Origin of the sequence: Pseudogracilibacillus sp. ICA-222130, from assembly GCF_037892545.1 — a bacterium.
Classification (GTDB): Bacteria; Bacillota; Bacilli; order Bacillales; family Amphibacillaceae; genus Pseudogracilibacillus.
The window spans coordinates 1-57,671 of record NZ_JBBKBG010000006.1; the positions used below are offsets into that span (position 1 = coordinate 1).

Consider the following 57,671-nt stretch of genomic DNA (forward strand, 5'->3'; position numbering starts at 1 on the left):
AGAAAAAAAAGATGAAATGACTAACAGTATGTATGAATTAGCAAGTTCAATGATCGAGATATTAGTTCTACAAGGGATTTTATCTGATTCAACTAATGTAAAATTAGAAAAGAGTAGGCTAGCGGCATTAATTGATGGATTGTCCATTCATGCTCTGTTAAGACCTGACGTCTACTCTCCAGATAAGGTGAAGGAAGTAATCCGTTATCATTTAGAAACACTCTGCAATGAAAGTCAATTGAGTTAGTTGATCATGTATCAATTTTATTCAACGGGTTAGTAGATTTAGTTTTTAGAAGTTTTTCACTTAAAAAGTGCTTAATAATATTTTATATTGTTTAAGCAATTTTATAGGTTTGAAATAAGAGTATTCTTTACCGTTTGGAGGTAAGTAAACATCCATACAAAATGTAATTAAAAGGCGATTAACTATTTGGGTCAATCGCTGTTCAACCGATGTAAGAGGAATCTGAAGCCATCTATAAAGACTTGTTTGAACATCTTAAATCTAGAGGACTTCGAGATGTTTGGCTCGTGGTATCCGATGCTCATCAAAGTCTTCCCAAAGCCATCAAAGAATCGTTTGTTGGTTGCTCCTGGCAACGATGCAGAGTACACTTTATGCGAAATATCTTAGCACATATTCCGATCCTGGGGAAAGAATTCTTCGCTTCACGACTGAAGCAAATTTGGCTCCAACCGGACTATAAAACAACGCTCGCTTATGCTGAAACCTTAATGGATGAATATGAGGGGAAATATCCTGCTGCTATTCAAATCTTAGCATCAGGGTTAGAAGACTCCCTGCAGTTTTATCATTTTAAACAGGTTGATCACCGGAAAATATCCTCCACCAATATGCTGGAACGACTGAATCGTGAAATACATAGAAGGACGAATGTCGTCGGTGTTTTCCCCAATCAGGATTCATACATCCGTCTGGAAACCAACTACTTGATGGAGTACCATGAAGATTGGTCCGCTAGACGATCCTATATCAATCCAAAAATACTGCAAGAAATTCAAGAACAACGCAAAGTGGCATAAACCCTTTTCGGGTGCTGATGGCTTTTGCGAAATTTATTTGACATTAACTGCAGTTCAGAGTGGGATAATAAAAAATTAAATGAAATATATTTAATCACTATTTAAAGGGTTAAATAAATCAGGAGTGAGCGAATGCTCACCCCAACATTTGACTAAAAACCTAAAAGTCCCTCATTACTCTAGATTCTGTCCCGATTGTATTTATTGAAAATCAAATTGAGCATCCTAGCTTTCTCAATATTTCATAAATTATTCTCTATTCAAGCTTTCATTTGTGTTACAATCCTCGATATGTAAAAGATGTCTGACATTTTGTTTGTTGAATAATATAAATTAAACGTGCGTTCCATAGTCTAATTTATATTATTTTGATAGATTTTTGTCCAACTCTGTCGGGTCATCATACTTTATAGAATTGAACGATTCTTTGAACATGACATTGACGCTAATCATAGAGCACTAGGGAGGAATCCTAGCTCCTAATGTTTTTTAATTCACATGGATTACACCAGTGTTTAGCTCCAATTATAATATAATCTTTCCACCATGATAACAATAATAATTTTCAGCTCTAAGATTTTTAATCTTTATTAAAGACCGTTCTGCTTGCTCAACATTTAAACAATAGTTTGGATTAGCTACAACTAATTTATAATTCTCGTTAACAGCTGCATCACCTGTAATTACACTGTTTAACTTTGGAAAATATAATGAAATATGACCTGATGTATGTCCTGGTGTTGCTATTATTCTACAATTATTATATAAAATCATATCACCATCATGTACCTTTTCATCAATTGAAACATGCTTCAAATTCTTTAAATGTTGTATAAACCGTTTACCAAATTCTTTTTCTTCATTTGGCATACTTTTTAGCATTTCTTCAGCTTGAAGTAATCTCTCAGATTTCATTTCACCGCTAATGTACTTTGATTCAGTTTCACTAGCTATAATGTTAACCCACGGATACTTTTCTTTGAAATCATATAAGGAACCGATATGGTCATCATCATAGTGAGTAACGATTATGTTTGTTAAATTTTTCGCATTATAACCAGTTCTTATAATTTCATTTTCAATTAAACCTATAAAATTCGGATATCCTGTATCAACTAAGGTTAATTCATCCTTCAATAAAACTAAGCTAGGATAAATAAAATTTTTTTGTCCATTAAATTCAAATTCGATAGGTAGTTCAATTATCTCCATTTTTCCCTCCAAATTGATTATTTGTTTATACATTTCCATAGTTTCAACTCTAACTTTGACGCATTTGTTTGTATTTTGCAAGCAAAAAGTTTAGAAAAATGCAGTGGAAAGTTTAGAACTTTGCCATCCCCTATTTTTAATTTGATTAACGATTTGATAAAGCGTATTTTACACGATAACTACCACCAGTAAAGCTCAAAATATGTGCATGGTGGATTACTCGATCTACTAAAGCCGCAGTTAAACGCGCATCCACAAATATTTTATTCCACTGACTAAATTCTAAATTTGATGTGATGATGAGACTTTTTCGTTCATACCAATCGGAAATTAATTGAAATAATAATTCAGCTCCATCTTTACTAAATGGCACGTATCCCATCTCATCTAGAATAATCATATCAACCTTTTGAAAGCGATTGCGGAAGGTCTGAAATCGACCTTCGGTCCACGACTTCTCCAATATCTCAATTAAATCTGCTACTCTGTAAAAACGAACTTCATATCCATTTCTACAAGCTTTTCTTCCCAATGCTGTTGCTAAATGGGATTTTCCAGTTCCTGGTGCTCCTGTTAGAATTATATTCTCTTTCCTTTTAATAAAACTAAGAGATTCAAGAGTATCTCTATTAAAATTTTGCGGAAAATGGATTTGATCATCCCATTGATAATCCGTTAGTTCTTTCTTATTCATAAATTTTGCCTTTTTTATTAAACGTTCTGCTTTTGCTATTTCTCTAAGCTCTATTTCTTGGGTTAATACATCTACTAAATATTGCTCTGGATTCTCAAAGCTAATTTTCTCGTATATATCGGCAATATAAGCTAAACGTAAAACTTTACATTTTTCTTTAACCCTATCAGTCATGCTGAACACCTTCATTCACATCTGTTTGACCGGTAGGTCTTAACGAATCATATATATTCCAATCTACATCATAGGGATGTTTTATTGAGTCTCTAGAATGATTATTATAAAGTGACTCTTCGGGTAATAATTCATAAAACCTTAAATCTATTTCTCTCATATCATGATGAATAATCAAGTTTAATAACCAATCTATACGTTCTTTTCTTAGTTTCATCGAATCTATGTTCAAGTAATAAGAAATGCGGCCTGGTAAGTATGAAAAATATCTTGAATATACAACTGAACGTGGTTTTTTTCTCCAATTTTTTAGAATAGCTTGCCATGGGAGTTCTCTTTCTTGATTCATGTATGGTCTATGCCCTTTGGAAAGTAGCTCGCCGTTCAGGGAAACAACTTTGTATGTATTCCAATATAAAATGAGTTGTAACTTACCGTAATGATAACTTTTAGGTACATGGACTAACGTTTCGTCAATTCGCACTTCTCCGTATTTATTCGCAGAAGTCATCGCTTGTTTAAAAACTGGATATTCAGATTCGGGCAATGCCAGTCCATATTTCTTTTCTGCTTTAAATAAATCTGTAATTAAACAGCCTTTTATATAATGAGACCGTTGTTGATCCTCTTTACACTTTTCAAATAAACGATCACGTAAGTGAGCGAAGTCTTTCATGATAGGGGACGGTGTGAAAAAATTATAGCGAATATATCCTACCTTGTTTTCTACATGACCCTTTTCATTTCCCTTCCTAGCGTTGCAAGCTTGTGCTTCAAAACCGTAATGATTTGCGAAATGTAAAAATGTTTCATTAAAGACTGTTTCTCGACCACGTCCTCTTGCTTTTACAACTGCAGCTGAAAGATTATCTAAACGGAGCTTCCTAGGTACAAATCCAGCTTGGTTAAAAAGTACTTTCAGACCTTCTAAAAAACATTCTTGATTTTCAGCTGGTAGTGGTACGACATAACCTGCATTACTGTAAGGAAAACTCATCACCAAAACATGGATATCTTTTGTTTTGCCATCTGCGATGGCTTCTGTAACGCCAAAATCCACTTGTGCTTCAGCTGGTGGATGAGTTAACCTTTCATATTCTTCTCTCAATCCTTCCGAATCTTCTAGTATTTTTTCTTTCCATTCTTCCTTTATAAAATTGCAAATGGTTCGATAAGAACCAGTAAAACCCATCTTTTTTAATCCTTCAAAAATGTTCTTGTTGTTCCGTCTAAGTTTCTTTTTTAGCGAATAATCTTCACTTAACCAATCGATTACAATTTCTCCCCATTTATCTTCATACATCATGCCTTTCCTTACTATATTTTTTTCTTGGGGTATTTGATCTTCATCAGCGTATTTTTTTACCGTTACCCAACTAAAACCAGTCCGTTTAGAAATTTCGTTGATTGACAGTGATTTAATATTCCTTAACTTTTTGATATGATTAATTTCAGGCATTGCTAGCATCCTTTCGTCCTCCCACCATTGATTGATTCGACACCAATAACGGTAGGGTATTTCGAAGGGACTGGCAAGCCTTTTTCTTTGTACAATCTTCTAACATTTTTGTTGCAATACTCTTAACTTTTATTTTGCACTAAACAGCATTTGTTCAATTAATTGTTTAGATTGTCGTTTATCCAACTAACTAATTTTATTTATTTTTTTTGAAGATGACTTTTCCTTCTTTGGCCAAATGGTGTAAGAAAATGACCAAATAAAATCGATAAATAAAATAACACCCCAGACAGCATTTACTTTGTTAATCTTCGGATCCTCATAAAGTTGGAAAAATTTCCCAATTTGATTAAAATTCAAATCTTGCCAACCTGTAAAGTTGTCAATGTTCCAAAAGACAATTTGGGCAATCACAAAAATGACAAGGTGGATATACCAACCTTCTCTTTCTTCCTTTGCATGAGCTCGACCATACTTTTTCTCTACAGCGCTCTCGCTTGTTTGTAAGTCAGGAACTGTTTCCCCTTTCCAACTTGCAACTTTCTTTTTAAAATAGTGGTCTAATCGTTTAAAATCCTTTTTTCCTTCAAAAATAAGATAAATATAGAAAATTGCTGTAATAATCTGAAACGAATCAAGCGTTCCAGTTTGTAAATAATCATAAATGGCCAGAAATGCTAGGAATAATTCGTTCAGAATTAATAATATAATAAAGGCAAAACCGACAGCGTTCTTTCGAAACCAGTACCTCATAATAAAAAAGAGCCCTGCAAACACTAAAAATAGAATTTCTGCGATAATCACAATTAGCCATTTATACTGCATCAAAAAGTCCATCATTTCCATCATCTTATCACCCCTTATTCAAGAAAATAGCCTATTTGTTAAATAATTAGTTTTAATTTTAGTAAACATTAACGTGCACATACATATAAAATCTTTAAACAATTTTACATGGATATTTGGGTAAGTGTCAAATAATCACCACCTGTTTTCAGATGGGGATTTGATTTATGTTTTATTTAGATTTATTAGGAACATGGCAGTCCTGCGAGAGTGTCGGTGACCATGACAGGAATTCCGGATAATACGAAAAGAAAAGCGTTTGAATCGGTTATAAAGCAGGGTATTTTTAGCTTTGACTTAAACGGTGAAGTACAAGAAATTAAAGCAGAAGAAGATATTCCAATAGACATATTAAATGCCTTATGGCAAGATCACAAGCTAAATGCGATGGACAACCCATATGGAACGTGTCATGCTCGTTTGAACGGAAACTGTCCTCATATGGAAGCTCCCCCTTGTTTGACTTGTGGTAGCAATCAAACACCATGTAAGGATTTAGCCGTTGGCTTTTCAGAATTGGATAAGCAAAAATATGAGCTTCACATTAAAACAACTACAAAAGCAATTGAAATAGCTAAACAAAGAGGTCGAGAAGATATAGCTGTGAAAAACGAAAAAAATTTACAACGTTACCAGAACATTTTAAACACCCTTCAAGAAGGAAATATTATCTTTGGTAGACAAGACCGTATGAAAAGAAAGTTAGGTGTTCAAAATGGCTGAATATGACCGTACTGTCCACTTGAAAGCCATTCATGCCAAGCGTAAGGCTAACACCTATCAAAAGGTAGATGAAGCCATCAAAAGGCTTATAAAGGCTAATGAAAAAATAAACTTTAACAGTGTATCGAGTGAAGCTGATGTATCAAAAGCAACACTATATAACAATAAAGACTTTCGTTTGAGGATTGAAACATTACGAGATCAACAATCACAAGTACCAACACCTAAACAATTAAAAAGAGAAATGAGCGAAAGAGGCTGGGACATAACTAGTCTCAAATAAATAAAAGTGGTGTGGTTTACATGTTTTTTGTAGACCACACCACTTTTTCTTGTTTTTAAATGAAAATTGTTGTGCTTCTCCTTGTTAATGGCAGTGAACTTCCTTAAATTCACTGCCATTAACGCAAATCCAATCTCGTTATGAACTTGGGATTTTCCCCGCACACTCATGCGAGTGAGACCCAAATTAGCCTTCAAAAATCCAAAGAATGGCTCTACATCTATTTTACGTTTACCGTAAATTTCACCAGTCTCTTCGTTTGAAAGCTTTTCTCTTATGTATGTTTTATGAGTTTCCCACTTCTTATTATAAAATAGTTTTCGATTATTCCCCTCTTTCGCTTTGGTACATAAGTCACGAAGAGGACAACCATCACAACTAACACTTTCGTACACTTTAAAATTACGTCTAAATCCATAACGGTCTGTTCGATAAGTATCATATTGGTATGGCATCAATTGACCATTAAGGCAGGTGTAGCGATCATTCGTTTTATCATAAGACCAATTCGCTGGATTGAATGGGTCTTCCTTATACTTTTTCTTTTTTTCCTTGCGGTATTGTCCATACGTAATCAAAGGGACACGATGACGATTGTTTATAATATCATCATAATTTTGTTCACTTCCATAACCAGTATCAGCTACGACATATGTTGGTAAGGTGAAATATTTCTCTTCGATTGTATCTAAAAAAGGAATCAAGGTACGTGTATCTGTTGGGTTAGGATATATGTCATAAGCTAGGGCGTATTGTCCTTCTGTTGCCACTTGTAGATTATATCCTGCTTTTAATTGTCCGTTCCTCATATAGTCATCTTTCATGCGCATGAATGTTGCATCATAATCTGTTTTCGAATAACTATTTCGTTCTGCGAATATTTCCATGTCTTTTGCGTATTTCTGCTTCCGGGTTAACCAATCGTTGAATTGTTTACGATGTTTTTTCGGTTCTTTTCGTTCCGAGCGTAGTGCCTTTCGTTTGTCTACATCGGATGCTTCCATTCGCTTCGTATAAGCATCAATTGTTTCATCTAATTTTTCAACGATTGTTTCCAATTCATCTGCGGATAATTCCTCTGGATTTTCTCGTTCAATGGCAGGGACAATCTCCTTTTCCAATAATTCCTCGTATGCACGATTTGATTTTTCTACTAGGTTTGCACTATATCTTTCGGTTGATCTGCGCCAAACGAATGTAAATTTATTGGCATTCGCTTCGACTTTCGTACCATCGATGAAAATGGCTTCCGCATCTATTTCTTTTTCCTCAATTAAAGTACAACGAAATTGAACGAAACATTGGCGTAAAAGCTCTTCCGTATGTTCATTACTGCGAAAACGGTTGATAGATCTGTAGCTTGGCTCGTATCCTTGTGCTAACCACATCATCCGGATGCTATCTTTTACCAGTGCTTCTATTTTGCGTCCAGAAAATACGGACTGTGTATAGGCGCATAAAATAATTTTCATCATCATTTTCGGGTGGTAAGCTGGACAACCTGTTTGTCGTGCGTACTGGCCAAAGGCTTCCTCGGGAATACTTTCCACTAATTCATGTACTGTAAAGGCAATATCATTTTTTGGTAATTTTATTTCTAAATCTAAAGGCAAAATAACTTGATTCATGGTATAATGTTTAAACATAAGAGCACCTCCGTAAATTATTGAGTCGTTACTTTAATTTTACCAGAAGGTGCTCTTTTTGTTTATACTTTTTATTTTTGAGGCTTATTTGGGTTTTGTCCCAGCCTCATCTCTGAAAAGAAAAAATAAGAAGTTGGAAGAGGAAAATAAACAATTAAGGGAACAATTGAAAGTGGCTTACGCAGATGTCTATAAAAAGTTATGAGAGAGAACGTTGTTCTCCATTTACACATAAAAAATATTATTGTTGGGGGGATAGCATGATAAATGAACATAAGCATGAAGCAGTTTTAAATACACTGGGGATTAATAAAAAAACACTTATAGGTTTCGGTATGGAAGCATTCGTTTATAAATACGACGAGCAACGTGTATTAAAAATTTATAATAGTGATATGACTTCAGCTTCAAAACAGCATACACTTAAAAACTTTTATAATGTTCTCGATATTTCAAACGTAAATATAGAACTCCCCCAAATTGAACAAATCATGGAGATTAATGGGACTATAGTTACGATTGAGAAACTAATTAATGGTCGGAATATGAGGGAAGCTATAGAGAATTCTCCAGAAGAGAAAATAGAAAAATTGATGAAAAACCACTTGTTGGCATTGCTAAAAACAAGGGATGTCAATATTCAAGGTGCTTTTAAAGGAATTAAACTTTTTCATGAGGCTGATGTACCAGAAAGTAATGATTGGTATCAGTACTTACATAATCTCTTGCACTATCAACTTTCAAAAGTAGAACCGTACTTACAAGAATATGTTGAGCGATTTAATGAAAAAGTAGATGCTTTATTTCGTGCATTGTCAGGTGATTACACAGGAAAATATACTCTAATTCATGGGGATTTTTGTCCGGAAAATATACTTGTAAATTCAAACTGTGAAGTAACTGGAATTATTGATTTCGGTCTTATGACCATGCAAGGTGATTTCCTTTTTGATGTAGCAACAGGATGGCTTTTCTTCGATATGTACGATCAGTACACATTTGATTTTAAAACAAAATATTTAAACTTAGTAATCAAAACTTTCGGTGAAAAAGTAAAATCGAAAATATTCTTGTATGTGCTTCTTTACAGTATTTATTCTGTCAACTTCTATTCAGATGACTTTAGTGATGGCCATGCGGATTGGTGTATACGAAATTTAAATGATCAAAACCTTTGGAAAGAGGTAGAATTTGATAATTAAAGATGTTTATATTATTAAGGTTCGATTGGTTTCGATGACTTCTTATTAATTGTGAAGTTTAGAAAAAAATTCCTCCACTAACTGTTAGTGGAAGAAGAAAGGACATAACATATTAGTCATATAAAATATGTTATGTCCTTTAACTTATCTACCTTTTTAAAATTTAGGTCTTGATAAAAATTACTACTATACTATTTTTTTGATAAATCAGATGTAGAAATAGCCGAACTACTAGAGATTCCTCGTAGTACGGTTCAGTATAGACGGACAAGCTCTTTTAAAAGGTTAAAGCGATTTTTGGAGGAACATGCAGATGACTGGGATGATTGATGCTAACACAAAAGACAACGAATGTGGCTTATTACCGTATCCAATTATTTTAGCTGCAAATAAGGGTGATCCAGAAGCGATGAATTACGTTATTTTGCATTATGGAAGCTATATGGCAAGTTTGTCTATGCGTAAACTTTATGATGAGCGTGGTAATACGTATTGGGGCATTGATGTAGATACACATGATCGTTTACGTTCGAAGCTTATGCAGGGCATTTTAGCTTTCAAGATTTGATTACATGGTTAAGTTTTCCCTTTCACATATATTGTTCTTTGACAAAGAAAGCACGGAAGATAACGCCGTGCAGTATAGACCGAAAATCAGATACGTTCTACTGATGATGAGCTACTTGATTCATACGCCATGACTTTCGATAGAAACGAGCGATTATCTATGAGTCTAATACAATCGTGGTGGATTGCTGGCGATAACCCATCAGTATAGATAATGATACTCCCCTATCGTCATGGTTCGAGCATTTGAAGCTTCGTAAGCTATGAGTACATGAGTAATGTCGGAAGAAATACTTGCAGGGGGAAATTCCCGTTTTTCCATTCTACCTTAATAAGTTCCATTACATTTAATAAATTTGCTCCTCTTTATTACTAAGCTTCACTAAAAATGGCAATAGAGCAAAGAAAATAAAAATCGTAGAACCTAATAATAAGTTTAGCAGAGAAGAACTAGAAAGATACTGTTTCTTACCGCATTTTGGGCATTCTAGTCCATCATTAGCAAAAGCTATTTTATATGTTTTAAATAAACTCCATCTTTTCCCACAATTTTTGCAGACAGCCATTTAAAAAACCTCCTTTTTAGTTTATTATAAATACGAATGTAAAAAGTTTCAATGAATAAGAGTAAATTATAACTTTAATGGATATACGTCTAAACATACGAATTTGAAAATGATTTTATTAATTACTGGAAATTTTACACATCATTATTTTTTAATTTTAAATTAAGTTGTATTACTGTAGTTATTGCTTCCCCTCTTGTTTTCACTCTTAAAGCTCTATATATTCTTGATAGTCGATACTCTATTGTTCTATTAGATAAAAATAATTTTTCAGCTATTTCTTTATTGCTTGACCCTTCAGAAATAGCTTTTAAAATAACTAATTCTCTTTCAGCTAATCAATAACTCTCTTCATCGATGTTTTTATTCTTTTCTTTGAAAATAGATAAAGGAATATAAGTTGGTCAGTTATTACCTTATGAATTAGTCGAAAAAGAAACCAGTAACATATCAGACTGGTTTCTTTTCATTCTATGAGGACATTTACAAGTAAAACAAAAGATTAATTGAATTCTTTTCTTCTAAAGTGAAGCAAGCCCAGAGTAGTAAAAAGAATAAGTAATACGCTAAATATGATAAGCAATTGTTCAATTGGTGGTCGGAACGCCTCATAAGCTGGTGACATCATCATAGATGGCTGAGCCCATGGATAGAAAAAGCCATATGGAGTCTGACTTACCATTAAGACAGGGATTGTCAACCCAATGTTAACAGTAAGTGGAAGCGCGAAGCTTTTCCAGTTAAAGGCTAACCATAGCTGTAACGAAGCAAGCGGTAGAGAAGCAAGCCAGCCAAATAGACCATAGATGATAAAATCTTTTAATATAAACGTTCCCGAGAGATCAAAGAGGTGACCAATGGCAACATATTGAATAACTAAGGAAATCTGGGTGACTGCCAACAGTAAATATAAAGTAAGTAATTTAGCAAAGTAAAGCTTTACGTGAGAAATAGGAAAGCTTAACACTTGCTTCCATCCTCCATTTAAATGATCAACCCTGCAGATGGTAGAAGCATAAATACCAACAAGAATAGGGAGAAATATCATTCCGTAAAAAATGACAACCTGTGACCATGCGTCAACCCATAAATTAGCGTCTGGTTCGATAAACTCTCTTGCGTTAACAAGTAAATTTCCGACTCCTAGAAAGGTTGCTAAGCTTGGAATGAGAAGAGCAATAATCCAAAGAACCGATCGTTTTGTTTTTAAAAGTTCGACTGAAAAAAGATTGGAGAACATCTATTTTCCCTCCTTATGCAAATTCTTTTTTTCTAAAATGAATAAATCCAAAGAAAAGAAGCAATAAACCTATGATAAAACTCGTGCCAACAATGTCCCACGGTAATCCAACCGATTCTTGGTTAGGCGATGGCAATACTTGGACATAAAATGTCCAAGGTAACCATCTTCCTAATGGTAACTGTCCCCCAAGAATGGTTAGTAGAATTCCAAGGGAACCAATCGTAATCGGTATTGCTTGGTTTTGAAAGGTAAGCGCTAGCCATAACTGCAAAGCAATCAGTGGAACAGCAGTCAAAAATGGAAAAAGGGAAAAGCCTAAAATATGCGTCCAAGGAAAGGTGTCATTTCCAACCATCATACCTAAGATGATAATTCCTATCATTAAAATGAATCCCGAAATAATCGTTAGAACCGTTGACCAAGCAAATTTGTTAACGTATATCTGAAATCGTGAAACAGGCATGGAGAAAATAGACTTCCAGCTGTTCCCTTGATGTTCTACATTTGCAATGATGGATGTGATTAGTGTTACTTCTAGCGGAACGGCTAGAAGTATAAGAAAAAAACTAAAGATCCATATTGGGTCCCACATGGTCATCCCATCCTTAGCGGCTTGTTGAACAATCGTGTCATAGCGTAAAAATATATTCAAACCATTTGCCAGTACAATAATGAATGGTATAATCAACGGAAGAATCCAAAGCCATGTTCGCTTGTATTTTACTATTTCTGAATTTACCACCTTGCTCATCATACAGATTCACCCACCCCTGTTAGTTCGATAAATATATCTTCTAAGGATTGTTTCACTTCTTCCAATCTGTTTACCCGAAAACCTTCGGAAAGCAGAGTATAATTGATTTTCTCTGCAAATACAGGGTCTGCGTCTTCCATGATAACTCTCGTATCGGTAAGTTTAGCATCATATCCTTGTTCTTTCAGAAACGTAAAGGCTTGGTCCGCACGATTGACGCCGATGTGTAATTTAGGTTTACTTTTCTCTTTTAACACATCGATGGAGTCCTGAAAAATTAACTCACCTTTATTAATGATGCCCACTTGATCAGCCATTTGTTCAATTTCACTTAGTAAATGACTTGAAATGATGACCGTCATGTTGTCATGTTTTGGCATCGCCTTAATCAGTTCCCGTATTTCCTGGATCCCTGCTGGATCAAGTCCGTTTGTAGGTTCATCCAATATAAGAAGCTTCGGTTTGTTCAGTAAAGCAGTTGCAATCCCTAGGCGTTGTTTCATTCCCAATGAATAGTTTTTGACTTTTTTATCTGCTGCTTTGTTCAATCGAACGATGTTTAAAACCTCCGTGATGCGACTTTTTGGTGCTCCTAGTAATCGTCGGGCAGCTTCCAAATTTTCATATCCTGTTAAATGACCATAATACGAAGGGGCTTCTACTAACGACCCGACTTGACTCAAAATCTCCATTCGATGTTTTGTTAAATCTTTCCCTAATATTTGCACACTTCCTGTTGTCGGTTTAATCAGACCAAGAAGCATACGAATAGTAGTGCTTTTCCCAGCTCCATTTGGCCCTAAAAATCCATAAATCGATCCTTCTTTTACGTTTAGATTGATATTGTTTACTGCGTATTGCTTCCCGTATTTCCTCGTCAACTGATTTGTTTTAATGATATCCATTACTTTATCCTCCTCATTACATGGAAAACTTATATATGGTCAGAACAATTGCCATTTATCATTTAAAAACGTACCCGTATTAACCAAGCAGATTCCTTTTGGCAGATAACGATTCCCCCCTAAGAAAATGTCTTACTCATAAATAGTTGTCATCCATTCAACAATTCCGAGGTTTTGTTCTTCTCGTAATTGTTCTACATTATGGTGACCGATGATTGTTCCATCCTTTATTGCAATCACTTCATCTAAGATGTTTTCTAAATCTCGGATCTCATGAGTAGTAATAAGAACGAGCTGCTTTTCTAAATCAACAAAGGAAAGCAACCCTTTGACAATGGATTGACGCACCATTGGATCAAGGCCTGAAAGTGGTTCATCCATTAAGATAATAGGGGCATTTCGTGCAAGAGAAAGTACGATTTTTAGCCTTCCTCGATTTCCTTTTGAGAGTTCTTTCAGTTTGATTTCCGGATTAAGCTTCATAAAGGTTAAAATTTCATAGGCCTTTTTAGGGTCAAAATCGGAAAATTGACTAGCATAAAACTCAATGGTCTTTTCCACGTTATAAAACCTGTAGTACTCATCCAGCTCTGATAAATATGAAACAATGGAGGCAGAACGGCGATTTACAGTTTTTTCATTAATAAGCACTTCTCCTTTTGTCGGGTAAGTCAGACCAGCGATTAACTTCAGCATCGTAGATTTTCCACTTCCGTTTTCACCAACCAGTCCGATAATTTTTCCCTCTATTAGCTCTAAGTTCACTTTATCTAATGCTACTTTTTGTCGATATTTTTTTGTTACTTGGTTAAATGAGATCATTGCTCAGGTGCTCCTTTCCCTGCTAAATATGATTCGATTCCTGCTTGAATTTCGTCGTCGGAATACCCTATTTCCCGCATTCCTTGCACAAAGCGAGAGATTGCTTCTTTTTTCATTTGCTCTCTAATCGATTGAAGAACGTGCTCATCATCTGTAACAAACGATCCTTGTCCGCGCTTAGACTCTATGATTTTCAACCCCTCTAATTCTCGATATGTTCGCTGTACCGTATTTGGATTCACGTTTACAGCTATCCCCATATCACGTATAGAAGGAAGCTTTTCTCCAAGCTGTAACTCACCACGTGTGATTTGCCGTTTAATACGTTCAGCTAATTGTAAGTAAATCGGCTCTCCAGAACGAAATAGATCAGACATGCATTACACCTCAACTTTACGGTCAAGAATCCAACTACTGCCAGCAAAAAGTAGGGCAGCCAATACAAGATCCCGTACAAAATGACCAATATAAAAGATGGGTGATAAGTTTTCGATTTCATAATGTTGATATTCGTTTGAAGTGTTTAATTCAAAACCTGAAAGCACACTCCCACTATTAATCACACCCCAATCGGTTAAGAAAGATAAACTATTAATCATATTAAGAAGTGAAGCGGCGACAAGAAAGAAAAAGAATGTTAACAAAAAACTGAGAAAATCATTATAAGTTCTGCTCAATGCCATAAAGATTGTCCAGAAAAACACATAAGCACATCCCAATAACAACGCAGTTAATAGTAGGGCAATGACAGACGAGATAGCGGTAGTTAGCCACTCATTTAAATTAATCGACAGTGCGCTATTTTTATAAGCCTGCCATAGCACGGTAACTGCAGTGATGAGAGTAATGAGCATATAGGCTATACCAGAAATGAGCTTCGCTAATAGGATTGACCCGATTGGCAACGGATTATGAAGCCATAAATGCATTCGTTTACGTTCTACACTCAGGCTGTAAAGCAGGTAATAAGCTAAATAAAAAACATGAAGAGCAACTGCTGCAAACGCTCCGATTGTTAACATTTCCCACATGAGATTAGTTGAAAGGCCAAACATAATACTAATTGTGAAAATTCCAATCAAGGCAATCAGTGAGAATATAAACGCTGGAAGTCCTAGGCAAAATTCTTTTTTCGTTAAATCAAACCAAGCGGTCATTTTAATTCCTCCTGTGGTTTCTTTGTGCTAGTGTTATAGTTAAATAGTACACTAATTCATAGGTACTCGTCAAGAGATTTTAAAAAAGTAAAAGATAATTGTGTGTAAGCCTAAAAATTTCATAAAAATAAATTTATCTCGTTCTAATCGGTGGATTTTTCGCCTTTTTACAAACTTTTTTCAAAAAAATAGTTCTTTTTTTCGGCATTTTAGAAAAAAGTTTGTTGAAGGTTATGAAAGGGGAAATCATCACCCACCTTTGCAGTTGCGAAGGGAGAGGACATGCATGATAGAACCAGATCGTACCGAGTGGCAAGTTCGCTGTGCATTTAACGCCTTTTGTAAACGTGTCTTGAAGAATGAAGCTATTAATATTTATAACGAAAGGCAACAACGTCTAACAAAGGAGATGACATTTTCTGACCTTACACCACAAGAAGAAAATCAACTCTATACCTTAGATAAGCAATATGAAGGAGAAGAAGGGCAAAGTTTTCAAGTGGCTGGAAAGAAAATCACTCCGAAATTACTCGCTGAAGCGTTGCGTACTTTGCCAAAAGAAAAGCGTAAGACAGTCCTACTATACTATTTTTTTGATAAATCAGATGTAGAAATAGCCGAACTACTAGAGATTCCTCGTAGTACGGTTCAGTATAGACGGACAAGCTCTTTTAAAAGGTTAAAGCGATTTTTGGAGGAACATGCAGATGACTGGGATGATTGATGCTAACACAAAAGACAACGAACGTGGTTTATTGCCATACCCAATTATTTTAGCTGCAAATAAGGGTGAGCCAGAAGCAATGAAAGTGGTTATTCTGCATTATGGAAGCTACATGACAAGTTTGTCCATGCGTAAACTTCGTGACGAACAAGGAAACACTTATTGGGGTATTGATGAAGATACACGTGATCGTTTGAGGTCGAAGCTTATGCAATCCATTTTAGCTTTCAAGATTTGAATGGATAATGGTTAGGTTTTCCCTTTTATTAATCATATATTTGTTCTTTGACAAAGAAAGCACGGAAGATAACGCCGTGCAGTATAAACAAAAAATCAGATACGTTCTACTGATGATGAGCCACTTGATTCATACGCCATGACTTTTTTAGAAACGAGCGATAATCTATGAGTCTAATGCAATCGTGGTGGATTGCTGGCGATAACCCATCAGTATAGATAATGATACTCCCCTACCGTCATGGTTCGAGCGTTTGAAGCGTCGCAAGCTATGAGTAGGGCTGGAAGAAATACTTGCAGGGGTGAAATTCCCGTGGAGCTGTACCAACAGTCGTCTGATTTTCAAAAAGAAATGAACTAAAGTACCTTTGTTTTTAGTATGTATTCCTCTATTAAGAAAAGGGAGGTATATGTTTATGAAGGAACTGATTACAAAAGATGATTTAATTGAGCTTGGGTATCCTAAATATACTTCGATACGAATTATTAGACAAGCGAAACAAATCATGGTACAAAAAGGGTATCCATTTTATAATAATAAACGCTTAGGGCGTGTACCAAAAATGACAGTCGAATCGATTCTAGGTTGTGAACTAGAATTGGAGGAAGGCAGTCGTGGCAAAAACTAAATATGTGGGAGTTTATATCGATGATAAAGGGCAATATTTTTATGAAACGGAGTTAGGAACAGATCGAATTACTGGGAAACGTCTTCGGAAAAAGGGGCGTACGAATCAGCAAGGAAGAAAGTTCACTTCTGCGTTACAGGCCTATAAAGAATTGGTACGGGTAAAAAATGAATACCATAAAGCAAACGGGTACGGGAACTATCATATGACATATGGCCAATTCATGGATACTGTATATATTCCTGCATATGAAACAGAGGTGGAAGAAAGTACTTTTTATGTTCGTAAACGAACGTTAGAAAGTATGAGAGATCGTTTCTATAACATAGAACTTCGCTCTCTAACTGTAGAAGATGTTCAACGGTATCGAACTTGGCTACTTTCAGACAAAGGAGCTGGATATTCCCAAGCATATGCTAGTTTAGTATTTGGTATGTTTCGTAAAAGTTTAGATATGGCAGTGGATATGCAATATCTAGAAATGAATGTATCTAAAAAGGTGAAAGCTATTCCAAAGGGAAAGGCAGTTGTTCCTTATTGGACTAAGAAAGAATTTGAAAAGGTTATATCAGTTATTTGTCTAGATGATTTTTATGAACATTTATGTTTTGTGATGTTATGGGTTTATTTTATGACTGGGCTTCGTGTCAATGAAGGTACAGCATTATGGTGGGAAGATGTAGACTTTAAAAACAAGCGACTTCGTGTTCATCATTCCCTATATTTACGAAACAAGAGCAATTGGCAAAGGAAAAATTATACAAAGACAGAGGATGGAAAGCGAATCATCTCTTTAGATAATGATACGATAGAGATTTTAAAAGTATGGAAAGAACGACAAGCCAAAATAGGAATTGACGATTTCATTTTTAGTTATGATGGAACACCAATGATAAAATCAACAATTGGCAGAATTATTCAACGTTATGCAAAACTTGCAAATGTTCATCGTATTCAAGCTAAAGGGCTCCGACATTCACATGCATCCTATCTTATTAATGAATTTAACGTTTCTGTTTTAATTTTGTCAAAGCGTATGGGACATTCCAGTCCAGAAATTACCTTAAAGCATTATTCACATATGTGGTCAGGTGTAGATGAACTCATTGCGGAAGAGATGACAGGTAACATTAATATACGAACAGCGGAAAAATCAGGTATATCATTTAATGGTAACCAAGCAGTAAAAAAATAAGTTCCGCCAGAATCCCCGCCAAAATAAGTTGAAGGTGTGATAAATGTTGATGTAACGATGTTTTGACGTCACCTGCAAACTTGGAGTGGGAATAATAAGCTAACTTGATTTGGTGAGAGAATGCCTATTTAACAGCATTTAATTTAATCAAAAATGAATAAAAAGGTATAAAAAGATATAGTTCCCTACCAAAAACCCTACCAGCTAAATTTTTTGGTAGGGATTTTTTAATTTATTTTGTTTATTAAGGTGTTCTTGTATTTTCCCATTTTTTAAATTGAATATCATTTCTATACACAATAAAGACCACCAAAATAATATGAAAATGTAATAAATGTGCTAAAATAGATTACACATTAAAAAAATGTATAAGTTACAAGAAATGGTTTAAAAGATACCCTGTTTTAAAATATAGAATAAGCGTTCGTTTTATGGTGAAATATCCCGATGAAGACGGAAGGAAGATTTAATATGGCAAGAAATAATAGTACTTTAATTAAACCGTTCGTGAAATGGGTTGGTGGAAAGCGTCAGCTACTTGATGATATTTATGAATATATGCCTGATGATGGATACTCAACTTATTATGAACCTTTTTTGGGTGGGGGTGCCTTATTTTTAAGCGAGCAACCCAAAAAAGCAATTGTTAATGATGGAAATGAAGAATTAATTAATACTTATAAAGTAATACAGAGAAATGTTTCTGAATTAATAGAAGCGTTAAAAGTACATAAAGAAAAGAATAATGAAGACCACTTTTATGAAGTTCGTGAATGGGATAGAAAACCGGGATATGAGGAACGTTCTGATGTAGAAAAAGCAGCACGTCTTATTTATTAATAAAACTTTAGATGATTTATTCTGGGAGGTAGAGAATTAATGAAATCTTGGTTGTCGTTTTTATTACCAGATGATGAATATCGGGAGAAAAAGACTTTATATATTTTTTCTGAAGGGTCTGTTATTCTCTTATTATTTTTAATCGGTGTATTCATTATTAACAAATTCCCAAGTCTTCAGATTGATTTAGAGTTTTCGTTATTTATAGCTATCTGGATCTTTATAGGTTACGTTTTCTTAAGATATATCATTTCAGGTATGGAGTATACAGACATTTTTACGGAACAGGCTTATAAAAGGCAATTAAAAGTTTTCATTATAAAATCATGTGGATTTGTCATTATTTTTAACCTTGCATACTCAGTTTTTATGCTCCCTAACAGCATCAGTAAATGGTTTGAAATAATAACCGTATCGATTATGGGTGGCTTAGTCTTATTTTTCGTGGATTATATTTCCTTAAAGAAGTCGTATAAAAAGAATAGAGAATTGTTATAAAACTTATTATTAGTAATAAGAGAAAGTGTCAGGGGTAAGAATAAATTGTTAAATAATATGCTTAATCCCCTGATATGGATGTCAATCGTTCCTGTTACTAGGCTAATTAAATGGATTCAAGAAGCAAGCCTTAAAAAAAACGTTTACCAGTGTTGCAGAAGAGATTGGCGTTGATGAGAAAACTGTACGAAATATCTTTAATGACTACATTGATGAGCTTGAAGCTAAAACTGATTTTAGAACGCCTAAATGGCTTGGTATTGATGAAGTCCATTTGCTTAAAAACTATCGTTGTGTCATCACAGATGTTGAAAACAAATCAATAATAGACATCGTACGTAAACGCAATAAATATACTGTCATCAGTTATCTCTCAAAGCGCCAAGATATTGATAAAATTGAATTTGTAGCAATGGATATGTGGAATCCTTATAAGAGTGCTGTTAACACAGTGATACCACATGCCAAAATCGTAATTGATAAATTCCATGTCGTTAAAAAAGATATGGTTCCCTACCAAAAACCCTACCAAAAGATGGTTGGGAACGTTGATTTAGCAGTTTTTTGTATAAAGTGAATTAGGCATGCCCCCACCAGAAACATCGTTACAGTTGCTATAAAAAATAATATTTAATAATCAAAAAACACGTTTCCTTTTTGGGAGCGTGTTTTTTTTGTCTTTTTTTATTTAAATGAGGTGATCGTTTGATAGGTCGTGTTATTGATGAAAGTGAGTTTGTCTTACATGCCGAAGAAATAGGTGAAGATGTTGGCTTTCCTAACGTTCGTTTGGTCGGTTTGTATAGCGATCAAGACGAACGTTGTTTTTACTATATTGATAGTTCAACAAAAGAGGTTTTAGAAATGTTCCCGATAAAAAAGGAGGATAATCAGGTGGTAGAAAAAAAGGAAAAAGCGATTGAAGGGCATTTTACATCACCTGAACAAATGAAAGAGTATTTATCCTTTATGTCAAAGTTTCATCAATACTCACCAAGAAACACAAGTTTAATCCAATCACAATTCAGTGGAGCTAAAGCAGTTGGAAGTTTTAAAATACTTCTTGCTCTCGCTTCGTTAAAATACTGTGGTGTTTGAATTTATTTGAGTCGTCCAAATGGTACCCCTCCTTGCTGTTCGTAGAGTTGCGCGGAAAGGGATTATTTAGTCAATATAGCTTATGATGATGGGGCTTAAAAGGTACGGCTATTTCAATAACTGTGTGCTTTAATCAATGATAATTACATAATGCCATTAATTCACATTGAAATAGTCGTATTTAAAAACAACTTGTGCTATAATCAAAATCAACGAAGCAAACGAGGAGTGAAACAACATGAGGGTTGTAAATAGTATTACTGAATTAATTGGGAATACACCGCTTGTAAAATTAAATCGCATCCAACCTGAAAATGGTGCAAGTGTGTATGTGAAATTAGAATATTTTAATCCAAGTAGAAGTGTAAAGGACCGTGCTGCATATTATATGATTGAACTTGCAGAACAACAGGGCGTTTTACAGCCTGGGGCAACGATTATTGAACCAACGTCAGGAAATACAGGGATTGGTCTAGCGATGAATGCGGCTGCGAAAGGATATAAATTGATCATCGTCATGCCAGACAATGCGACAGCGGAACGTATTAATATTTTAAAAGCCTATGGCGCAGAAGTTGTGTTAACTCCACGTGAAGATAAAATGCCTGGTTGTATTCATAAGGCAGAAGAAATTGCGAAAGACATTCCGAATAGCTTTATACCGATGCAGTTTGAAAATGAAGCGAATCCAGAAATTCACCGTCAAACGACAGCGAAAGAAATTATTTCTACGTTAGATGAAGAAGGCGAGACACTTGCTGCTTTTGTCGGAACAGCTGGAACAGGTGGAACGATTACAGGTACAGGTGAAGTGTTGAAAGAGTATTATGACGGGTTGACGGTACATGTCGTCGAACCAGCAGGATCACCGGTACTTTCAGGAGGAGCACCTGGGTCACATAAATTAGTTGGTACAAGTCCAGGGTTTGTTCCGGACATTTTAAATACGGACATTTACGATGAAATTATAAAAATAGAAGACAATGAAGCATATGAAACGGTGCATGTGTTAGCAAAAGAAGAAGGGCTATTACTTGGTCCATCAAGTGGTGCATCAGTCTTCGCGGCATTACGTGTGGCGGAGAGATTGTCGCCAGATCAGACAGTTGTCTGCATCGCACCAGATACAGGGGAAAGGTATTTATCATCTGATTTATTTTCGGAATGATGGTTGGTTAGTAGAAGAAATAGTTGAAAGTCCTACGTGGCATGGAGATTTTCACATACACGTAGGATACTATATCCAATTAAAACATATATTTTTTCACTTAATTCCAACTATTTTCATACGATTACAGAACAAGGAGGGTTTTTACATGTATGTACAAATTAAAGACGTACACAAAAGTTTTTTAAAAGACAATGAACAAATGAAAGTATTAGACAATATTAATTTAGACATCGAGAAAGGTAGTTTTGTTTCCATTGTTGGGCCATCAGGCTGTGGAAAATCAACCTTGTTAAATTTAATTGCTGGCCTTGATCAAGCAGATGAAGGTGCGATTTATGTGAATGATGAGCAAGTGACAAAGCCAGGTCCAAACAGGGTTGTCGTGTTTCAGTCAGATGGTTTATTTCCGTGGATGACGGTTTTAGATAATGTGACTTATGGATTGAAACTAAATGGGATGAGTAAAGATAAGGCAGAGGAAAAAGCATTGGAATATTTACAGATGGTCCATTTGAGTAAATATGTCGATTCCTATCCCCATCAATTATCAGGTGGAATGAAACAACGTGTCGCCATTGCACGGGCACTTGTGATGGAACCGGATATTTTACTGATGGATGAACCGTTCTCAGCGTTAGATGAACAGACACGAATGGTGCTGCATCATGAGTTACTTAAAATTTGGCAGCGCACGAAGGTGACGATATTCTTTGTCACACATAATATTCGTGAAGCAGTGCAATTATCAGAAGAAGTCATCGTATTTGCGACGCGTCCTGGTCGTTTGAAAAAGGTATTTTCCGTGCCAACATCTAAAGATGGGATCATGCCAGACTCTGTTACGATGCATATAGAGCAACAAATTTTAGACGTATTACAATCAGAAATTGAGAAAGTGTTGAAGGAGGAAATGGGCAGTGACTACAGCTTTAAGACGAATCAGCTTCATCGCGATCATAGCGATAGTATGGGAAGTAACATCTAGATTATCGGGTTTGCCAGATTTTATGTTTCCTAGTTTGACACAGATATTCTCTACATTATTTAATGGACTTGTGACAGGACAGATTACAGGTGCCATCGTAAAAAGTTTAGGGAGAATTTTTATCGGATTTTCCTTGGCAACGATTATTGGTGTCATTTTAGGTTATCTTATTTGGAAATATAAATTTATCGAGGACACATTAGGTTTTGTCGTTACGGCTTTACAGTCAATTCCAAGTATCGTTTGGTTTCCACTTGCAATTATTTGGTTTGGGTTAAATGATTTTGCCATACTATTTATCGTTACAATTGGTGCGACTTGGACGATGACGATTAGTGCGTCGAGCGGGTTCAAAAATGTGCCTGTCTTATATCAGCAAGTTGCTAGAACACTAGGTTCAAGTGGCTTGCATTTTATCAAAACTGTTATTATACCGTCATCTGTGCCGCAATTATTATCAGGAATGAGGATAGCATGGGCATTCTCATGGCGCGCACTGATGGCAGGGGAGTTACTTGGTGCAAGTGATGGACTTGGACAATTATTAGAAACAGGTCGTGCACTCGGCCAGATGGATTTGGTCATTTCTATCATGATTATCATTGCAATTATCGGTACAATCATGGACCATGTCGTGTTTTTACGACTTGAGAAAAATGTTCAGAAAAAATGGGGAATTCAATAAACGAGAGGAAGTAATAAAATGAGAAAATTGATTAGGTCATTTATTTTAACGTTGTTAGTTGTAGGGGTGGTGGCAGGTTGTTCAGCAAAGGAAGATGATGATGTAACTATTGGATACTTCCCGAACTTAACACATATTGCCACAATTGTTGCACTAGAAAATGATTATTTCGCGGAGAGTTTTGGAGATGATGTCAATATTACGACGAAAACATTTACCAATGGTGGCTTATTCATGGAAGCAATGCAGACAAAAGAAATTGATGTTGGAACAGTTGGACCAGGACCATTATTAAACTTTTACGTCAAAAATCCAGAGTATCACCTCATTTCAGGTGCAGTAAATGGTGGGGCGGTTTTAATTGCGGAAGAAGAAAGTGGTGTTGATAGTTTAGAAGATTTAGACGAGAAAAAAGTGGCAATTCCAGTCATTGGAAGTACGCAAGATGTGATGTTACGTAAAGCGTTACAAGATGTAGATTTAGCAACGACGACAAGTGGTGGAACAGTAGAATTACATGCGGCAGCACCAGCGGATACAGCGACATTATTTGTCCAAAAGTCAGTTGATGCGGCAGCGACACAAGAGCCTTGGGGTTATATTTTAGAAACACAAGCTGATGGGAAATTATTACTTGATTGGGATGAGTTCGCGTGGGGGAAAGAGTCCACGAACACGGTAGTCGCAGCACATGATACGTTCGTTGAAGACGTAGAAAAAGCAGAAGCATACCTTGCCGCACATAAGAAGGCGGTTGAGTTTATTCAAGAAAATCCACTAGAAGCACAAGAAATAGTTATTAGACATATTAAAGACTTAACAGGAAAAGAAATTGATGAAAAAGAAGCGGAAGCAGCTTTCAATCGTTTAGAAGTGACGATTGATGTCAATGAACAAGTAATCCAAGAAATGGCTACGATTAGTAAAGAAGCAGAATATGTTCCATCAGATGATATTGATGGACTGATTGACCTATCGATATTGGAAGGTTTGAAATAAACTGGATGAGAGTGGAAGAAATAAAAACATAATGTCTTTGTTTAATGTTCAAAACGATAAGACGACCTTGTCATATCAACGTTTGTAGATAGAAATTGGTTCAAGATGGTTCAAATCAGCTTGAACCTTTTTTATTTATAAGGAATTTAATAAATCTAAAGCAACACTATCCTGTTCATGTTTTTTCTCCGGCATAAGTTCAAGATAATAATTTTGTTTGTATATTCACATGACCTAACCTTTTTGATACGTATACTAGATCTATATGAACCTCATCCAATGCCAAACTTCAGTAATACAGATCATGTCAACGAAATTGTGACAGGAACGTTACCGATTTTAATGAACTTATTTATTGCTTTAACCTCCATGTTTATATTAATAAATGTAAGGAAGATAAAATCATTTGAAAATTAAAATAATGATATGGAAAACGATAGAAGGTAGTGAGTCCGTTTTTAACTAGGAGATTTTGAATCATGGTTTATTTCTTTACAGGCATCTTTTTATATGGTTTTATAGGGATATATCGTCACAATGATCCAATCTGGGTAAAAATTTTGATATAAACTAATTGCCTTTTAGTTTAGAACTATCATTAATTATTTGTTTATTTAAACATGTACATTATACTTCAAATCTGAAACGCAGAGTTCTACTTTTATTATGTAGGTCATATAAGAGAGGTCTTGAAAATGAACAAGGATGAACAATTGAAAAAAATAAAGGATATAATGAATAAATATGAAGATTGTGATAGCAAAGAGATGGCTTTACAATATGCGACAGATTTAATGGAGAAGCATGCCGGTTATTTGGTTGAACAAGCTGAACGCGTGAAACGATTGGAAAAACAAAATTATCATTATCGTGAAGCTATCGTAGAAGCAATAGATTTAGGATTATATGGCGATAGCGATGATGGTATCATTAAAATGTACGACATCCTTAATGAAGCATTAGGAAAAGCTACAGATGATTGAAATAGAACTTGAATTGAGAGACTATTTATTAAAAGATAGCAAACAGATAAAGAAGCAATTTAAAATATGAGTAATGTTGACGATGATGATGTATGTAAGAAATGTTGTCTCAGGAACTTGACCTTGACTTATGTTCAGTTTGTTTTAAGTAATTCATTCAGTTCTGGTTTAATATAAGTCTCAATTTCTTCTTCATTTTTGTTTTATAATGAATAAAAAGGTATAAAAAAGATATAGCTCCCTACCAAAAACCCTACCAAGAAAAAATATGTAATAGTTGTTCTAAAAAGCATCTTCTATATGAAGGTGCTTTTAGAATTAAATGAAATAAAAAATAGTTTCTTTGATATACTGTTATTAATAATAATATACGAGGAGGATTTATATGAAAAGGTTATTCAGTACCGCATTTACGATTATATTACTAAGTCTCTCACTCGTAGGTTGTAGTAAACCAAGTATTGAAGGGATTATTCTGGAAGTAAATGAACATGGAATAAAACTTGCAACAGAACTTTCATCAGAAGAATACGAGGAAATTGAAAACATCCCCGTGTCAGATATACAAAACGAGGATGTACAAGGAAATACATACCGTGGTTTGATTGACCTGACTTATAAAGATACAGGTGGATTAAGTAAAGGTGATAAAGTTGAAGTCTGGATTGATGGAGACATAATGGAATCATATCCTGAAAAAGCCAAAGCTAAAAAAATCTCAGTTAAAGAATAGTGCCCGATGGCAGTGACTACCGATAATTTAATAAGATATAAATGCTCTCACCCAACTGGTTTCATTATTTAGTTGGGTTTAAACTATTACTTAACAGTTTTTTGTAAGAAACGGGCTAGATTGTCGCATTAAAGTAGAGGAGAGAATAAACAGATGGAATTGATTTGTGAGAGTAATGAATTGAGTAAATACTTAACTGAATTAAATGAAGTAGATTATTCTAATCCAGTTATTAAAGAAAAGGTATCTGAACTTTTTAATGCATCACAAACAGATATTGAAAAGGCGAAAATTGTTTTTGAGTTTGTAAGGGATGAAATCTATCATTCGTGGGATATTCAGGGCACACAAGTTACTTGTCATGCATCTGAAGTTTTATCTACAAGAGAAGGGATTTGTTATGCGAAATCAAATCTTTTAGCAGCTCTTCTTCGTTCAGTGGGAGTCCCAACAGGGTTTTGCTATCAACGGCTGTTATTATTTGATACACCTGAAAAGGGATATTGTATTCACGCTTTAAATGCAGTCTTTCTTGAATCAATTGATAAGTGGATTCGATTGGACGCTCGTGGAAATAAACCTGGTATTGACGCTCAATTTTCAATTGATGAAGAGAAATTAGCTTTTACTATTCAAGAAGAACTTGATGAGAAGGATTATCCAACCATCTACGTAAAACCTCATCATAAAACAATTTCAACTTTAAAAAATTATACGAATGCACTCCAAATGTATAAATATCACTTGCCAGAGTCTTTATAGATATTTATATTAATGATTCCATTAATGGATGCGATCGTGAGATAAACAAGATACTAGGTAAGAATTATAAAAAATCTAACATTGAACCACCATCGCATTTGAAAACTGAACCACTTCAATAGAAATATTGTAGTAAACTCCTGACGATTAAATAAATCACTTTCAAAAAATAACAAGTCTGATATCCAATCGTCTATTTAGCTCGCAAAGATTAATTTCCGCTAATTAAACGAAACTGTACCTTCTTAAACAATCGACAGTGTCCTTAACATATAAATCAAACTAGGCATAAAATATGTTGTTTTATAAAATGAGGAAATTTTCCTAAAAATTTGTTAATATATGTTGTAAATATTTTCCATTCTTATATGGAAGTTGAGAGTGGGGCAAATATATAGGGAGGAAAATGCCGATGCTGAAAAAAAGGGGATGTATGTTTATGCTTCTTATTATGACTTTATTGGTAACTGCCTGTACGAATAAGGAATATGAGGAAGCAATGGAAAAGGGAGAAAGTGCAGTTATGGAGGAAGAATACAAAGAGGCAACAATTTATTTTGAAAAAGCATTAGAAGAAAAAGAAGACGATGAAACTGCTAATACATATTTAGAACAAACCGAAACATTTATGAGTGCGACGGAAGCATTTGAAGATAACTTAAAGGAATCAAAAGAGTTATATTCGGAAGTGATAGATAAAGAGGATGGATTGACGGAACTTGTAGACCGTGCAAAAGGGGAAATAGAACTGATTGAAGGTATGGAAGTTACGTATGAAGATATGGAAGGTACGCTTGCAGAAGCGAATGAAAAAAGTAAAGAAGGAAAACTTGACGAAGCCTTAACTTTAATCGAATCGATGGAAGAAGAGGATCTTAGTCATAATTATTTTTCGACTCTTACTAAGGATATGGAAACATTAAAGAGCGAAGTTAACATATTAAAAACGACGAAAAAAGAAGCGGAAGATGCACTTGAAAAGGCCAAGTCGTTAGAAAAAGAGAAAAATTATGAAGAGGGCATAAAAGTAATTGATCAAGTTTTAAAGAAAGACTTTGAGCATGATAGTTTACAAACATTAAAAAAGAATCTTGATACACAGAAAGAAGAATTAAATAAAGCACATGAAAAACAAGTAGCAATGGCAGAAGCAAAGGAAAAGGAAGCTGCTATGATTCAAAATATATATGGTTACTGGACTACTTATGGAATTGATGGAAATCATAAGGTTGGAGCACAAGTAATGAAGTTAACAGAGACAGAGTATATATGGGGTATCACACAATCTGATACGATGTACTATTCGGAAATATCTTTAACAGAAGCAGATGTAGAAAATAAAGTTGTATACGGTCAAGGATCTGGTACGGAAACTTTTACGATTGATGTCAAAAATGAGGGAGAAATTAAAATAGGCGATGTGACATATAGAAAAGTTGGTAAAGATGAAATGAAAGATGTTATTGGTGGAGATAGAGATGTGGACGATTTTTTTGAATTTGTAAAAGAAGGTGCGCAAATAGAGTTTCCTTAAATTGTATATTAGATGAGATATTATATTTTTATAAAATGTTATAAGGGATAAAATGCAATGAGAAATCGAGCTAAATCTTGTGGAATTTAGCTCTTTTTTAATGAAGTCTATTTCACTCTACCAATATTCTATCGGGGGAAGGTAATATACACCCAAAAAATTGTTTCCACTTTTTTTTATTTATATTGTAAAATTGAATTAAATCTAGGAAATATTTGTGAACGGTTTTTCTATAAGTATGTTCAAATTCGATAAAAGGTTTTTTAGCATTGACGTTATCTAAATATATGGAACATGTAGAGTACTGTGGAAACAAAAATACGATGTGAGATAGTAGCGATAGACCTATATCGTACGACAAATCTTTCATCACTGATTAAAGATAAGGAGTCTTTCATATGAAAAAAATTATTTTTTGTTCATCCATTGTTATAACTGTTGTTCTATTCATAAGTGTATATTTTTACCAGAATCAAGAGAGGATGACTTTGTCAAAAGAGCCTGAACAAAATGAAACGCAAGAAAATAATTCATCCGATGAACCTGAACTACAACCAGTAAATAATGACGCGGTAGGTTATACATTACAAAACAATGAGTTGCATATCACATTCAATCATGGAAGTGATTGGATAAAAGTTCCGGTTGAAAAAGATTCATTATTTTCAGGTGAGTACACGGGAAACAGACAAGAGTTGATTGTTGGTAGCTATATACTTACCGAAAAAAAGGTTGCCTTCTTATATTCCGATGATACAGACGAGACAAATAAAATAGTAATAAAATATTCTAACGACCAAGGGGAAACATGGCAAAAAGGAGTTGTGGCGGAGTCTTTCCCATTTATGCGTTTTAGAAAAATAGCTTTCTTAAATAATCAATTTGGATATGTAATTCTTTCTGGTGACAGAACGATGTCTCAAGAATATTCTCTTTCCTTTTTGACGCATGATGGAGGGAAAACTTGGGAGGAAACATCTGAACCTGGTAACACGAGATTACTTGTAGATGGGGGATTTGTTGATGAAAACACTGGGTTTATGTCATTTGGAACGATTAATCCTGAAGAACCGGACTTATATGTGACACAAGATGGTGGAAATACATGGAGTGAAGCAGTCATCCCAATTCCAAAAAAGTATGATAAAATTTTTGTCCAGGCCGAGCTTCCGGTTAAAGAGGGGGACCATTTAGCTGTTCTAGTCAATCAAGGGCCTCAAGGTGATTATAAAGGCGGGAAAGTGAAAGGAAAGTTTATATCAAAAGATAATGGTTTAATGTGGGACTTTTCTACAGAGGTACAATCAATGGAGGTAGAATAGAGATAAATGGCACAACATAATCGAATGGATCGTTTTTATTGGCCGCTCTACCGTCCCCGAAATTGCGAAAATTAGAAACTCAGGGACGCTGGATAGCTCTACCGTCCTTGAAATCGCGAAAATTGGAAACTCAGGGACGCTGGGCCGCTCTATCGTCCTCGAAATCGCGAAAATTAGAATCTCAGGGACGCTAGGTAGCTCTACCGTCCTCGAAATCGGGAAAATTGGAAACTCAGGGACGCTGGGCCACTCTACCGTCCCCGAAATCGAGAAAAATGGAATCTCAAGGACGCTGGACTGCTCTACCGTCCTCGAAATCGTGAAAAATCAAAACTCAGGGACGCTGGGCCGCTCTACTCTCCTCGAAACTAATTCATCGCAAATTTAAGAATAGAAGGAAGGAGGAAAATATAAAGGTGGACTATGAAATGGCCAGTTTCTATACTATCCAATATATACTAACTTTTATTCTTTTTGGTATTTTTCAACTATCTGTTTTTAAAAAATCAATATGGCTTAAATTGACACCCGTGCTTCTACTCATATCCATACTACTAATGTCATTTCCTATTTTTAAGTTATATCTCATTCTCTTTATTGCACCTACAATAGAATCTTGTTTGATTATTACCATTGTTGCTATTTTGGTGGAACTTTTTATCGTAATGCATAGTCATAAAAAAAGTAAAGAATGGCGTAATTTGCTATGTATTTTATTTTTCCTCATGGTTTTATATGTATCTCTTCGCTCCTTTTTATGGACTAAAATGTTTATGTAGCAGGAAAAGGTATCGTTAAACAATATGTTAGATAGAAACAGTAGAAGTGCTGGTTTAAAAATAACATTGGCAGGTTTCACGTTGTGCAGTCGGAAAAAATAACATATAAAAGGACGGGAAAAGGATGACAAATATCACAAAACAAAGAAGAGTAATTTTAGACTTGGCAGTTACGTTAGATGGATTTATTGAGGGGAAGAACGGAGAAGTTGATTGGTGTATCATGGATTCTGAGATGGGATTTATTCATTTTTTGAATCAAATTGATACTATTTTATATGGAAGAAAAAGTTATGACATATGGGGTCAATTTACCCTGGGAAATGATGCTACGGATATTGAAAAAGAAATGTGGGAGTTAGTACACAGTAAAGAAAAGTATGTTTTTTCCAGAACACAAAAAGGGGAATTTTTTATAGGTAATAATATTGCGGAAGAAGTAGAAAGTTTAAAGAATAAACCAGGTAAAGACATCTGGTTATATGGTGGAGCAAGTCTTATTACCACTTTTATCCATCTAGGGCTTGTTGATGAATTTAGATTATCTGTTCACCCTGTTATTTTAGGGGAGGGAAAGCCTTTATTTACGGACATAAAACAGAGGTTAAATCTTAAGATGATTCATACTAGAAAGTTTTCTTCAGGCGTTGTACAACTAATCTATCGGCCATTTGGGTCAGAGTAATCAGGGGGGAGAATCGATGGAGTTTATGTTTATGGTTGCTCGGTGGTCGCACATTATAGGAGGATTTTTGGCCCTGTGTGTGTTTTGGATTCCAATTGTAACGAAGAAAGGAAGAAAGACGCATCGACGTAGTGGTTGGGTATATGTTGTTGCTATGAGTATTGTATCTATTTCAGCATTATATATGGGGATTTATCGCCTTGCTTTTGATTCGTCTTTTCATGCAGAGGATGTTCCATTTTCTTGGTTTCTAATTTTTATTGCTATTTTAAGTGGAGGAGCTGTATGGTATGGCTTGCGTGTCCTTCGTTATAAAAAGCGCACGGTAACACATAGGAAAATGGTGGATCTATTATTCCCGATCTTATTACTTATTTCTAGTATCGCAATAAGTATTTATGGCTGGAAAATAGATTTTCCATTACTTAAATTTTTCCCGATTGTTGGCGTATTTTTGGGTGGGATTCAATTACAATATTGGTTGTCAGTCCCAACTAGGAGATCGCATTGGATAGTGGAACATATTATTGGAATGCTCTCATGTTGTATTGCAACCGTTACCGCTTTTACTGTCTTTGGGGCACCGAGACTTCTTCAAATTGAATCTGTAAGTTTGGTTGTTTGGATCATACCAATTCTTGTTTTTGTTCCGCTTATTCTTGGATTCACTACCTATTATACAAACAAAATGGACGGAAAACGTTCCACATACAGAAAATAATCAATGCATACATCCTTGATGTTTCTATGAAAATAGTACAATTTTTTCCTTATTAACATTTTGGAGGAGATATAAATGAATAATCATCCTGTTATCTATAAAAAGTTACAGTCAGGAAATGAAAAGGAATTTCATGATTTGGTCGTATTATTCCATGATGTGTTTGAGACTGAAAATGAGGTTAATCAGGGGAATATCAAGCAGTTGTTAAATAATCCAAATTTTGTATGTTTGGTAGCTTTGCAGCATCATAAAATTATTGGAGGAATTACTGCTTACGAGCTGATGTCATATGATAGTCCAAATTCTGTGATGTACGTTTATGATTTAGCAGTTCAAAATAGTTATCAACGAAGCGGCATTGGAAGTAAATTGATGAAAGAATTATTTGTTGTTTGTAGAAAAAGAGGAATAAAGGAATTATTTGTTCAAGCGGAGGAAGCTGATGCCCATGCTGTTCAATTTTATGAGAAATTAGGAGGCAAATCTTTTAACACAAGTCAATTTCATTACAGTCTTTAATTGTTGGGATTTATTTTAGGAATTTTGATTACAACAGAATTGGTATACTTACAGTTTCAAATGTTATTATACGCACTATCATATCTGGAAAAATAATTGTAAGGAAGTTGAAATATTAGATAAATGTTAGATGAAGGAGAGATGGGATTGCTGCCAATAAAAAAAGTGTATGGATATATTACAAGAATTAGAAAAGGCAAAGTAGAAATCTTGGTTTTCCGTCATTCGAATCCAAAGGCTGGTATCCAGATACCTAAAGGAACTGTAGAATCTAAAGAGAGCACTTATCATGCAGTTATTAGAGAAGTTAAAGAAGAAACAGGACTGAAAGATTTTAAGGTGAACAATTTAATAGCCGAAGACTACTGGAGAAATGATGATCATGTTATCCACCACAGATATTTTTACCAAATAAATATATCGAATGCTCCAGATAGATGGGATTACGAACCAACAGGTGGTGGAAATGAAGAAGGATTAACATTTCATTACTTTTGGATTTCTTCCAAAGATGAAGTGGAACTTGTTCGTGGACATGGAGATTATTTAAATGTAATTTTTGGTTAGTATTTAGATACAACTTATCTATTAATTGAATCATAGATGACAGATGGATAGGGGCGATATTTTGAAGAGAAATTATTGGATGATTGGACTCGGCATGGGCTGGACTATTATTTTTGCAGGTATGAGCTTTTATTGGGCAATGGGTGGTCTCATTGGTGCACGATCTCTTGGTGGCGCCATTTATGAGATGGCAATCAATCCATCTCACTCTTTTATCGTTATTTTGTGGTTGACAGGTGTCATTAAATTACTTGGATTTTTATTATTGTCACTGCTCCTTATTCAATGGAAGAAACCAATACTGAATCAATTGTTATTTTATGTAGTAAAGTGTGTAGGGGTTTTACTATTCCTTTATGGGTTTCTTAATTTCATTACGATCACATTAAGCCAGTTCCATATTTTAGATTTTGATTTAGAACCATATGCCGTATGGTGGAGACTTTCTTTTTGGGAACCGTTTTGGATGATAGGTGGCGTCTTTTATTTTTTCTCTGTTAAAAGATGAGGAAATTTAGGGCTAACCAGGCTTGTCCACTTCTCTGTTAATTTGTGAACTTTACTGATGGTATTGTATACTAAAGGATGAAGGAGTGATTTTTTTGGATGTAAAAAAGAAAGATGAACAATTCATGCAGAAAGCAATATCTTTAGCTGAATTATCTAAAAAACAAGGTAATGAGCCTTTTGGTGCAGTATTAGTAAAAGATGATACGATTGTCTTTACAAATGAAAATCAAATTCATACGATGAGCGATCCAACTTTTCATGCAGAACATGGACTTATCCGTAGGTTCTGTCAGGAAAATAAGATATCGGATCTTTCAGAGTATACTCTTTATTCTAGTTGCGAGCCTTGCTTCATGTGTTCAGGAGCAATGGTATGGTCTAAATTAGGTCGTTTAGTATTTAGTGCTTATGCAAAAGACCTAGATAAGATTTTAGGAGAAAAAGAGGGATTTCCAAGCTCTTTAGTATTCCAACATTCTGTTTGGGCCCCTTCAGTTACTGGAGGAATTCTTCGTGAAAAGGGTGTTCAAATTTTAGAAAATTACTTTTCAGGTAAGGAATAATACTAAATAAACTTGGTTATCGTTTAATGAGGAGTTCCTGTCCAATCTTTTGGTATTACCATTATATAAGATTTGGTGAGGTACTTCTTTTTTATATCCCTTTTAAACAATATGAACATCATACGTTGTCATGTTGGAGACAGCATCATTTTTCCTGTTTTAATCCCACTTATGGATATATGATTTACAAATACAATTTGTAAATAAGTAATAAACTTAACATATTTTCTACCTTACCATATCAAAACGTCTTTCTGAAAAAACGTTCAATCGCATCTGCCGCTTCTACGCTCTCCTGAAGATATGGATCCCGGAAACAAAATGTGTGCCCTAGTTTTTCTTCCCTATCAGTCAGTTCACATGGAATATTGTGCTCAGAAAGTAATTTTTCTAATTTATGTGCGTCTTTTCTTAAAAAATCCCCTTTAGCAGTCAATATATATACAGGAGGATAGTTTTCAGGCACTAAAACATCTGGAAAATAGAGGGCATACTTTTTCTTCCCATAGTCGTCCCCTAAAAACTCACGGTAAGTTGGGGCCACAAGGTAACCCATGGGATTCATTGATCCAATGGAAGGCGAAATAACGGCAAGAGCTTTAAACTGCTTAAATGGAAATGCCTTTACTGCATACGCATCCAACAGTTCCTCACTATTTACTATATTCGCAACCATCAACGTCAACGTAGCCCCAGCACTGTCACCGTAAAGATAAATATGGTCTTTATTTCCATTATAATCGCTAATATTGTTGTATACCCAGTGAATTGCTGCAAACAGATCAGAAATCATATCTTTAAAACGTACTTTCCCATCAATAAGTGAGTAATTTACACTTGCAACAATAAACCCACGTTTTGCCATGTATTTATTAAATATCCTGTTCACTTCTTTCGATCCGCATATAAATCCACCACCATGAATGTTGATAATGACATTCAGTTTCTCAGTATTGTTTTCTGGATAATAAATATCAAGAAGATGACTTTCTTTTCCATCATCTATGTATGGTATATCGATAATTTCCTTCACACCATGCACGTCCGCCTGTCCGGCGATATGCTCCTTCGTCTTCTCATCTATTTTCTTAGCCAATTTCTGTAAATATGCCAAATGTAATCTTCCCATAAATTAATTTCTTCCTTCCTGTTTACATATTTCGTTTAGAAGTGTTTTGCTTAATCAGATATGAACCTTCAACCAAGTCGGGAATTTTTTCAATAACTTCATTATAAATAGCATCCTATTTTTGAGTGGACTCTATAGTGATGGAAGATACTTCTTCAGTCCTTAAGTTATTACCATTATAAGGAGTAATTCGCTTATTTTTCTTCCACTAATATCATTATTTTTGTTACGTAATTATTTTCCCCACCAGCGCTTGCTCCATCAATGACATATTCCTCAAAACTATCCCCACAAATACGATACCCTTCTGTATGTAAATAAGTTTTCATTTTTTTATAGGTTTCGTGAATCGTCACATAACTTCCTTTATGATAGCCAACTACATATTTCCCGGCTTTTTTAATAAAAAGATTTGGTAAATCTGATCGGTCCACACGCATATAAGCATGCGAATAATTCAAATAATCTTCGTTTTCTACCTGTTCTTGACGAATCAACCCTCCGATAGGATAACCAGTATCAAGTTCTTCCTCTTTTGTATATTTAATAAACGACATAATGGAGCTTGAAAATTCTTTATCCGAACAGTTTAACGTACTTTCACTTAACACAAAGTATTCTATTCCCATTTTTTCTATTGAAAAGCAATCAAAATTAAATTGTAATGCTTCAGCAATATGCTTTTTCTTGTTTTGTATCATTTGCTGTGTACGTTTCATGTTTTCAATTTTCTTTTCCATCATTGCTTCTTTTTCCGTTAATAATGCGATCGTTTCCTCCGGGGTTTGAAAATGTAAAAAATCTTTAATTTCTGCTAAAGACATCCCAATTTCTTTTAGCATTTCAATCACGCTAAAAATCTCTGCTTGTTGAACAGAATAATAGCGATATCCATTTTCGTTTTTATATGCCGGATTCAAAAGACCAATATCATCATAATGAAAAAGTGTTTGCTTTTTTACACCACACAAGTATGCAAATTCTCCTGTCGAAAAAAGCTTTTGTGTAGATCCCATTTCATCACTCCTTTCTTCTTGACTATACGGTAACCATATACTTTATCATAACATAGAAAAGAAAAATCTTTAAAACAGTACGAAATTCAAAGAAATTTAAAATTTAGGTGGTATTTTTTATGGAAAACAATCTTTCAATGATGCAAACAATGGAACCTAGAAAATTATTTACAAAGTATTTAATTCCGTCTTTATTAGGAAATGTATTGATGGCAATTAATATCTTAATTGATGGATTATTCGTCAGTCATGGTGTTGGAGAACAGGGACTAGCGGGTGTAAACATAGCAGTGCCGATTTATACACTGATTACTTCTGTTTCTTTATGGATAGGCATGGGAGGTGCTACGTTATATTCCATTGCACATGGTCAAAACAATCAACACCGTGCGAAAGAAATATTTACACATTCCATAGTGTTAGCGATGGTGACCACTGGATTGATTATTGCTTTTTGTTTATTATTCGAGGAACCACTTGCTTATTTATTTGGAGCAAATGACTCGATTATTTCATATGTCGAAGATTATCTTCACATTATTCTTTTGTTTGGTATGATATTTGTTCTTGAAAATATTTTAAGTATTTTCATCCGAAACGACGGAAATCCAACACTTGCAATGACAGGATTAATCGTAGCAGCTGTTGTGAATATTATGTTAGATTATCTTTTCATTTTTACATTCCAATGGGGAGTAAAAGGAGCTGCTTATGCAACGGTCATCGGGACTTTTACAGGTTTATGTGTTTTACTTACGCACTTTTTAACAAAGAAAAAGCAATTGGGTTTTGTAAAAACGAACATGGAGTTTTCCCTCCTTGGTCAAATTTTTTCCATTGGTTTTCCGAGTTTTATTGTTCAAGGATCGGCTGCAGTGATGGTGATAGCATTCAATATAACCTTTAGTTATTTTGTTGGAGAAACAGGGGTTGTAGCGTATGCAGTTGTCAATTATATGCATACTGTTTTTCTTATGCTGTTTATCGGGATAGGAGCAGCTTTGCAACCTATTACAAGTTATCATTATGGTGCTAAACTTTATCAGCGGATGAAACAATTCATTTGGATTGCGATCATCACAGCATTTGGTATTGGAGCAACTGCATTTATGATGGGAGTTTTGGGGAAAAGTACGATGATTGACTTATTCGGAATTGATATTCCAGAAGTCATTGATTATACAAAAATTGGGATTGTCTACTTTTTCGCAGGGTATTTGTTTTTAGGAATCAACATGGTTTTTGTAGAATTTTATCAATCGATTGGAAGAATTCGCATCGCCACGTCGATTGTCTTAAGTCGTAGCCTTATTTTATTCATCCCATTGCTTTGGATCTTACCTAATTTCTTCGGTCGAAATGCAATTTGGCTGGTCTTTCCTGTATCTGAAGGATTAACGGTTTTATTTACTTTTCTATTGTTAAAATTCAATTGGATGGAACTTGTTCCTTCAGTAAAAATAAATGCTGCTAAATAAAGAAGAGAAAAGAAAGAGAGGATAATCAGAAGATATTTTCCTATATATTTACTTCTTTACATAGATGTGTGTGGAAGTATAAAGCAATTAGTATTTTAATATAGGGATGAATTTTTTGGAAAACATGTACCAATAAAAATATAGGCTGTTAGTGGAAAAAAGATATGCTCCCTTTAAAGTAGACAGATTAAAAAACAAAAAATCTGATTTGCTTTAAGGGACTTTTTTTATGAGCTGTTATTCGTATTTTTTGAATGTAAATATGAAGTGAATCGATTTACATATATCAAATGGCAAAGATGAAAAAATCGATGCTTAAAATTATTGACAATTATGATTCAAGTATAAGCCTCACATATTTTACACAAAATTAAAAATATTATGACGCTATTTGAACGAGTTTAGAAGCTAGTGTAATTAGTGAATATTGAATGATGATGAACCAAACCACCATAGCATTATGTTGAATCAATTCATATACATCATGAACATAGCTCGTCAATTTTACCTTCTTTTTACATCTAATTAACATCTATTTAAACTTTCGCTGATACGATAAATATAGTTTAAAAAATAAGAGGAGGGACATTTGTGTTAGAAAATTCAGAACTAAAAACAGCATATACGCAATCGCAGAAGATGATGATTTTTATTCTAGCAATGTCACTTAATGGACTTGCAAGTTTATTTACAGAATTATTGCCGGAATTTGAAATAGGGCCAATTGATTTCTCTATTTCATATATGGCCTTTGTACCAATTATTCTCGTCATTTTATTTCATCCATTATATGCTGCTTTAGGTGCATCCATTGGAGCAATTATATTTGGAGATTTATTACTAGGAGATTTTGGTGGTTTAGGTGAAGTAGAAGGATTCCTACAAATTACATTAGCAATGTATATCGCTGGATTGCTTGTGCGAGATCCGACGAATAAAGTGCAAATTTCAATTGCGGCGCTTGTCGGGGTTGCTATTGACCAAATTTTAGGTGCCATTGTTGATATTGGGAAAGTATGGTATGGGATAGAAGAATTAGAAGCTGTACCTGGGTTACCTGAAAGTATCGTCATCATGGAGGCATTTGATTTCGTAAATAACATGATTATCTCTGGTGTTTTATTCGGATTAATCCCTGCAATTTATTTAATACCAAAATTATATGGAAAAATTGAACCGTTAATGGGAATGAATCCACGTGACAAAAACGAAAAGTCAACGATCACTGAATATATTTCGGCGCGATTAATCCTCATTACTATTTTCTTTGGTTTTGTTGGTCTAGTAACAGAATTTATAGCGGAAATGGACATCAACTTTGCATTTTGGAAACCAGGTTTCATAGACCAATTTGGTGATGATTTTATCTGGTTACTTGTATCTGCTATAGCAATTATTGCTTTAATCGTTATGTTTATCTTAGGAAAGTTAATCAATAAAACAAAAAAAGTAAAAAAGGATAATGAAAAATGGTCAGCTTAAATCAACCAATTGTAGAAATAAAAGATGTTTACTACCAATATCCTGGTGCGAAACAGCCAGTATTAAATGGAGCTAATTTAAATATTGAACAAGGAGAATTCCTTGCCATTATTGGCGGAAATGGTAGTGGTAAATCAACTATTTGTAAAACAATTAATGGATTAATTCCACATTATTTCTCAGGAAATTATGATGGAGAAGTGACTGTTAAAGGAAAGTCTGTTAAAGATCAAGCTGTTGCAACATTAAGTCATCATGTAGGTTATGTTTATCAAGATTTTCAAAATCAATTAATGAAGTTAACGGTTTTAGAGGATGTCTCCTTTAGCCCACTTAATTTCGGATATAAAGATTATAAAGAAAAAGCTCAGCAGGCATTAGAACTACTTGGCATAACGCATTTGCAGGATAAAACCATTTGGGAGTTAAGTGGTGGAGAAAAGCATTTAACAGCACTTGCAGGTGCACTTGCTCTTAATCCAGAGATATTAATTGTTGACGAGCCAGTTGCCCAACTTGATCCGCAACATGCTACTGAATTATATGATAAATTAAAATTTTTAAATGATGAATTAGGAAAAACGATTATTACAATTGAACATCATACGGAATTTATTGCGAATTACTGTAAACAAATCGCACTAATTGAAAATGGGAAGGTAATGTGGCACGAGGATGTAAAAAAAGGTTTATACAATATTACAAAACTTCAAGAAACACATATTTATCCACCGCAAGTAACTCAAGCAGCTATGCAGTTGGATAGTTTTGCATCTAATGATGATATGCCTATTACAGTAGAGGAAGCAGTCGATTATTTTAAAGATTATTATTTTTTACCAGATTCAAGTCGTTATAAACCAAACTTACAGATAACGAACTCCGCAACCGTGTCTGTATCAAATCTTCAGCATGAAGTGAAATTATTGAACAAAGAAAGAAGAAGAGTGTTAGATATCGATGAAATAATCGTAAATGAAGGCGATAAAATTGCTATCGTTGGAAATAATGGTGCAGGAAAAACGACATTAATGAAAAGCCTTGCCGGGATTATTAAACCGAAGCAAGGGGAGATTATGGTGAATGGTATTGACGTATTAAAAACACCAGTTGAAAAACTTTCTAGCCATATTTCCTATATTTATCAAAACCCTGAAGAAATGTTCATTCAGGATACGATTGAAAATGATATTTCTTTCTTTGGAGATGTACGAAATATGAACCAGGATGATCTGTATGAACATATAGCAGAATCCTTAAACATGAAAAATTTACTTCCACTTGATGGTAGATTACTAAGTGGAGGACAGCAAAGAAGATCTTCTGTTGCCATTGGTCTAGGTATGTTACCAACAGTTATGATGCTCGATGAACCGACGGCTAGTCTTGATATTGGTAATAGGAAACAATTAGTTGATATTTTACATTCGATTCGTGACAAGGTAAAAACCGTACTAATTGCAACACACGATATGCAGCTTGTTGCGGAGTGGGCAACGAGAGTCATCGTGATGGAACATGGGAAGGTGATTTTTGACGGTACACCAAAGGTTTTATTTGATAACGTTGAAATATGGAAACAAGCTGGACTTAAACTTCCACAGATTGCGGAATTAAGCCTCGCTTTAAATATCCACCCTGCATTATCGGTAGATGAATTTGTTGGGAGAATAAAGGAGGCCCAAGTCAATGGATTTAACGGCTAAAATAAAAGATGTACTTAATGTAGAAACCATTAAACTTGAGTTAATAAAAACTGCCTTTGGTAAGCCGGATGTATATTTTTCCAAAATTGACGCAAGATTATTAATCTTTTGGTATTTAATTATTAGTCTTTTACCATGGTTTACATTTAATAATACGATTCTAATTACTATTATTATCTATACAACATTTCTTGCGATTATTTCACGAGTGAGTCCGTTAATTCTAACATTACTCTTTATCGGTATCATTACAGAACTATTTACAATTTTTGTCGTTACAACTTTTTTTGCAGGGGTTAATCTTGATGCAATTTTGCCAATTCTTACATTATCAATGAAAATATTTATCATGTCCATTGCAAGTGTTTCTGTGTTTGCAAGTATGAGCCCAGAAAAGTTAAGTGACGGTTTATTAAGTTTAGGGCTACCAGCGCAATTTAGTTTTGCGGTGTCTTATGCATTCCGTATGCTTCCAATCCTATTAGATGAGTATCATCAAATCTTTCAATCTTATAGATTACGCGGACTGACACCTGAAAAACATGGGTTTTTAAAATGGCGTCTCATTTATTATTATATCAAAGTAATTATTCAATCATTTTATCCGTTAATGCTTAATGTTGCCAAAAGGACACGATTGACAGTAGAAGCGTTAGAAGTACGAGGATTTTCGTATTCGCTTCATAATCCAGAAGCGAAAAAACAAAAGTTGTCCTATTTAAAATTTAAAAAGCAAGATTATCTATTCATCATTTCACAAACGATTATTATTCTACTTATTCTATGGTTTGGTGCGACATTTCCATCTTAGGAAATGACTATATATAAAAGGAGAATGTATATGCATATTGACTTTCATACACATGCGAATTTATCAAAAAAAATTAATGTTTCTCTGGAAGATTTTAAAACGAAAATGCAAGAGGCAAAAGCAAGCGGGCTTACAGCAATAGCAATCACGGAACATTTTAACGCTACAAATATTATAAATTTATATGAAACGCTAAGTGAAAATTATTCTTATGAAAAAGATTATTATATGATTGAGGGAATGAAGGTGTTTTGCGGTTTAGAAGTGGATGTAAAAGAAAATGGCCATTTCTTGGTCATCGGGTCTCGAGACGATATCTTGACCATTGCATATCTTCTTCTTCCTTATCATGATGAAGATAATTTTATTCCTGTAAAAGATTTGATTAACATCCTTTCAGACTTTAATGTTTTAAAAATTGGTGCTCATCCTTTACGAAAATCAACCCCATGGCATCACCATGAAACATCTGTTTTAGAGCAGTTTGATGCATATGATTTAAATGGAAAGGATCTTTTCACGGATGGGCGAGAAATGGAAAATAAGGTTCATACATTTGCTGAAAAATATGAGGTTCCAGTTGTTGGTGGTAGCGATACTCATCAGCAATTACAATATGGATCAATCGCCAATGTATTTCCTGAATGTAATACTATCGATGAATTAAGAGAAGCGATCCAACAAAGAGATTATGAAGTAAAAGTATCTCCATGCTTAGAAGAGAAGGTTAAGGGCGCAAATCAAGTGAAAAAGTTGCTTAAGGAATTAAATGTTAAATTAAAAATATAAATGATTAATCGGATCATCTTATATTAGAAACATAAACGCATGAAAGGAAGTTGAAAAACTTTTAATTCATGCGTTTATTATTTATGAAAGAATTTACGATAAGGAATAAATAGAAATGGTGGGGAAAACATCACCTATATTGATTAAGCCCACATAGAATCTATGTCAATATCCTTTCGTTTATGTGTTGTTGCCTCAAACATTTTCATTTCTTTAAATCCGAATATACTTGCAATGATGAGTGCTGGAAATGCAACAATGCGCTTATTATAAATCGCTACATTACTATTATAATTCCGTCTTGCCGCGGATAACTTATCTTCAATTGCAATGATTGCTTGTTGTGTTTTACGAAATGCATCATTAAATTTTGGATCAGGATAATTCTCCATCGTTGCCATTAAACTAGGCATTGCCGCTTCAATTTGCATCCCTGCTTCTACTTTCTCATTCACAGAATTCGCTTGCGAAAAGGCACTTCTCATATTGGTCACTTTCGTTACAAGGTCCATCTCTCTTTTCGACTCTTCTTTTGCAGTGGAAATTACTTTTGTTAACATATCAAAACGTTCTTCTACATATGTTTCAATTCCTCCAAAAGCTTCGTCTACATTCACTGCTGCATGTTTTATTTTATTAAATGTGGAAATAGTATAAAGTACTATGAGTATGATTAAAATACCAATTGCAATTGCATAATACATAGCATATAACCTCACTTTTATTTTATATATAGTTTTAAATTTAAGTTTAAATCATCTATAAATCGTAATACTACATTAATATCTTTAAAATAATCATATACGGTATCGATGTTTAATTCTTTCATTATATTTAAAATGAAATGATTCGATCTTGTATGAATTAGTACATATACTTGATTATTATAAAATGAAAAATAAGGAATAAAACGTTCCTTCTTCCTTTTCTTTGGCTTCCCTTCGATTGTATCGGATACATAATTTACGAATTCCAGTATATTTTCCATCGTATCTGTCTGCAAAATAACCCTTGCTTCAATTTGATCCGTTGAATGAACAATGAACTTTTTCATAAATTCAGGGTTTTCCAATAATACTTCTTGCATGGCATGGTGCTTATCGAATTGCTTTAGTTTTTTTCGATATTTCCTTTTCTTTAAAAGCCAACGTGGTTTAATCATCGTAAAAGAGCGTCCAAAATCTTTATTGAACTCGACTTTGAAAAGCAAACCGGCAGCTAACATTCCTAATGGCTTTTCTATTACTTTCCCTTTTTGATGTATTTTTCGATCGTTCCGAACAATCATCTCACTAAAGGATAAATAGGTTTTAGCGTCTTCTTCTTCATCATATACATACCCTTTAATTAAATCGTCTCCTACGCCAAAATCAGCTTTTTGTTTAAATATGTGCATCTTATTTACATCATCTAACGTTAAGGAGCCGTTTGGTTCATAGGTAAAATGTGGATTCATAAATTGTACGAGTTTTGGTATAATAAGTTTTTTCGCTTTTGCTTCTAATTTTTCCTTATATCGCATCCAATAAAGTCCAATCCATCCAGTAATGGCAAGCGGAGCAGCTAGTATCATAAATATCGTAACATCACGAAAGACGAAATAAATGAAAAGTAATAGGAAGGGGGCTGCAATGATTCTTAGAATGAAACCTTTCATAAATTTTTTTCGATCCACTTCAAGAAGTTCTAACTCTTTTTGTAAATGTTCTTCATAGAAAGTAATAAATTCCGTTTTTTCTTTTGCAAATAGTTCCAGACCATAAGCATTCTTTTTAATCTTTGGCGTTTGTTCGGAAAGCATATTTACCTCCTTAATTTGATTAATAAGTTCAAATGTTTTGCCTCCATTTCAACTTGTGAGAAAAAACCGCTACAATATTCGTATGCACATTTCACTTTACTTCATTCTGACGTTGTTCTTACAATATTGCAAGACTCTTATTATTCACTATAATATAGCATACTTTACTAAGGATTAGAAAATGTGGCCTAATAAGTGTGATTTGGCGTAGTCTACCATTTGGTTTGACGCAAGTCGTGGGGATGATATGTATTGTAGTAGTGGGTATGTATGTATCATGCATGAGGAAAGAATAGTTGATCCTTCTTTGAATGGATCAATCCAATAACTTAAACTAGTAAACTAATTACTTAGAGAGATTTCCGTTACATCTGATATTGTACTAGCAACAATCAGAACAAACAGTAGATACATATAATAAAAAAAGGGCCTAGGATGGTTTCCAACACGAATACATCCTCACTAAAACTGAAAATTTGTATTCGTGTTGGAATGTCCCTTATTCCCAAATCCCTTTATAAGTCGTTATGTTATCTTATTGGTATATGTAGTTGATATGGAGTCAGAATAGCATCTATTGTTGTAGTGAATTTCACAATTTTACGTCTCCCTATAATAGATGAAAAGATGAATGATGCTGTCCAAAAGTGAGTCACATATTTTATCCGACGTGCACCGGTTTACGTGTAATTTTCACTTCGTAATACGAAATTTTATTTTCTAAAATATAGTCTGGTTTGCCACCTTTATGTCGGTGTGCTTCTTTAAAAGCATCACTAGCTGTCCAATTTTTAAAAGCTTCATCTGATTCCCATCGTGTACTAATTGTTACTTCGTCATAATCGTCTAATTTTTCCGTATTAAGTACTTCCAAGCCTAAAAATCCATCCATCGACTCGATTTTGCCTTCTTTATCAAAACGATTAATTAATTTATACCCTTCTCCTTTTTTAATTTTTGCTGTATTCGTTACAATGATCATGTTTTACTCTCCCCTTTATCATTATAATTGAAAATCATTTTCAATTAACTACATCATAATGCGAATGAGAATCATTGTCAACTGGAAATGTAAAAAAATTGCCACAATTAGTAGAAGGAATGAAACATGTATTTCAGATGCTTCATTTATATATTTAAAACAGGTATAATAGATATAATGAAGTGGATACGTAAGGAGGAATAGATAATGTCGAACCCACAGTTACGTTTAATATATGATGAAATTGGCGCAGAGAAAATAGAAGAACTAGTCCATGCATTTTATCCAAAAGTATATGCAGATCCAGATCTGATTCCTATATTTGATGAAGTCGAAATGCCAGAAATAATGCGAAAACAGCAATTATTTTTAACACAATTTACAGGAGGACCAGCACTTTTTAGTATGGAATTTGGTGCTCCACGTATGCGTTTCCGTCATTTGCCACATGAAATTACACCGACGAGGGCGAGAGCGTGGCTTCGTTGTATGAAAGAAGCGTTTATAGAAGTTGGTTTATGGGATGAACCTGTAGGACAAGAATTTTATCAGCGATTAATGCAAGTTGCCGCGGTAATGGTAAATACGGAAGAAGATTAAATAAAAAACGATTTTCCAAGGCGATGTCATACGGTCTTAGAAAATCGTTTTCGTTTTATTTATTCCTCCATTGGCATATCCATCCAGTCTTTTCCATCGATTGTTCTTGTAACGAGCATACTTGCGACGGTATCACCGGTTGCATTTATCATCGTTGCAGGTGGATCGACGACAACCCCAATTGCTGAAATAATTGGCATTGCTTGGATTGGTAAACCATATAATGTAATAATCATTAACTCACCTAAAAATCCACCACCAGGAATTCCACTCATGACAATTCCAGATAATAAACAAATACCGATAGCAATTAAAAATGTACTAATGCCAGAAAAATCCATATTAAAAACACTAAAAACAAATGCAATCTTTAACATTGCGGATAAACAAGAACCGTCCATATGAATAGTTGCACCTAAAGGAATGACGGTTTCACGCACATCTTTTGGGACACCGATTTTTTTCGCTGCTTGTAAGTTAACAGGAATTGCTGCAACACTACTTCCTGTTCCAAGTGATGTAACAGCAGGATTAAGAATATTTTTCCAAAAGGCTGCCACTCCTCTTTTTCCACCAGCTAAAAATGCATATAACGTAAATCCGATGAAGAAATATAGAATGGCAACAGGATAATAAATTATGATAGCTTTTGCATAATCTCCCAATAAAGTCGTTCCAAATTCACCGACTAATGCAGCAAAATAGGCACCTAATCCAATTGGAGCATAATACATAATAATTTGTACGAGTTTCATAAATACTTCTGAACCACTGGATAAAAGTGTTGCAAAAGGTTTCCCTTGTTGCCCAGCAAGTCCAGTTGCTAAACCAACTAATATAGCAAATATAATTAATACCAACATATTGGACCGAGAAAATAAATCTACAAAATCTGGTACAGTAAATGTTTGTACAAGTTGGTCAGCTAACGATATTTCTTCTATCTCCTCCGGTGTTTCAGTTGGGAAGTTCGAATTCGATATTGGAGAGAAGATAACAGTGAAAAATAACATAAAAATAGATGCAATAATACCAGTAATAAAGAAAGTAGTTACCATACTTCCCATAATTTTTCCGAGTCTTCGCATACTGTCCATGCCAGCAATAGAAGAAGAAATCGAGAAAAAGACTAGTGGGACAACGACCATAAATAATAAGTTGATGAATATGTCACCTAAAGGTTTAATGACATTTGCTTCTTCACCAAAAACTAGTCCAATAATAGATCCGATAATAATAGAAATAAGTAAAATGATTGGAAAACGATATGCTTTTAATTTCCTTGTCATTTCATATCCCTCCTTATATAGTTGTGGTTCCTTGAAATGCAGTGAAAACTTCTCCAGTTAATGTAATATTTGAAATCATTGTATCTTCCACTTGAAAATGTATATGAACGATTCCACCTTTCATTTGTACCGTTGTCGGCCCTTTTTTATGTTGAAAAAGTTGAGCGATAATCGCACTAGCCGTTGCTCCTGTACCACATGCAAGTGTTTCTTCTTCTACGCCGCGTTCGTATGTACGGATGTATAGGTTATACTCAGTTCGTTTAACGACATTGACATTTGTCCCATTTGGAAAATAGTTTGTCATATTGCGGATTTTTTCACCGAATAGGTGAAAGTCTTCCTCTGTTGCATCATACATTTCTTCATCGAATAGCACGACATGTGGTACACCGACTGTGATACTATACAATGTTCGGTTCATCATGTTATAGGTAGAAACAGTCTGTAAGGAAACGTTTGGAAATGCAATACTTATTTCGCCATTCGGTTCCATCGTACCTTCATATATTTCACCCATTGTTTCGAATATAGCTTTTTCTTTACAAGCGCCAATATGATAAGCGAATTTCATCGTGCATCTTGCGCCATTGCCACACATTTCTACTTCTGATCCGTCCCGATTAAAATATCGCATTGAAAAATGTGCTTTATCACTTTTTTCTAATAAAATTAACCCATTTGCACCGATATGTAATTTACGTGTACAAAGTGTGCGCACGATGGAAGGAAGCTTCTCTTCTTGTAAAGAAGGATTGCGATGATCGATCATAATAAAATCATTTCCAGCACCATGCATTTTTGTAAATGATATGTCCATGTTTAGGTAGCTCCTTTCATTATTAATTGTACAGCGTTTAAAAAATTCAGACAAGACGATAATTGTTCGACTTTTATGTTTTTTACTTTATTAATTTCTGAAAATTCGTTATTATGATTATTCATATTTCATATTTTAAGGGGGAAAGAAAATGAAAGTTTTAGAAAGAATTAGTACCGTAGCAGGAAATACGTTTGCTATTTGGATTATTATATTTGCAACACTTGCATTTTTTATGCCAAATGGATTTAATTGGATTGCTCCACATATATCCTTATTACTTGGAATCATTATGTTCGGAATGGGGTTAACCTTAACGACAGATGATTTTAAACGTGTAGTGAAAGCACCGAAAAGTGTTCTAATTGGTGTGGTAGCACAATATACGATTATGCCTGCACTTGCATTCGGCCTTGCAACCGTGTTTAAATTACCACCTGAGATTGCGGTCGGGGTTATTTTAGTCGGTTGTTGTCCAGGTGGAACTGCTTCGAATGTTATGACATATTTAGAAAAAGGAAATACAGCATTATCTATCACAATTACTGCTGTGTCCACACTTTTAGCGCCAATTTTAACACCGTCTTTAACATTATTACTTGCAAGTAAATGGTTACCGGTTTCTATGAGTGCGATGTTTATGTCCATCGTTCAAGTTATTTTAATCCCGATTGCATTAGGATTTATTATTCGATTATTGTTCGCAAAACAAGTGGATAAAGTGACGACTGTTTTACCACTAGTATCTGTTATAGGGATTGTAGCAGTAGCGGCTGCGGTTGTTTCTGTCAATACAGAAAATATTGCCACGACAGGATTGTTAATTTTTACTATCGTTATTTTGCATAATGTATTAGGATTACTCATCGGATTTACGATTGCGAAAGTATTAAAATTAACGTATGAAGATCAAAAGGCGATTTCAATTGAAGTTGGCATGCAAAACTCTGGTCTCGGTTCTACTTTAGCAATTGCACATTTTGAGCCGATTGCTGCCGTGCCGAGTGCTATTTTTAGTGTATGGCATAATATATCGGGACCACTTCTAGCAACTTGGTGGGGCAAAGGGAAAAAGTAATTTCGTATATTCTTAAAAAATTGTGACAAGACAGATGGAAACATATATAATAAAGAAAACTTGGTTTTTGTGACCAATCGTTAGGAGAGGATATAACATGATTGATGAGACTAAACAATCATTAACGATCGAAGAACGAACGAAATTATTACAAATTTTAAAGGAACGTTTTGAGAACCATTTATATAGACATGAAACAGTCATTTGGGAAGATATTGAAAAAAAGCTGACAGATGATATATTACTTTCTTTATATTGGATGGAGGAAACTGGTGGGGAACCAGATGTTATTTTATTAGAAGAAGGACTTGGCTATGTCGATTGTGCGAAAGAAACACCAGAAGGACGACGTAGTGTTTGTTATGACGATGAAGCATTACAGAAAAGGAAGAAGTATAAACCTGAAAATAGCGCGCAACATATGGCAACTCAAATGGGCATTGGACTTGTAACGGAAGCGGAGTATGAACAACTACAACGTGTAGAAAAAGTCGATTTGAAAACATCTAGCTGGTTACAAACAGATGAAAAAACTCGTGCTTTAGGTGGAGCGATCTTTGGGGATCGACGGTATGACCGTGTCTTTATTTATCATAATGGAGCAGATAGTTATTATAAGGTCCGTGGATTCAGGGGGATTGTTTATTTATAGTAATTTATAGTTATTTATACTCTTTTTAGCAATTTGTTTTCCAGACCTTTCTCTCATTTTTAGAAAAAGTGAAAAAACTGTTTATTCTTTCTGTATAATGTATGTAATCTATATTGAAAGGAATGATTGGAAATGGAAGAAAAAAAGGTAGAAGATAAAGGTTTTAGCTTTAGTAATAGTCCAAAAAGGGATCGAAGGCCCGGGGAGCCGACATCCGCCTATAAAGGGGCCACATGGGCTGCATTATTATTAGGGACAATTTCATATTTAGTCGGTTTGTATAATGCGGCAATGGAATTGAATGAAAAAGGATATTATTTAATTGTACTTATTTTTGGGTTATATGCGGCAGTTTCGTTGCAAAAAGCAGTCCGTGATAAAGAGGAAGGTATTCCTGTTACTGCGATTTATTTTGGCTTAAGTTGGTTCGCGCTTATTGCAGCGGTGTCATTAATGGCTATCGGCTTATACAATGCAGGAAGTATCATTTTAAGTGAAAAAGGATTTTACGGAATGGCATTTGCTCTAAGTTTATTTTCAGCAGTAACCATTCAAAAGAATATTCGCGACGCACAGGAGTCAGAAGATCAACATAAATAAAAAAACGTTGAAGTTTTGAAAAGGTGGCGAGCATGTTGGGCATTGTTTCATGGATGGAACAAAAGGCAGTCATTCTATTTATCGTTGCGACAGTCATTTTTACTAGTATGCTACAAATCTTTTTCATATATAAAATACGCGCAACATTACCAAAGATGTTCATCATGATCATGTCAGTGATTTGTACGATTATATTAATTGCTTCGATTTACGCATTTATTTATATTTTATTATATGGTTATAATGATTAACGTGAGCATAGGGGATTCCTTATGCTTTTTTTAATGGGAAACATGCATCGCAGTGTATAATAAGGAGACGGAGGTGTACGAAAGTGAAATTAAGTATACTAGATCAAATGCCGATTTCGACAGGACAAACGGAAAAAGAAGCATTAGAGGCATCGATACAATTAGCCCAACTTGGTGACAAACTAGGATATGAGCGGTTTTGGGTGGCAGAACATCATGATTTATTTGGTCTTGCTTGTCCGAACCCAGCCGTTATGTTGGGGATAATCGGAGCTCAAACAGAAAATATTCGTCTCGGTGCTGGAGCTGTTTTATTACCTTATTATAAGCCTTTTCATGTTGCAGAAACATATCAATTATTAGAAACATTATATCCAGGACGCATCGATATTGGTTTAGGTCGTGCACCTGGTGGGCCTGCGGAAGCATCGATGGCTTTATCAGATAATTACTTAGCTGGCGTACGAAAATTTAGTGAACATATTGATGAGTTGCATATGTTTTTACACGATACATTTCCAACAGACCATCCATATCATAAGGTGACACCAACCCCCGTTCCAAAAAGTGCACCAAAAACATGGTTATTAGGAACAAGTGAAAAAAGTGCACAATTAGCAGCGGAAAAAGAGATGAATTATGTGTTTGGTCATTTTATGACAGAGGTGGATGGACCGTCTATTGTACAACAATATAAGGAAAATAGAGGAAAAAAAGGATATGTCATTGTAGCAGTTCACGTCATTTGTGCAGCGACGACAGAAGCAGCAGAAAGGTTAGCGAAAAGTGTTTTATTATGGCAGGAACGCCAACACCATCCACATGCACCAAAAACTATTCCGTCGATCAAAGAAGTGGAACAGTATCCTTTTACGAAAACGCAGTGGGAAAAGGCTCAAACTTCTATCGTAATAGGAAATCCAAGGGAAGTAGTGGAGAAATTAATCGAAATTGAAACAGCCTATGGTGCAGATGAATTAATGGTTGTAACGATTACCCATGATCCAGTGGCCAAACAACAATCCTACGAGTTGCTTGCACAACAGATTATTCGCTAAAAGTATTGACGTATGAATGTGTAAGCAGTATGATTAAGTACGTATTCAAACTGAATATAAGAACGTTTCGTATAATCTAAGGAATTGGCTTTAGAGTCTCTACCAGACTACCGTAAATAGTCTAACTACGTTACAAGTAATCATCACCATCCCAGGCATACAGAAATGTTTGGGCCATTTTTGTTGTTACTTGTACGGATTTGTCATGGTAGCACTCTAGAAAATAGGGTGCTTTTTCCTATTTGTCTTTTTTCGTTATATTGTACGAAAAGATACCGTTTAAGGAGGAGAAAAAGTGAAAAAGTACTTTCGCTTTGAGGAACTAGAAACAAATTATCGTACAGAATTTATGGCAGGGTTGACGACGTTTTTAGCGATGGCATATATTTTATTCGTCAATCCGTCTACCTTATCATTAGAAGGAATTGACTTGCCAGCTGGTATTGAAGGAATGGATAAAGGTGCAGTGTTTACTGCCACAGCAATTGCAGCTGCGGTTGGTTCCTTCATTATGGGTGTACTTGCTCGTTATCCAATCGGGCTTGCACCAGGTATGGGATTAAATGCGTTTTTTGCATATACCGTTGTGTTAGGTTATGGCATTCCATGGCAGACGGCATTATCAGGTGTATTAGCATCAGGAATTATTTTTATTATTTTAACTTTATCCGGATTACGAGAAAAAATTATCAATTTAATTCCAGCCAACTTGAAACTAGCGGTTGGAGCGGGAATTGGTTTTTTTATCGCTTTTATTGGATTTCAAAATGCAGGAATTATCGTTGGAAACGATGCAACATTAGTTGCCATCGGGGATTTAACAAATCCAAACGTTTTATTAGCGGTTTTTGGAATTGTTATTTCGGTTATTTTACTTAGTTTAAAAGTTCGTGGTGGTATTTTTTATGGAATGATTATCACGGCGATTGTTGGTATCATGGTAGGATTAATTGCGCCACCAACAGGGGTATCAGATATCGTTAGTACGCCACCAAGTGTTGCACCGACATTTGGACAAGCACTTTTTAATTTTGGTGATATTTTCACCTTGCAAATGTTAGTCGTTATTTTAACATTTTTATTTGTCGATTTTTTTGATACAGCAGGTACGTTAGTTGCGGTTGCGACACAAGCTGGCTTAATGCGAAACAATAAGTTACCACGTGCTGGAAAAGCATTGTTAGCTGATTCATCTGCAACAGTAGCAGGAGCGATTATTGGTACATCGACAACAACAGCCTATGTAGAGTCTACTGCTGGAGTTGGTGCAGGTGGACGTACAGGATTTACGGCAGTCGTTACCGCTGGATTTTTCTTGCTTTCTCTATTTTTCTCACCATTATTATCAATTATAACAGTAGAGGTTACAGCACCAGCGTTAATTATCGTTGGGGTGATGATGTCGAAGTCTTTACAACATATTGAGTGGGATAAGTTTGAAGTGGCGGTTCCTGCTTTCTTTACGATAGCAGCGATGCCATTAACGTATAGTATCGCGACAGGTATTGCGATAGGATTTGTGTTTTATCCGATTACGTATATTATGAAAGGCCGGGCAAAAGAAATTCATCCGGTTATGTATGGTTTATCCGTTATTTTTATTTTATATTTTATCTTTTTAACATAAATGAAAAGAGTTTAGGACATAAGTTAGAAAACATTTTTAAAATATGGATCGTTCATGTTAGAGCGCTTCAAAGGGGAGTGCGACTTATCGAAGAATATTCCTATTTTATGCTAACTTTTGTGATTAGTCCTAAACTCTTTTTTTATACGAGTTATAAAAACAAGGATTGTTAATTTTTCAAAAATTTCCCCACCAATACGACGTAATTTTGTAGTAAAATAAAAGTATATAAGCCGATAATTACTATAATATAAAGGGAAAGGAAGACAATGATGATTGCACCATTTGTAGCAGAGCTGAGGACAGGAAAGGTAAAACGTCTTGGAAGAGAAGGCGCTGAAAACCCGATGGAACGTTCATGGGAAACAGGAATGTTTAAAGAAATAAGAGAAGGAAAAGTGTGGTTATCGAAAACAGGCTTACAAGCAGATGAGGTGGCTGATACGAAAAACCATGGTGGCGAGGAAAAGGCGATATTCGCTTATCCAATGCACCATTACGATTATTGGCGCGAAAAAATGACACATACGGACATTTCAGTCGGTGGGATGGGAGAAAACTTAGTAATTGCGGATGTAGATGAATTTACTGTTTGCATCGGAGATATATATCAATTTGGAGAGGCGATTGTTCAAGTATCACAACCACGTCAACCGTGTTGGAAACCAGCCCGTCGCTATAAAGTGCTAGATTTAGCATTACAAATTCAACATAGTGGGAAAACTGGTTGGTATTTTCGTGTACTAGAAGAAGGATATGTACAAGCGGGGGAAACATTACAGTTATTGGAACGTCCTCATGATGGTTGGTCTATTGCAACATGTAATGAAATAATGCATGAGAAAAAATATGACTTAGTAGCGACGCGAAAGTTAATGTTATTAGAAGCATTAGCACCAAACTGGAAGCGTACATTACAAAAGCGTTTACGTGGGTCAGAATCATCGATCCGTAAAAGGGTGTATGGTGAAAATATAGAGTAGGTTAGGTAGATGGTGAGGGATTTGTTTGTTACATAACACATATGCTGTTGTCGCGATTATTCTCGTTATTAATATTGTTTATGTAACCTTTTTAACGATACGAATGATTTTAACGTTAAAAGGGAGGAAGTATTTAGCTGCAATTGTTAGTGTATTTGAAGTAATCGTTTATATTATGGGATTAAGTATCGTATTAGATAATTTAGATGGCATTCAAAACATTATTGCGTATGCACTTGGTTTTGCGATCGGAATTATAACGGGTTCATTTATTGAAGAAAAATTGGCATTAGGCTATATTACGGTCAATGTCGTTTCTGGAGATCCTTCTTTAAACTTCTCGGAACGTTTACGAAAGGAAGGATACGGTGTGACGAGTTAGCGTTCTTCTGGAAGAGATGGGGATCGTTTGTCGATGCAAATACTTACACCGAGGAAGTATGAGTTAACTTTATATAAAATCATTTCGGATATCGATCCAAAAGCATTTATGATGTCCTATGAACCGACACAAATTCATGGTGGGTTTTGGGTAAAACAAATTCGTAAAGGAAAGTTAACGAATGTTCCACCAGAAAACCCGATTATTCAGTCGGAAATTGACAAAGAATTTACAAAACAGGAAGAGAATGAGAAATAATTACTTGCTTTTACGTTTTAGTTTCGGCAAAACACGAACATTAAACTAAAAACGTAACAAAATGTTCGATATTTTGTTGACGAATAAATTAAGAGTTTGTTATAATTAAATTGTTGTTCACAGATAAATTGAAAAAAATATTCCCCATATAATTTTAAGAATATGGCTTGAAAGTTTCTACGTTGCACCGTAAATGCTACGACTATGGGGGAGGATGATGTCATAATGAGAAAAATTAACATAAACAATGTATACAAAGATAAGTCTATCCATCTTCTCCTATATGTATAGGGAGAGGAATAGACTTTTTTTACTTTTTTACGGGTACATATCATTATATTTTGGTAGGAGTGAATGAGATTGGCACAAGTTGGTATTATTATGGGAAGCATTTCAGATTGGGAAACGATGGAACATGCATGTACAGTTTTAGATGAGATGGGTATTGCTTATGAAAAGGAAGTTGTTTCTGCACACCGTACACCAGATGATATGTTTGAGTATGCAAAAACAGCACGTAAGCGTGGATTAAAAGTAATTATCGCCGGAGCTGGTGGAGCAGCACATTTACCTGGAATGGTCGCATCACAAACAACATTACCGGTAATTGGAGTACCCGTACAAACGAGAGCATTAAATGGAATGGACTCTTTATTATCGATTGTGCAAATGCCTGGTGGTGTCCCGACAGCGACAATGGCGATTGGTAAAGCTGGCGCGACCAATGCAGGATTATTCGCGGCACAAATTTTAGGGATTAATGATGAAAATATGAAAATTAAACTAGATAATTATCGTAAAAGAATGCAAGCAAATGTTGCAGAAATGAGGGAAGATCTTGCAAACAAATAAAAAAATATTGCCTTCACAAACGATTGGGATTATTGGTGGTGGCCAATTAGGACGGATGATGGCAATTGCAGCAAAGTATATGGGATATGATATTGTCGTCTTAGATCCAACACCAAATTGTCCGACAGCACATGTAGCAGATGAACAAATTATCGCTGCATATGACGATATGGAAGCAATTAAACAACTGACGGAAAAAAGTGATGTCGTGACATATGAATTTGAAAACGTCGATTTAGAAGCTGCAACGTATATTGAGAAAGCGGGAAAGCTACCACAAGGTGCTTATGCATTAGAGGTAACACAACATCGTGAACGAGAGAAAACGATGATGCAAGATGCAGGACTTCCCATTCCGGCATTTTCGATTGTTCAAGATAGTGTGGAGTGTGAAGCGGCATTACAAGACTTTCCATTTCCAGCCGTCATTAAAACTTGTACGGGTGGCTATGATGGAAAAGGACAATTCAAAATTGAAACAGCAAAAGATATAGAAGCAGCGGTACAGTTTGCTCAAGAAGGTGGTCCATTTATTATAGAGCAATGGATTACATTTGATAAAGAAATATCAACTGTATTTACAAGGGCGCAAAATGGAGAAATTCATTTTTTCCCTTTAGCAGAAAATGATCATAAAGACCATATTTTATATGAAACAGTTGCACCTGCTCGTGTAAGTGCGGAAGTGAAAAGTAAGGCAATCAAAGCAGCAAAAACATTAGCAGCAAAAATGAATGTTGTTGGTACATTTGCCATCGAGATGTTCGTAAAAGGGGAAGACATTTATATTAATGAAATGGCACCTCGCCCACATAATTCAGGTCATTATACGATTGAAGCTTGTAATGCTTCGCAGTTCTCTCAACATATTCGTGCAATCTGTAATCTACCACTTCAAGAAGTGAAGCAATTACAAACAGCATTAATGATTAATGTATTAGGGGAAGATATGGAACGAGCGTTACATGCAGCAGGAAATATTCCTGAAGCAAATGTTCATTTATATGGAAAAAAAGAAGCAAAAGAAAAGCGAAAAATGGGCCATGTGACATTTGTCGCTGATACGATGTTTGAAGTGATGAACCAGAAGAAGAAATATGAGGAGGAACTTGCGTGATAGAACGTTATACACGTCCTGAATTAGGGGCGATTTGGACAGAAGAAAATAAATATAAAGCTTGGTTAGAGGTGGAAATTTTAGCTTGTGAAGCATGGGCTGAATTAGGTCATATCCCAAAAGAAGATGTACAAGCAATCCGTGAAAAGGCAAGTTTTGATATTAAGCGAATTTATGAAATTGAACAAGAAACACGTCATGATGTTGTGGCATTTACACGAACTGTTTCTGAATCATTAGGGGAAGAAAGAAAATGGGTACATTACGGACTAACATCAACAGATGTGGTAGATACAGCATTATCTTATTTATTAAAACAAGCGAATGATGTCATTCGAAAAGATCTTGAAAATTTTATAGACGTGTTGAAAGAAAAAGCAATAGAACATAAACATACGGTTATGATGGGACGTACACATGGTGTTCACGCAGAACCAACGACATTTGGATTGAAATTAGGTTTATGGTATGAAGAAATGAAACGAAATGTACAACGTTTTAATGATGCGGCTTACGGTGTGGAGTTCGGAAAATTATCAGGTGCGGTTGGTACATATGCAAACATCGATCCTTTCGTGGAAAAGTATGTGTGTGAACATTTAGGATTAACTCCTGCACCACTTTCGACACAAACATTGCAACGTGATCGACATGCAGCATATGTGTCCGCATTAGCGTTAATCGCTACATCGATTGAGAAGTTTGCAACTGAAATTCGTGGGTTACAAAAGACAGAAACTCGTGAAGTAGAGGAGTTTTTCCGTAAAGGACAAACAGGATCTTCGGCAATGCCACATAAACGTAACCCGATTGCATCGGAGAATATGAGTGGGATGGCACGTGTGCTTCGTGGCCATATGGTTACAGC

At 34.9% G+C, this 57,671-nt stretch carries 61 protein-coding genes, 7 pseudogenes and 2 riboswitches (1 of these 70 running past the window's edge); of the genes and pseudogenes, 48 read left to right on the forward strand and 20 right to left on the reverse strand.

What is annotated here, in order from left to right; genetic code table 11:
* Together WKT09_RS04465 and WKT09_RS04470 are read left to right on the forward strand one after the other, a co-directional pair.
* A partial coding sequence (locus tag WKT09_RS04465) for a TetR family transcriptional regulator C-terminal domain-containing protein (protein WP_340414898.1) occupies positions 1–247 on the forward strand: 247 nt, incomplete at its 5' end.
* Between the two features lie 194 nt (positions 248–441).
* Positions 442–1,047: pseudogene (locus WKT09_RS04470) on the forward strand (IS256 family transposase); the annotation flags it as partial.
* A 525-nt stretch (positions 1,048–1,572) separates the two neighbouring features.
* Here WKT09_RS04470 and WKT09_RS04475 read toward each other — a convergent pair.
* The 4 genes from WKT09_RS04475 to WKT09_RS04490 form a co-directional block, all read right to left on the reverse strand.
* Positions 1,573–2,259 carry an MBL fold metallo-hydrolase gene (locus WKT09_RS04475; protein WP_340414899.1) on the reverse strand — a complete coding sequence of 229 codons (687 nt, stop codon included), beginning with the start codon at positions 2,257–2,259 and terminating at the stop codon, positions 1,573–1,575.
* 145 nt (positions 2,260–2,404) lie between these two features.
* Positions 2,405–3,127, reverse strand: coding sequence for an IS21-like element helper ATPase IstB (gene istB, locus WKT09_RS04480; RefSeq protein WP_340414900.1), 723 nt, complete (start codon positions 3,125–3,127; stop codon positions 2,405–2,407).
* The gene (istA, locus tag WKT09_RS04485) at positions 3,120–4,595 is read right to left on the reverse strand and encodes an IS21 family transposase (protein WP_340414901.1); all 1,476 of its coding nucleotides are present in this window, start codon (positions 4,593–4,595) and stop codon (positions 3,120–3,122) included. Before istA ends, istB begins: the two co-directional genes overlap by 8 nt.
* A gap of 177 nt (positions 4,596–4,772) precedes the next feature.
* A complete protein-coding gene (locus WKT09_RS04490; protein WP_340414902.1) occupies positions 4,773–5,435 on the reverse strand; it encodes a hypothetical protein in 663 nt (220 codons plus the stop codon).
* A gap of 234 nt (positions 5,436–5,669) precedes the next feature.
* Here WKT09_RS04490 and WKT09_RS04495 point away from each other — a divergent pair.
* Both WKT09_RS04495 and WKT09_RS04500 read left to right on the forward strand, forming a co-directional pair.
* Positions 5,670–6,155 (forward strand): annotated as a pseudogene (locus tag WKT09_RS04495) (tyrosine-type recombinase/integrase); the annotation flags it as partial.
* Positions 6,148–6,435, forward strand: a pseudogene (locus WKT09_RS04500) (DUF6262 family protein); the annotation flags it as partial. The pseudogenes WKT09_RS04495 and WKT09_RS04500, both read left to right, overlap by 8 nt.
* Here WKT09_RS04500 and WKT09_RS04505 read toward each other — a convergent pair.
* Positions 6,357–8,084, reverse strand: a complete 1,728-nt coding sequence (locus WKT09_RS04505; RefSeq protein ID WP_340414903.1) for an IS1182 family transposase — start codon at positions 8,082–8,084, stop codon at positions 6,357–6,359. The pseudogene WKT09_RS04500 and the gene WKT09_RS04505 sit on opposite strands and share 79 nt — an antisense overlap.
* Before the next feature lie 106 nt (positions 8,085–8,190).
* On the opposite strand from WKT09_RS04505, the pseudogene WKT09_RS04510 reads away from it, so the two are divergent.
* The 4 genes and pseudogenes from WKT09_RS04510 to WKT09_RS04525 all read left to right on the forward strand — a co-directional run.
* Positions 8,191–8,289: pseudogene (locus tag WKT09_RS04510) on the forward strand (DUF6262 family protein); the annotation flags it as partial.
* A gap of 55 nt (positions 8,290–8,344) precedes the next feature.
* On the forward strand, positions 8,345–9,286 hold the full coding sequence (locus WKT09_RS04515; protein ID WP_340414904.1) for an aminoglycoside phosphotransferase family protein: 942 nt from the start codon (positions 8,345–8,347) through the stop codon (positions 9,284–9,286).
* 192 nt (positions 9,287–9,478) lie between these two features.
* Positions 9,479–9,616 (forward strand): annotated as a pseudogene (locus tag WKT09_RS04520) (RNA polymerase subunit sigma); the annotation flags it as partial.
* A complete protein-coding gene (locus WKT09_RS04525; protein ID WP_017795849.1) occupies positions 9,600–9,854 on the forward strand; it encodes a helix-turn-helix domain-containing protein in 255 nt (84 codons plus the stop codon). The pseudogene WKT09_RS04520 and the gene WKT09_RS04525, both read left to right, overlap by 17 nt.
* 346 nt (positions 9,855–10,200) lie before the next feature.
* Here WKT09_RS04525 and WKT09_RS04530 read toward each other — a convergent pair whose 3' ends face one another.
* From WKT09_RS04530 to WKT09_RS04560, 8 genes and pseudogenes are all read right to left on the reverse strand, one after another.
* A complete protein-coding gene (locus WKT09_RS04530) occupies positions 10,201–10,419 on the reverse strand; it encodes a hypothetical protein (protein WP_340414905.1) in 219 nt (72 codons plus the stop codon).
* A gap of 134 nt (positions 10,420–10,553) precedes the next feature.
* Positions 10,554–10,745, reverse strand: a pseudogene (locus WKT09_RS13780) (response regulator transcription factor); the annotation flags it as partial.
* Between the two features lie 176 nt (positions 10,746–10,921).
* Positions 10,922–11,659, reverse strand: coding sequence for an ABC transporter permease (locus WKT09_RS04535; protein WP_340414906.1), 738 nt, complete (start codon positions 11,657–11,659; stop codon positions 10,922–10,924).
* Between the two features lie 13 nt (positions 11,660–11,672).
* The gene (locus WKT09_RS04540; RefSeq protein ID WP_340414907.1) at positions 11,673–12,413 is read right to left on the reverse strand and encodes an ABC transporter permease; all 741 of its coding nucleotides are present in this window, start codon (positions 12,411–12,413) and stop codon (positions 11,673–11,675) included.
* Positions 12,413–13,321 (reverse strand): ABC transporter ATP-binding protein, encoded by a 909-nt coding sequence (locus WKT09_RS04545; RefSeq protein ID WP_340414908.1) that lies wholly within the window; start codon positions 13,319–13,321, stop codon positions 12,413–12,415. The genes WKT09_RS04540 and WKT09_RS04545 overlap by 1 nt, the downstream gene beginning before the upstream one ends.
* 132 nt (positions 13,322–13,453) lie before the next feature.
* The gene (locus WKT09_RS04550; protein ID WP_340414909.1) at positions 13,454–14,143 is read right to left on the reverse strand and encodes an ABC transporter ATP-binding protein; all 690 of its coding nucleotides are present in this window, start codon (positions 14,141–14,143) and stop codon (positions 13,454–13,456) included.
* Positions 14,140–14,520 carry a GntR family transcriptional regulator gene (locus WKT09_RS04555; protein WP_340414910.1) on the reverse strand — a complete coding sequence of 127 codons (381 nt, stop codon included), beginning with the start codon at positions 14,518–14,520 and terminating at the stop codon, positions 14,140–14,142. Before WKT09_RS04555 ends, WKT09_RS04550 begins: the two co-directional genes overlap by 4 nt.
* Positions 14,521–14,523: 3 nt before the next feature.
* The gene (locus WKT09_RS04560) at positions 14,524–15,300 is read right to left on the reverse strand and encodes a hypothetical protein (RefSeq protein WP_340414911.1); all 777 of its coding nucleotides are present in this window, start codon (positions 15,298–15,300) and stop codon (positions 14,524–14,526) included.
* Positions 15,301–15,586: 286 nt separating this feature from the next.
* Here WKT09_RS04560 and WKT09_RS04565 point away from each other — a divergent pair, with 286 nt between their 5' ends.
* From WKT09_RS04565 to WKT09_RS04680, 23 genes are all read left to right on the forward strand, one after another.
* Positions 15,587–16,024 carry an RNA polymerase sigma factor gene (locus tag WKT09_RS04565; protein ID WP_340414912.1) on the forward strand — a complete coding sequence of 146 codons (438 nt, stop codon included), beginning with the start codon at positions 15,587–15,589 and terminating at the stop codon, positions 16,022–16,024.
* Positions 16,008–16,262 (forward strand): helix-turn-helix domain-containing protein, encoded by a 255-nt coding sequence (locus WKT09_RS04570; RefSeq protein ID WP_340414913.1) that lies wholly within the window; start codon positions 16,008–16,010, stop codon positions 16,260–16,262. The genes WKT09_RS04565 and WKT09_RS04570 overlap by 17 nt, the downstream gene beginning before the upstream one ends.
* Before the next feature lie 415 nt (positions 16,263–16,677).
* Positions 16,678–16,890, forward strand: coding sequence for a DUF3173 domain-containing protein (locus WKT09_RS04575; RefSeq protein WP_340414914.1), 213 nt, complete (start codon positions 16,678–16,680; stop codon positions 16,888–16,890).
* Positions 16,877–18,085: a tyrosine-type recombinase/integrase gene (locus WKT09_RS04580; protein ID WP_340414915.1), complete on the forward strand. Its 1,209-nt coding sequence runs from the start codon at positions 16,877–16,879 to the stop codon at positions 18,083–18,085. The genes WKT09_RS04575 and WKT09_RS04580 overlap by 14 nt, the downstream gene beginning before the upstream one ends.
* A 471-nt stretch (positions 18,086–18,556) precedes the next feature.
* A complete protein-coding gene (locus tag WKT09_RS04585) occupies positions 18,557–18,925 on the forward strand; it encodes a DNA adenine methylase (protein WP_340414916.1) in 369 nt (122 codons plus the stop codon).
* A gap of 39 nt (positions 18,926–18,964) precedes the next feature.
* A complete protein-coding gene (locus WKT09_RS04590; RefSeq protein ID WP_340414917.1) occupies positions 18,965–19,423 on the forward strand; it encodes a DUF3278 domain-containing protein in 459 nt (152 codons plus the stop codon).
* A gap of 259 nt (positions 19,424–19,682) precedes the next feature.
* A complete protein-coding gene (locus WKT09_RS04595; RefSeq protein ID WP_445323982.1) occupies positions 19,683–20,000 on the forward strand; it encodes an ISL3 family transposase in 318 nt (105 codons plus the stop codon).
* Between the two features lie 128 nt (positions 20,001–20,128).
* Positions 20,129–20,521, forward strand: a complete 393-nt coding sequence (locus WKT09_RS13785; protein WP_445323980.1) for a hypothetical protein — start codon at positions 20,129–20,131, stop codon at positions 20,519–20,521.
* Positions 20,522–20,759: 238 nt separating this feature from the next.
* Positions 20,760–21,689 (forward strand): cysteine synthase A, encoded by a 930-nt coding sequence (gene cysK, locus WKT09_RS04605; RefSeq protein WP_340414919.1) that lies wholly within the window; start codon positions 20,760–20,762, stop codon positions 21,687–21,689.
* A 148-nt stretch (positions 21,690–21,837) separates the two neighbouring features.
* Complete coding sequence (locus tag WKT09_RS04610; protein WP_340414920.1) at positions 21,838–22,677, forward strand: ABC transporter ATP-binding protein; 840 nt, start codon at positions 21,838–21,840, stop codon at positions 22,675–22,677.
* Entirely contained in the window at positions 22,610–23,362 is a 753-nt protein-coding gene (locus tag WKT09_RS04615) for an ABC transporter permease (protein ID WP_340414921.1), read from the forward strand. Before WKT09_RS04610 ends, WKT09_RS04615 begins: the two co-directional genes overlap by 68 nt.
* 18 nt (positions 23,363–23,380) lie before the next feature.
* Entirely contained in the window at positions 23,381–24,361 is a 981-nt protein-coding gene (locus WKT09_RS04620; protein ID WP_340414922.1) for an aliphatic sulfonate ABC transporter substrate-binding protein, read from the forward strand.
* 695 nt (positions 24,362–25,056) lie between these two features.
* Positions 25,057–25,344 carry a hypothetical protein gene (locus WKT09_RS04630; protein ID WP_340414923.1) on the forward strand — a complete coding sequence of 96 codons (288 nt, stop codon included), beginning with the start codon at positions 25,057–25,059 and terminating at the stop codon, positions 25,342–25,344.
* A gap of 385 nt (positions 25,345–25,729) precedes the next feature.
* Positions 25,730–26,077, forward strand: coding sequence for a DUF3221 domain-containing protein (locus tag WKT09_RS04635; protein WP_340414924.1), 348 nt, complete (start codon positions 25,730–25,732; stop codon positions 26,075–26,077).
* A gap of 153 nt (positions 26,078–26,230) precedes the next feature.
* On the forward strand, positions 26,231–26,839 hold the full coding sequence (locus WKT09_RS04640; protein WP_340414925.1) for a transglutaminase-like domain-containing protein: 609 nt from the start codon (positions 26,231–26,233) through the stop codon (positions 26,837–26,839).
* Between the two features lie 412 nt (positions 26,840–27,251).
* Positions 27,252–28,373, forward strand: coding sequence for a hypothetical protein (locus tag WKT09_RS04645; RefSeq protein ID WP_340414926.1), 1,122 nt, complete (start codon positions 27,252–27,254; stop codon positions 28,371–28,373).
* Positions 28,374–28,855: 482 nt separating this feature from the next.
* Positions 28,856–29,695: a WD40/YVTN/BNR-like repeat-containing protein gene (locus WKT09_RS04650; protein WP_340414976.1), complete on the forward strand. Its 840-nt coding sequence runs from the start codon at positions 28,856–28,858 to the stop codon at positions 29,693–29,695.
* A 903-nt stretch (positions 29,696–30,598) separates the two neighbouring features.
* The gene (locus WKT09_RS04655) at positions 30,599–31,159 is read left to right on the forward strand and encodes a dihydrofolate reductase family protein (RefSeq protein ID WP_340414927.1); all 561 of its coding nucleotides are present in this window, start codon (positions 30,599–30,601) and stop codon (positions 31,157–31,159) included.
* A gap of 16 nt (positions 31,160–31,175) precedes the next feature.
* Positions 31,176–31,880 carry a DUF2306 domain-containing protein gene (locus WKT09_RS04660; RefSeq protein ID WP_340414928.1) on the forward strand — a complete coding sequence of 235 codons (705 nt, stop codon included), beginning with the start codon at positions 31,176–31,178 and terminating at the stop codon, positions 31,878–31,880.
* A gap of 75 nt (positions 31,881–31,955) precedes the next feature.
* The gene (locus WKT09_RS04665) at positions 31,956–32,402 is read left to right on the forward strand and encodes a GNAT family N-acetyltransferase (RefSeq protein ID WP_340414929.1); all 447 of its coding nucleotides are present in this window, start codon (positions 31,956–31,958) and stop codon (positions 32,400–32,402) included.
* Between the two features lie 141 nt (positions 32,403–32,543).
* Positions 32,544–32,969 (forward strand): NUDIX hydrolase, encoded by a 426-nt coding sequence (locus tag WKT09_RS04670; RefSeq protein WP_340414977.1) that lies wholly within the window; start codon positions 32,544–32,546, stop codon positions 32,967–32,969.
* Between the two features lie 61 nt (positions 32,970–33,030).
* On the forward strand, positions 33,031–33,477 hold the full coding sequence (locus WKT09_RS04675) for a DUF3995 domain-containing protein (protein ID WP_340414930.1): 447 nt from the start codon (positions 33,031–33,033) through the stop codon (positions 33,475–33,477).
* A gap of 94 nt (positions 33,478–33,571) precedes the next feature.
* A complete protein-coding gene (locus WKT09_RS04680) occupies positions 33,572–34,042 on the forward strand; it encodes a nucleoside deaminase (protein ID WP_340414931.1) in 471 nt (156 codons plus the stop codon).
* A gap of 241 nt (positions 34,043–34,283) precedes the next feature.
* Here the strand turns inward: WKT09_RS04680 and WKT09_RS04685 are convergent, their stop codons facing one another.
* Both WKT09_RS04685 and WKT09_RS04690 read right to left on the reverse strand, forming a co-directional pair.
* Positions 34,284–35,156: an alpha/beta hydrolase gene (locus tag WKT09_RS04685; protein ID WP_340414932.1), complete on the reverse strand. Its 873-nt coding sequence runs from the start codon at positions 35,154–35,156 to the stop codon at positions 34,284–34,286.
* A gap of 209 nt (positions 35,157–35,365) precedes the next feature.
* Positions 35,366–36,187 (reverse strand): MerR family transcriptional regulator, encoded by an 822-nt coding sequence (locus tag WKT09_RS04690; RefSeq protein ID WP_340414933.1) that lies wholly within the window; start codon positions 36,185–36,187, stop codon positions 35,366–35,368.
* A gap of 119 nt (positions 36,188–36,306) precedes the next feature.
* On the opposite strand from WKT09_RS04690, the gene WKT09_RS04695 reads away from it, so the two are divergent.
* The 5 genes from WKT09_RS04695 (at position 36,307) to WKT09_RS04715 (ending at position 42,453) form a co-directional block, all read left to right on the forward strand.
* Positions 36,307–37,665, forward strand: coding sequence for an MATE family efflux transporter (locus WKT09_RS04695; protein ID WP_340414934.1), 1,359 nt, complete (start codon positions 36,307–36,309; stop codon positions 37,663–37,665).
* 591 nt (positions 37,666–38,256) lie between these two features.
* A complete protein-coding gene (locus WKT09_RS04700) occupies positions 38,257–39,147 on the forward strand; it encodes a cell division protein FtsQ (RefSeq protein ID WP_340414935.1) in 891 nt (296 codons plus the stop codon).
* Positions 39,135–40,853 carry an ABC transporter ATP-binding protein gene (locus WKT09_RS04705; RefSeq protein ID WP_340414936.1) on the forward strand — a complete coding sequence of 573 codons (1,719 nt, stop codon included), beginning with the start codon at positions 39,135–39,137 and terminating at the stop codon, positions 40,851–40,853. Before WKT09_RS04700 ends, WKT09_RS04705 begins: the two co-directional genes overlap by 13 nt.
* Positions 40,837–41,664, forward strand: a complete 828-nt coding sequence (locus WKT09_RS04710; protein ID WP_340414937.1) for an energy-coupling factor transporter transmembrane component T family protein — start codon at positions 40,837–40,839, stop codon at positions 41,662–41,664. The genes WKT09_RS04705 and WKT09_RS04710 overlap by 17 nt, the downstream gene beginning before the upstream one ends.
* 30 nt (positions 41,665–41,694) lie before the next feature.
* Positions 41,695–42,453 carry a PHP domain-containing protein gene (locus tag WKT09_RS04715; protein ID WP_340414938.1) on the forward strand — a complete coding sequence of 253 codons (759 nt, stop codon included), beginning with the start codon at positions 41,695–41,697 and terminating at the stop codon, positions 42,451–42,453.
* A 143-nt stretch (positions 42,454–42,596) separates the two neighbouring features.
* Here the strand turns inward: WKT09_RS04715 and WKT09_RS04720 are convergent, their stop codons facing one another.
* The 3 genes from WKT09_RS04720 to isdG all read right to left on the reverse strand — a co-directional run bounded on the left by WKT09_RS04720 (position 42,597) and on the right by isdG (position 45,236).
* Entirely contained in the window at positions 42,597–43,157 is a 561-nt protein-coding gene (locus WKT09_RS04720; protein ID WP_340414939.1) for a LemA family protein, read from the reverse strand.
* Positions 43,158–43,174: 17 nt separating this feature from the next.
* Positions 43,175–44,254 (reverse strand): DUF3137 domain-containing protein, encoded by a 1,080-nt coding sequence (locus WKT09_RS04725; RefSeq protein ID WP_340414940.1) that lies wholly within the window; start codon positions 44,252–44,254, stop codon positions 43,175–43,177.
* A 661-nt stretch (positions 44,255–44,915) separates the two neighbouring features.
* Positions 44,916–45,236, reverse strand: coding sequence for a heme oxygenase (gene isdG, locus WKT09_RS04730; protein WP_340414941.1), 321 nt, complete (start codon positions 45,234–45,236; stop codon positions 44,916–44,918).
* Positions 45,237–45,443: 207 nt separating this feature from the next.
* On the opposite strand from isdG, the gene WKT09_RS04735 reads away from it, so the two are divergent.
* Positions 45,444–45,836, forward strand: coding sequence for a globin domain-containing protein (locus tag WKT09_RS04735; RefSeq protein ID WP_340414942.1), 393 nt, complete (start codon positions 45,444–45,446; stop codon positions 45,834–45,836).
* A 59-nt stretch (positions 45,837–45,895) separates the two neighbouring features.
* On the opposite strand, the gene WKT09_RS04740 is transcribed toward WKT09_RS04735, so the two are convergent.
* Together WKT09_RS04740 and dapF are read right to left on the reverse strand one after the other, a co-directional pair.
* A complete protein-coding gene (locus tag WKT09_RS04740; RefSeq protein WP_340414943.1) occupies positions 45,896–47,125 on the reverse strand; it encodes a dicarboxylate/amino acid:cation symporter in 1,230 nt (409 codons plus the stop codon).
* Positions 47,126–47,138: 13 nt separating this feature from the next.
* Positions 47,139–47,945 (reverse strand): diaminopimelate epimerase, encoded by an 807-nt coding sequence (gene dapF, locus WKT09_RS04745; protein WP_340414944.1) that lies wholly within the window; start codon positions 47,943–47,945, stop codon positions 47,139–47,141.
* Between the two features lie 151 nt (positions 47,946–48,096).
* Here dapF and WKT09_RS04750 point away from each other — a divergent pair, with 151 nt between their 5' ends.
* From WKT09_RS04750 to purB, 11 genes and pseudogenes are all read left to right on the forward strand, one after another.
* Positions 48,097–49,023, forward strand: a complete 927-nt coding sequence (locus tag WKT09_RS04750; protein WP_340414945.1) for a bile acid:sodium symporter family protein — start codon at positions 48,097–48,099, stop codon at positions 49,021–49,023.
* Positions 49,024–49,120: 97 nt separating this feature from the next.
* Positions 49,121–49,675: a DUF4256 domain-containing protein gene (locus tag WKT09_RS04755; protein ID WP_340414946.1), complete on the forward strand. Its 555-nt coding sequence runs from the start codon at positions 49,121–49,123 to the stop codon at positions 49,673–49,675.
* A gap of 132 nt (positions 49,676–49,807) precedes the next feature.
* Positions 49,808–50,275, forward strand: coding sequence for an inner membrane protein YiaA (gene yiaA, locus WKT09_RS04760; RefSeq protein WP_340414947.1), 468 nt, complete (start codon positions 49,808–49,810; stop codon positions 50,273–50,275).
* A gap of 35 nt (positions 50,276–50,310) precedes the next feature.
* Positions 50,311–50,526 carry a hypothetical protein gene (locus tag WKT09_RS04765; protein WP_340414948.1) on the forward strand — a complete coding sequence of 72 codons (216 nt, stop codon included), beginning with the start codon at positions 50,311–50,313 and terminating at the stop codon, positions 50,524–50,526.
* 83 nt (positions 50,527–50,609) lie between these two features.
* A complete protein-coding gene (locus WKT09_RS04770) occupies positions 50,610–51,584 on the forward strand; it encodes an LLM class flavin-dependent oxidoreductase (protein ID WP_340414949.1) in 975 nt (324 codons plus the stop codon).
* 47 nt (positions 51,585–51,631) lie between these two features.
* Positions 51,632–51,732, forward strand: a riboswitch (purine riboswitch).
* 147 nt (positions 51,733–51,879) lie between these two features.
* Positions 51,880–53,211 (forward strand): NCS2 family permease, encoded by a 1,332-nt coding sequence (locus WKT09_RS04775; protein ID WP_340414950.1) that lies wholly within the window; start codon positions 51,880–51,882, stop codon positions 53,209–53,211.
* Positions 53,212–53,483: 272 nt separating this feature from the next.
* Positions 53,484–54,194, forward strand: coding sequence for an MOSC domain-containing protein (locus WKT09_RS04780; RefSeq protein WP_340414951.1), 711 nt, complete (start codon positions 53,484–53,486; stop codon positions 54,192–54,194).
* A gap of 25 nt (positions 54,195–54,219) precedes the next feature.
* Positions 54,220–54,834, forward strand: a pseudogene (locus WKT09_RS04785) (DUF2179 domain-containing protein).
* A gap of 124 nt (positions 54,835–54,958) precedes the next feature.
* Positions 54,959–55,059, forward strand: a riboswitch (purine riboswitch).
* Between the two features lie 135 nt (positions 55,060–55,194).
* Positions 55,195–55,686, forward strand: coding sequence for a 5-(carboxyamino)imidazole ribonucleotide mutase (gene purE / locus WKT09_RS04790; protein WP_340414952.1), 492 nt, complete (start codon positions 55,195–55,197; stop codon positions 55,684–55,686).
* Positions 55,673–56,803: a 5-(carboxyamino)imidazole ribonucleotide synthase gene (gene purK, locus WKT09_RS04795; RefSeq protein ID WP_340414953.1), complete on the forward strand. Its 1,131-nt coding sequence runs from the start codon at positions 55,673–55,675 to the stop codon at positions 56,801–56,803. The genes purE and purK overlap by 14 nt, the downstream gene beginning before the upstream one ends.
* Positions 56,800–57,671, forward strand: the 5' portion of a protein-coding gene (gene purB / locus WKT09_RS04800; protein WP_340414954.1) for an adenylosuccinate lyase. Its footprint extends 430 nt past the window's final position; the window shows 872 of its 1,302 coding nt (coding positions 1–872); it begins with the start codon at positions 56,800–56,802; the stop codon falls past the right edge of the window. The genes purK and purB overlap by 4 nt, the downstream gene beginning before the upstream one ends.

Excerpts from the sequence above, each read along its gene's own strand:
- WKT09_RS04475 (WP_340414899.1), bottom strand. The coding sequence starts at position 2,259 with ATGGAGATAATTGAACTACCTATCGAATTTGAATTTAATGGACAAAAA.
- istB (WP_340414900.1), bottom strand. The coding sequence starts at position 3,127 with ATGACTGATAGGGTTAAAGAAAAATGTAAAGTTTTACGTTTAGCTTAT.
- istA (WP_340414901.1), bottom strand. The coding sequence starts at position 4,595 with ATGCTAGCAATGCCTGAAATTAATCATATCAAAAAGTTAAGGAATATT.
- WKT09_RS04490 (WP_340414902.1), bottom strand. The coding sequence starts at position 5,435 with ATGATGGAAATGATGGACTTTTTGATGCAGTATAAATGGCTAATTGTG.
- WKT09_RS04505 (WP_340414903.1), bottom strand. The coding sequence starts at position 8,084 with ATGTTTAAACATTATACCATGAATCAAGTTATTTTGCCTTTAGATTTA.
- WKT09_RS04515 (WP_340414904.1), top strand. The coding sequence starts at position 8,345 with ATGATAAATGAACATAAGCATGAAGCAGTTTTAAATACACTGGGGATT.
- WKT09_RS04525 (WP_017795849.1), top strand. The coding sequence starts at position 9,600 with ATGACTGGGATGATTGATGCTAACACAAAAGACAACGAATGTGGCTTA.
- WKT09_RS04530 (WP_340414905.1), bottom strand. The coding sequence starts at position 10,419 with ATGGCTGTCTGCAAAAATTGTGGGAAAAGATGGAGTTTATTTAAAACA.
- WKT09_RS04535 (WP_340414906.1), bottom strand. The coding sequence starts at position 11,659 with ATGTTCTCCAATCTTTTTTCAGTCGAACTTTTAAAAACAAAACGATCG.
- WKT09_RS04540 (WP_340414907.1), bottom strand. The coding sequence starts at position 12,413 with ATGAGCAAGGTGGTAAATTCAGAAATAGTAAAATACAAGCGAACATGG.
- WKT09_RS04545 (WP_340414908.1), bottom strand. The coding sequence starts at position 13,321 with ATGGATATCATTAAAACAAATCAGTTGACGAGGAAATACGGGAAGCAA.
- WKT09_RS04550 (WP_340414909.1), bottom strand. The coding sequence starts at position 14,143 with ATGATCTCATTTAACCAAGTAACAAAAAAATATCGACAAAAAGTAGCA.
- WKT09_RS04555 (WP_340414910.1), bottom strand. The coding sequence starts at position 14,520 with ATGTCTGATCTATTTCGTTCTGGAGAGCCGATTTACTTACAATTAGCT.
- WKT09_RS04560 (WP_340414911.1), bottom strand. The coding sequence starts at position 15,300 with ATGACCGCTTGGTTTGATTTAACGAAAAAAGAATTTTGCCTAGGACTT.
- WKT09_RS04565 (WP_340414912.1), top strand. The coding sequence starts at position 15,587 with ATGATAGAACCAGATCGTACCGAGTGGCAAGTTCGCTGTGCATTTAAC.
- WKT09_RS04570 (WP_340414913.1), top strand. The coding sequence starts at position 16,008 with ATGACTGGGATGATTGATGCTAACACAAAAGACAACGAACGTGGTTTA.
- WKT09_RS04575 (WP_340414914.1), top strand. The coding sequence starts at position 16,678 with ATGAAGGAACTGATTACAAAAGATGATTTAATTGAGCTTGGGTATCCT.
- WKT09_RS04585 (WP_340414916.1), top strand. The coding sequence starts at position 18,557 with ATGGCAAGAAATAATAGTACTTTAATTAAACCGTTCGTGAAATGGGTT.
- WKT09_RS04590 (WP_340414917.1), top strand. The coding sequence starts at position 18,965 with ATGAAATCTTGGTTGTCGTTTTTATTACCAGATGATGAATATCGGGAG.
- cysK (WP_340414919.1), top strand. The coding sequence starts at position 20,760 with ATGAGGGTTGTAAATAGTATTACTGAATTAATTGGGAATACACCGCTT.
- WKT09_RS04610 (WP_340414920.1), top strand. The coding sequence starts at position 21,838 with ATGTATGTACAAATTAAAGACGTACACAAAAGTTTTTTAAAAGACAAT.
- WKT09_RS04620 (WP_340414922.1), top strand. The coding sequence starts at position 23,381 with ATGAGAAAATTGATTAGGTCATTTATTTTAACGTTGTTAGTTGTAGGG.
- WKT09_RS04630 (WP_340414923.1), top strand. The coding sequence starts at position 25,057 with ATGAACAAGGATGAACAATTGAAAAAAATAAAGGATATAATGAATAAA.
- WKT09_RS04635 (WP_340414924.1), top strand. The coding sequence starts at position 25,730 with ATGAAAAGGTTATTCAGTACCGCATTTACGATTATATTACTAAGTCTC.
- WKT09_RS04640 (WP_340414925.1), top strand. The coding sequence starts at position 26,231 with ATGGAATTGATTTGTGAGAGTAATGAATTGAGTAAATACTTAACTGAA.
- WKT09_RS04645 (WP_340414926.1), top strand. The coding sequence starts at position 27,252 with ATGCTGAAAAAAAGGGGATGTATGTTTATGCTTCTTATTATGACTTTA.
- WKT09_RS04650 (WP_340414976.1), top strand. The coding sequence starts at position 28,856 with ATGACTTTGTCAAAAGAGCCTGAACAAAATGAAACGCAAGAAAATAAT.
- WKT09_RS04655 (WP_340414927.1), top strand. The coding sequence starts at position 30,599 with ATGACAAATATCACAAAACAAAGAAGAGTAATTTTAGACTTGGCAGTT.
- WKT09_RS04660 (WP_340414928.1), top strand. The coding sequence starts at position 31,176 with ATGGAGTTTATGTTTATGGTTGCTCGGTGGTCGCACATTATAGGAGGA.
- WKT09_RS04665 (WP_340414929.1), top strand. The coding sequence starts at position 31,956 with ATGAATAATCATCCTGTTATCTATAAAAAGTTACAGTCAGGAAATGAA.
- WKT09_RS04670 (WP_340414977.1), top strand. The coding sequence starts at position 32,544 with ATGGGATTGCTGCCAATAAAAAAAGTGTATGGATATATTACAAGAATT.
- WKT09_RS04690 (WP_340414933.1), bottom strand. The coding sequence starts at position 36,187 with ATGGGATCTACACAAAAGCTTTTTTCGACAGGAGAATTTGCATACTTG.
- WKT09_RS04695 (WP_340414934.1), top strand. The coding sequence starts at position 36,307 with ATGGAAAACAATCTTTCAATGATGCAAACAATGGAACCTAGAAAATTA.
- WKT09_RS04705 (WP_340414936.1), top strand. The coding sequence starts at position 39,135 with ATGGTCAGCTTAAATCAACCAATTGTAGAAATAAAAGATGTTTACTAC.
- WKT09_RS04710 (WP_340414937.1), top strand. The coding sequence starts at position 40,837 with ATGGATTTAACGGCTAAAATAAAAGATGTACTTAATGTAGAAACCATT.
- WKT09_RS04715 (WP_340414938.1), top strand. The coding sequence starts at position 41,695 with ATGCATATTGACTTTCATACACATGCGAATTTATCAAAAAAAATTAAT.
- WKT09_RS04720 (WP_340414939.1), bottom strand. The coding sequence starts at position 43,157 with ATGTATTATGCAATTGCAATTGGTATTTTAATCATACTCATAGTACTT.
- WKT09_RS04725 (WP_340414940.1), bottom strand. The coding sequence starts at position 44,254 with ATGCTTTCCGAACAAACGCCAAAGATTAAAAAGAATGCTTATGGTCTG.
- isdG (WP_340414941.1), bottom strand. The coding sequence starts at position 45,236 with ATGATCATTGTAACGAATACAGCAAAAATTAAAAAAGGAGAAGGGTAT.
- WKT09_RS04735 (WP_340414942.1), top strand. The coding sequence starts at position 45,444 with ATGTCGAACCCACAGTTACGTTTAATATATGATGAAATTGGCGCAGAG.
- WKT09_RS04740 (WP_340414943.1), bottom strand. The coding sequence starts at position 47,125 with ATGACAAGGAAATTAAAAGCATATCGTTTTCCAATCATTTTACTTATT.
- dapF (WP_340414944.1), bottom strand. The coding sequence starts at position 47,945 with ATGGACATATCATTTACAAAAATGCATGGTGCTGGAAATGATTTTATT.
- WKT09_RS04750 (WP_340414945.1), top strand. The coding sequence starts at position 48,097 with ATGAAAGTTTTAGAAAGAATTAGTACCGTAGCAGGAAATACGTTTGCT.
- WKT09_RS04755 (WP_340414946.1), top strand. The coding sequence starts at position 49,121 with ATGATTGATGAGACTAAACAATCATTAACGATCGAAGAACGAACGAAA.
- yiaA (WP_340414947.1), top strand. The coding sequence starts at position 49,808 with ATGGAAGAAAAAAAGGTAGAAGATAAAGGTTTTAGCTTTAGTAATAGT.
- WKT09_RS04780 (WP_340414951.1), top strand. The coding sequence starts at position 53,484 with ATGATTGCACCATTTGTAGCAGAGCTGAGGACAGGAAAGGTAAAACGT.